The sequence below is a fragment of the Lentilactobacillus rapi DSM 19907 = JCM 15042 genome, assembly GCF_001436255.1.
Lineage (GTDB): Bacteria > Bacillota > Bacilli > Lactobacillales > Lactobacillaceae > Lentilactobacillus > Lentilactobacillus rapi.
In genome coordinates, this window is sequence record NZ_AZEI01000029.1 from 1 (window position 1) to 49920 (window position 49920).

A 49920-nucleotide genomic window follows, 5' to 3' on the forward strand; every position below is an offset into this window, starting at 1 on the left:
AAATAGTAAGTTTGACTTTCTATAGGAATAGGCGTTTTGATCCCAGAATTTAACGAGAAAAACCAGTTATTCCAACATCAGGAATAACTGGTTTTTTCTTGTTAAATGGCCGGGATCAGCCGTTTGTCGCAGCTTTTATCTGAGTATCGGTGGTGATCCAAATGATGGTTACTGATTGGGAATCAACATATTCCCCAGCCTCTTAATGCCTATTTAATGTATTTTGCTGCTTGCCGACCCGCTTGTAGCCCAAATACCACCGTTTCAGCGATTGAATTACCGCCGATTCGATTATTGCCATGGAGTCCGCCGACCACTTCACCGGCTGCAAATAACCCCCCGATGATATTGCCGTCATTGTTCACAACTTGTGTTTTCGGCGTGGCTTTAACCCCACCCATGGTGTAATGAACTGCCGGAGCAATGTGAATTGAAAAATATGGTCCGTGATCAATTTCCCGGTTCATTCCAGTTGTCCGGCCAAACTGTGGGTCGTGCTTGCTGGCAACTGCTTGATTCCAATCTGAAACTGTTTTTTCTAGATTATCAGCCTGCAGACCAGTCGTGGTTGCAAGCTCAACCAGCGTTTCGCCCGACTTTACCAATCCCACGTGGTCATAAAAATCAATTGCCTTTACCCGATCACGGATCCCCTGATCAAAAATGAGGTAGGCACCGCCTTCGTCGAGTTGATTGATGGCCGCGGTCACCTTATCACGAGTCGTCAGCTCATCTACGAACCTTTGGCCGGCTTGATTGACCAGGATTGCCCCTTCACCCCGAACAGTTTCACCGATCAAATAAACGTGATCCGTGTCCTGCTGAACCGTAGGGTGCACCTGGACTTGATCCATATCCACCAATTTGGCGCCAACTTGTTCAGCTAAATAGATGCCATCACCAGTATTGCCGGGTTGATTGGTTGTCTTATACTTCACCAAATCCGGCCGATACTTTTTAAGTAATTTGGGACTCGCTCCATAGCCGCCGGTAGCGAGAATAACCGCAGGAGCAGTAATGATGGCCTCACCATTTTTGGTCGTAATCTTCACGCCACTGATCCGACCATCAGCCTCATTCAACTTCGTTACGGTCACACCGGTAAAGACTGGAATCTGCTCGTCCGCAATCCGTTTCAATAGGCCACTTACCAAAAAGGCCCCAACTGGTGCGGTGGAACTTGGCCGATGTGCTCGGGGAACGCTCATTCCACCGGTTGTCGTTAAGTCATCTAGCTTGATGCCTTCATCAGCCAGCCACTTAATCGCATCAGCACCATTTGCCGTAAAGTATTTGAGCAGGTCCTGATCATTGGTTTTGCCTCCACCGACAAACGTTTCATCGTAAAAGTTCTGAACGCTGTCCTTGATGCCATGTTCTTTTTGAACAAAGGTTTCAGCCGCGTTCATTCCTGAGGAAGCGCGCTTAGTATCGCCACCCAGCGTTGGCATCTTTTCTAAAACAACGGGATTTTTGCCTAATTTGTGAGCTTCCAAAGCAGCGGTTAATCCGGCGCTTCCGGACCCGATGATGATGATATCGTATGTATCCTTCAACTGTTCAATGTTGGTCGGTTTAAAGATGAATTTGTTGGCCATATGAGTTCTCCAATCTAAGTTATTAAGCGTATTTCGAAAGTGGTTACATAATTATATTATTCTAAAGTGCTACCAATTGGAAGATGTATAATCAATGTATTAGAAATTAATGAGGTGACGACATGATACTTGAACGCAATAATTTTCCAAACGTCAGACAAATTACCAGAGAATTGAATCGATCTGGATTAAAGGATCAAATTGGCGACTTCAAAGGCCTAATCGCCATCTACCAGCTCCGCCATGCTGGTGCAAATGAAATCGGCACCAAGCTTGAGAATCTAGATGATGAGTATTCAGTGAATTACGACCACAATCCAATTCACCACATGGAAGAGCGAATGAAGAGCGTTAACAGTCTGCTACGGAAAGTTCAGAAGAAGGGCTATCCGTTAACGATTGAAAGCATCGACAAAAACATCCACGACATTGCTGGGATCCGGGTGGTCACCAACTACATCGAGGATATTTATAAAGTTGAAGATGCGCTTGTCCGGCAGTCAGACGTTACGTTGCTCAAACGTAAAGACTACATCCAAGATCCCAAGCCAAGTGGTTATCGAAGTTTGCACATTGTGGTTTCCGTTCCCGTTTTCCAGTCCAACGGTGTTTTTGATGTGCCGGTTGAAGTCCAAATTCGCACAATTGGCATGGATATGTGGGCGAGTCTGGAACACAAACTGCGTTATAAGACTAATGTCCCAGCCGATAAAGTCGCCAAGCACACCGCCAGCCTGCAGAAATATGCCGGTGAACTTTACGATATTGAAAGTCGGATGCAAGAAATTTTCAGGGATTTAAAATAATGATCATCGAAAATGGACGGGGCATATATTAATTTTCAATCGATGATCATTCACCGTGGCTACTTGGATGAAAGCTGCGACAAACGGCTGATCCCCGCCATTTAAGCCAAAAAAAGTAATGCATTTAAAAACTCCAGAATGCATTACTTTTTTGGCTTAAATTCTGGGATCAAATCGCCGATTGTCCCAGTCTAGACTATTTTTTAATCGCCCCAGCCACCAAAAAACTAATATCAAGTGGTGACACGTCATTAGTTAAGTTTCCGATTGAAATATAATCAGCACCACAGCCCTTGAAGCGGCTAATGGTTTCTTCAGTTATGCCACCGGAGGCTTCAATCTTGATTGAATCAGGAACCAGCTGCCGCCACTCTTTAATGGTTTCCGGTGACTGGTTATCAAACATAATCACATCGGCACCAGCTTCAACTGCCGCCATTAATTCGACTTTAGTTTCCACTTCGATTTCAATAGGGGTTAGCGGTCCAACGTTCTTATGAGCAATGGCCAAAGCTTCTTTCACTCCACCGGCCAAAGCAATATGATTGTCTTTTAACATAACCGCACCCGTTAAATCAAACCGATGATTGAAGCCACCACCGGCAGAAACAGCGTACTTGTCGAATAACCGCAAACCAGGAGCCGTTTTACGAGTATCGGTTACTTTAATTGTCGAATCGTCTAAGCGTTTAATGACATCGGTAGTTTTGGTGGCAATCCCACTCATTCGCTGCATCAGATTTAAAATCACTCGTTCCCCGGTTAAAAGGGTTGCTGCTTGACCTTCGACTTTACCAATCACCATTCCCTTGGCTACCGAATCACCATCTTTAATCAGCGGGGTGTAGCTTGCTTTGCCAAGCAAGTCATAGGTACTTTGCGGAATCATTTGACCGCAAACAATCCCAGCTTGTTTGGCGATAAAAGAACCGTTAATGACCTTTGAACCATCAAAGTATTCAAGGCTTAGATCGCCAAAATTAATATCTTCTTTGAGAAATTCCGTAATCTTCTCTTTCAACAAAATGTTATTCATCCCGATCGCCTTCCCTAGCCGTGGAAACTGGTAGGCTTAATACCGCAATTGCCCCAATTACCAGTGAAACCATAAAAATCAGGAAAACAATATTGACGCCAATTTGGTGATCCATCAAAATCCCAACGAGTAGTGGTCCGATAATTGCGCCGATTCGGCCAATCCCTTGAGCAATTCCGGTCATGGTTCCCCGGATTGTACTTTCATAAAGATCCGGCGTCAGCGCAATAATGGCCCCATATGCACCAAGGTTAAAGAATGACAAAATGCAGCCGGCAATCACAATCATTATCGCGGTGGTCGACTGACCAAACATAATTGCCCCGACGGCCGTTCCCAGCATGTAAATCGAAAAGACATACTTCACTTTCATTCGTTTAGCCAGCCAAGACGCACAGAAGTAACCCGGCAATTGCGCCACAACAATGATCGTTGCATAGCCAAAACTGTTAACGATCCCGTATCCCTTGTCCACTAAAATACTCGGCAGCCACATAAACATCCCATAGTAACTAAACATCACCATAAACCAAGCCAGCCACAATGTGAGCGTCCAAGGCTTAAACTCCGCTTTAACGGTTGCCCGCCATTCATGGGACTGTTTGGGAACCACATGAGTTTCGTGAATATGCCGTCTAAGCACCAATGCGAATAAGCCGGCTAAGGCAGTCAGAACCAAGATCCCGCGCCACCCTAATACTGGTGCAAACAGCAACGACAGAAACGAAGCCAATAACCAGCCAACTGCCCAAAAACTGTCGGCTAAAATCAACATCTGGGAGCGCTTAGTCCCATGATAAATATCCGCAATATAAGTGGCGGCAACGGGCAACTCACCACCAAGGCCCATCCCAACAACAAATCGAATAGCTAAAAATAGATAAAATCCGGGTGCGGCAGCGAGCACTAAATTCCCAATCGAAAAAGTCAACAACGTGATGATCAATGTATTCTTCCGGCCAATTCGATCTGCCAGGCTACCGAAATAGAAGCCACCGCAAATCATTCCCACCGTACTAATTGAACTAATCAGGCCAGTTTGAGAATTGGTCAACAACCATTCTTTATGAACGATTGACATGATAAACGACAACAAGCCAACGTCCATGGCATCAAACATCCAAGCCGTTCCGATAATCAGGAAGGTAAAGGACGTTGATCTTTGATTCACATGATCCATGATGATAAACTCCTTTCCTGTTTAAAAGTAAAAATTACTTTTATCTGGGCAAAATTAAAGTACAATTTACTTTAAAAAGAGAATACCCCTTTCATGTGAAAAGTTCAAGAAGAAATGTCCAATATCCTTACACCGGTCGTCTTGGAATGAGTCCCTTTCTCCCGTGCATTCCGATGCAGGCCGCAATTGCCCGCCAGCCATTGGTGTAAAGCTGAACTGGTTTGCCTGTCGCAATTCTTCTAGCTTGCTGCTCACAGTAACTGGTAATCATGAGCGACTTATACTTGGCATCCAGCCGCTTATTGCCTGTAGTAAAACCAACCGTAACTGGTTGATAACGGTCATGGAGAATCCGGTTGGGCAGATCAGTAGCAACCACTGCAGCCGTGCAAATGCCAATCATATCAGTATCTTTGCGCCCCAAAGCTTCTTCCATCGTTGAAATATTCTTAAAGCCACCACTAATGACGATTGGCACATCGACCAGTTGATGGATCATATGGGCATACCCGGAAAAACCCAGTTCAGAATTTTCGTAGTTATCACCGGCAATTTCAATTAGGTCGATTCCAAGATCGCTCATTTTCTGAATAACAGCGGTCATCTCATCTTTGGTGAACCCATTTAGGCTAAGATCGGTTAGACTCAATTTAAGACTAATCGGAAACCGCACACCGCAACTCTCACGGATCCCTTGGTAAATCTCGATTAAAAAGCGCATTCGGTTTGCGAAAGTTCCGCCGTATTCATCGGTCCGTTGGTTTGTGCTTTTAGAGAGAAACTGGGTAATTAAATACCCAAACGCCCCGTGGAGCTGAACCCCGGTGAAGCCAGCCAGCTGAGCGATTTCAGCCGCATGGATATACTTGGCAATGATTTTGCGAACTTCATCGGTGCGCAATTCTCGTGGCTCGTAAAAATACGATCGGTTTGGTCCAGTCACGCGAATTGGACTGGGGGAAACAGGTTGTTCCGAGAAGATCCGGGGTGATTGGCGGCCGGGATGGTTAAGCTGAAGCCATAATTGAGTCCCATTCGTTCTTCCTGCCTCAGCCCAACGACTCAGAGCCGTTCGATCAGTTTGATCATCCACAACCACATTTCCGGGCTCAGCCATTGCTTTACGATCAACCATAACGTTTCCGGTCACAACAATTCCAGCTCCACCCAGCGCCCACTGATGGTATAAACTGGCGATCGCTTTGGTAGGTTGGCCATCTTCTCCAGCCATTGTTTCGCTCATTGCCGACTTAAAAAATCGATTCTTAACGTTGATTCCACTTGGCAGCCGTAGTGGCTTCGCAATTTGTAGGTAACTCATTGGGAACTCCTTTCTATTCAGTGCTTGATTAGTTGAATCAATCTTACCCCGAAAAAATAATGGATTCAATCCAATTTACCAGTAACCATTTACGAAACTCGGATCAATCAACTACAATGTAGCCAGAGGTGATGAATGAATGGATAAACAATGGTTATCACAATTACCGATTTCAAATATTACGAAACTGGTTCGAGTTGGCGGCGGTGACGTTAACAACGCGTACCGGCTTGAAGCAGGCGATGAAACTTACTTCCTGTTAACCCAACCACACCAACCGGCAACTTTTTACGCTGGCGAAATTGCCGGCTTAAAAGACTTCGAAAAAAATGACATTCTCGCACCAAGAGTATTAGGCAATGGTCAAATTGATGGCGATGCCTACCTGCTCCTCAACTACTTGGAACAAGGTCAGGGCAGTCAGGCAGACTTGGGCGAACTAGTTGCAAAACTCCATCACGTTCACAGCAAGAATGGCCAATTCGGTTACAATCTCGGTTATGTCAGCAATGATGAGAGTTTCGACAATAGCTGGACAGATTCCTGGAGCGACCTGTTTGTTAATCGCCGTCTCGACAAATTACGCCAAATGATCCTCGACAAACATCTATGGACTCAGCGTGACGACGATAAATATCAACGGGTGCGTCAAGTCATTTTGGCTGCTTTAGCTGAGCACCAAAGTGAACCTTCGCTGCTGCACGGTGACCTTTGGGGCGGCAACTACATGTTCCTCGCAGATGGTCAACCCGCTTTGATCGATCCGGCCGCATTTTACGGCGATCGCGAATTTGATTTGGGAATTACCACGGTCTTTGGTGGTTTTGATGCCGACTTTTACGCCGCTTATAACGCCGCCTACCCACTAGATCCCGGGGCCAATCAGCGTCTTAATTTTTACCGACTCTATTATCTGATGGTCCATACTAATAAGTTTGGATCAATGTATAAAAGTGGTGCTGATGCGGCGATGAACCAAATCTTGGAAAATGCAAGGGCGTGATTCTTAGCTCCCGATCTTCAACTTAAGAAGATGCTTTCCAACTATCTTGACGGAGAAAAATGACCAGTCCCTTCTTATGATAGTTTCCAAAAATGATTCTGATAAATTCTCAGAATCATTTTATTTAACTTCGCTAGTCATTAATCATTTACTGTTTTATGATGTCACTAATAATACCAGAATGGTCATTATGAACTGACCACTAATTTCTAACGATCAGACAACTATCTCTGGAATTGCCGACTTTTTGACTAATGATCGTTCATTTTTCCTTGCCTTGACAGTCCATTTCAACTAATTTGATACTGCGCCCACGTCCCAACTAGGAGGTTGAGGCAAATTTAACGCATTGAGATCAATTTCACCCACCGTTGTCTTTATTTTAACTATCAAAAAATGAGGGGATCACTTGTGACAAATACAATTTTATTAGTCGAAGATGAGGAAGCTTTGAGCTCTTATTTGGTCACTGAACTACAATTTGAAGATTATCAAGTTTTTTTAGCCAAAGATGGCGAGCAGGCGCTGAATCTCTACGATAATAACCGAGGGACACTGGACCTTATTATCCTAGACTGGATGTTACCAAAGTTAGACGGACTGGAAGTTCTCCGAAGAATCCGGAAAAACGATGATATCCCCGTTATCATGATGACTGCCCGAGATTACATTGGCGATAAGGTGGCTGGCCTTGACAGTGGCGCCGATGACTATATCACCAAGCCATTTGAAATCGAGGAATTACTGGCCAGAATTCGGGTCATCCTTCGTCATGAAAATCGCCATCCTCAAGAAAGCTCTCTTTATACGGTGGAGGACTTAACGTTAAATACCAAATCTCGGCAAGTAACTCGTGGTAATAACTTAATTCAATTAACCCAGCGTGAATATGAGTTGCTTTTGACGCTTATTCGACATGGCGGCGAAACGCTGACCCGTGATGAACTGCTTGATTCTGTCTGGGGAGTTGATTTTGAAGGCCAACCCAACGTGGTGGACGTGTATATTCGCTATCTTCGTAACAAAGTCGATCGTAACTATCCCCACCAGCTGATTCATACCGTGCGCGGAATTGGTTATGTCCTGACCGGCAATTATCAAGAATAGGAGAACTTAGTTGTCAAAAAAACAAAATCGAACTACTTCTCAAGCCATTCGTCATAATTTTATTATTCTGTTTACTTTTTTTGCCCTATTTACTGGAGCAGCAGTTGTCACCGTTGTTGGGGTCAATTTAGTCCATCAAAGCCAGACTGAATCAGTCGAATTACTAAAAAGTCTCAATCGATCCTTCATTGATGATAAGCCTGACTGGAACCAATGGCGGCGAAATAGTAGCATCAACACCCAAAATACCTATGTACGGGTAACCGATAAGCTTCATTCAAGCGGTGAATCTAAGCTCTTTTACTCAAAGGGAACTCAACATTTCTTATCACTTAAACAAACCAAACTTTCCAAACTGTTACATTTACCGTTTATTCCGGCACTTGTTTACACCAAAGACTATGGTATTTTATATTATCGCAGTGGCATTAGACATGGTGCACAAAAAGATATTCGCTCAGAAATCTGGTTAAGTTTGACACCAATTGTCAATACCCTGGTTTCCGTCATGTTGGTCGTTTTAGTTGTCCTAATAATTAGCCTACTTTTAGGTTGGTGGCTGATTTCCTTAGTTGCAAAACGGTTAACGCGATCATTAGAAATGCTTCAGTCAACCGCCCGTGACCAAAGCAAATCGGTTGTCGCAGTTGAAAGCTTGTTACCAGTTCCGGATACCCCACTGGAGGTTCGCGAACTTTCAATGAGCTTCAACGAATTACTAACTGCCATTATTGATAACAATAAAAAAGAAAAAGCCTTTATTTCTAATGCATCCCATGAATTACGAACCCCCATCGCCGCAATTCGGGGTCACATCTCGCTCGTCAAGCGACGGGGCAAACAACATCCAGAAATCATCGATCGTTCCCTGCATTTTATTGACGATGAGTCTTTAAAGATGCAATCACTCGTGAATAGTTTATTGGTCTTATCAAGAGCCGATAATGAAGTTGTCCAAAAGAGCTACTTTGACTTGGCAGGAATTGTGAATGAAACGGTTGAAGAACAGCGGGTCGTTATCAAGCAAGCCATTGAAGCTTCGGGCAAACAGCCGGCAGTCGTTTACGCCAACCAGACCAACATTTCCCAAATTATCTCAATTCTGATTGACAATGCCGGTAAGTATTCCCCAGAGGACTCTAAAATTAGGGTTCTGATCGTAAAAAAGGCTGCTGTTACCATCCTCTCAGTTCAGGATCAGGGGCCTGGCATTCCAGATAACGACAAGCCCCATATTTTTGATCGCTTTTATCGTGGTGATCCTGCCCATAACAGTGAAATCAATGGCAACGGCCTGGGCTTAGCGATTGCCTCTCAACTCGCCAACTTGAATGATATTCAGATCACTGTAGCCGATGTCCAGCCACACGGGGCAAGCTTTAACCTTCTCTTTACTAATGCCAGTCCCAAGAAATGATCTGAGATTCTATCAGATAACGCTCATCAAATGACCCGTTAACTTTTCTTGAAAAGCATTTATGCTGACCTCATTAAATTAAATGAGGTGACTATTTTGATAACATCCATACTTGCAGCTGATTTTCACTTAAACGTCCTCATTCCATCACTCATGGCCAGCTTTGGACCCTGGATATATGGACTACTCTTCTTGTTGATATTCTCAGAAACCGGCTTGGTCATAACACCATTTCTTCCTGGAGACTCGGTTTTATTTTTATGTGGATCACTGGCAGCTCTCAGTCATTCACTCAATATTGTCCAACTAATTATCATCTTATCAATTGCTGCGACGGTGGGTGACTTCATCAATTTCAAGCTGGGTAAACACTTTAGCAGAAGAATTACGGCCTCCCGGTTATTATCAAGACTTCTCAATCCGCAAAGACTAAGAAAAGCGCAAACCTTTTTTACTCATCATGGGAACGCCGCCGTCTTTTTAGGCCGCTTCATCCCCATTATTCGGACCGTCATTCCGTTTACCGCCGGAATGAGTCAGATGCAGACAAAAACTTTTACAAAATATAACATTGCCGGTGGGATTACGTGGGTCATGTTCACAACCCTTAGTGGCTTTTTCTTGGGAACAATTCCTTTTGTAAAAGCCAACTTCGAATTGATTACGGTTGGTGTCGGCATTATCTCGTTGATTCCAATTGGACTTACTTTGATAAGAAAGCAACTGACGATTTAACTCAATTTAATGATCAATTAGGACAATTCGCCCAACATTTAACAAACAGACTGCGACAATTGGCGTTTTGATCCCAGAATTTAACGAAAAGGACCAATTATTCCTGATTTTGGAATAGTTGGTCCTTTTTAGTAAATGGCGGGGATCATCCGTTTGGCGCAGCTTTGATCTAGGTGGTGACGGCGATCTAAGTGAATGATCATCAATTAAAAAGTAGTATATGTCCCGGCCGCTTGTTAAATGATCAGAATAATGTCATCACTTTTCAAACCATACACAAGTCTCCCTAGTCGGCCAACCATTAAGGCTATCTGATAAATTCTCAGATTATTCTTTTTTTCGGTCTGTATTCCAAACTCTCCGCAAGTCTTACTCTGTATCTGTTAGTTAATCCATCAGATTATAGCTGACTAAACGAATCATGAGGAGGCTTTTTTATGACCCTGATTTCACTTGTTATCCCCTGCTACAACGAACAGGAATCCATTCCGATTTATTTCAAAACAGTCGCCACAATTTTAAATGACTTTCAAAAGGAATATCCAATGTATGAATGGGAATATTGGTTTATCAATGATGGCTCCAATGATAGCACTAAAAATGAATTAACCAAGCTCAATGTTGAGCATCCCCAAACCGTTCATTATATTGATTTCAGTCGTAACTTTGGTAAGGAAGCGGCATTATTAGCTGGACTGGCTCAGGCAAAGGGAGAATATGTCTGCGTCATGGACGTTGATCTCCAGGATCCACCGGAACTAATTCCCCAGATGATTAGGACGTTGGCAACTACCGATAATGATATTGTCACCGCCCAACGCATCGACAGAACCAGCGAACCAAAAATCCGCTCGTTTTTGGCCGATGAATTCTATGCAGTCATGAACCATATCTCAAAAGTTAAAATTGCTGCCGGCTCTCGAGACTTTCGAATGATGAAGCGCCCAGTCATCACAGCCATTCTTTCGATGCCAGAGTATAACCGTTTTTCAAAAGGCATCTTTAGTTGGATCGGCTTTAAAACGAAGATTCTTGAATACCGTCATCGAGATCGGGTTGCTGGTAAAACCCATTGGTCCATGAAGCAGCTCTTTGCCTACTCGATGGAGGGGATCATGGATTTTTCCAATGTTCCGCTGGCAATTGCAACCTGGCTGGGAATCCTTTTACTAACGAGCTCTTTGGCTGGCTTGACCACCATTTTCATTCAGGCCGCCTTTTTCCATACGGTAGTTGCAAATTGGCTGGGTTATACCTTGGTAATTGCGCTAATCGGTGGCGTTCAGCTTTCTTACTTAGGAGTTGTCGGCGATTACATCGGAAAAATCTACTTAGAAACTAAGCAACGACCCCACTATATTATTCGAGATAAGCACTAACAATTAAGGAGAAATATGATGCAACTAGAAAAAAGAATCGCCCATCCCTACATGACGATCGGCTGGGCACTATTCATTATCCTCTCCATCGCTATTTTCTTGGGAAACTCGCCATTGATTTTCTTCGATATGGATACCCTCAACTATTTTGGCCATTACATCACATCCCAACGAACAGCCCTTTTTCAAATGGTTGCGATGACCGGAAGCCCCATAATTACTGGCTTATTATCAATCGGGCTGGGAATCATTCTTTGGCATTCCCACCAAATTTATGAATCGCTGATCACCATCACCACTACCGTAACGGGAGACATCGTTGGCTTGTTAATTAAACTGATTATCCAACGGCCCCGTCCAACCACACTCATTATTAATTCATCAGGATATAGTTTCCCCAGCGAGCACGTAATTGGTTCGGTGATCTTTGTGTTTACGATCATGGCATTTGGGCTAAAACTGCTGTCTTCGGTTCGCCTGAGAATGTTCACCGGGATGGTCCTACTATTTTGGCTCGGGCTGGTTGCCATTTCAAGAATGTATCTTCAAGTTCATTACCCCACAGATGTCATCGGCGGAGCCCTGTTCGCTGTTCTATGGTGTGAAACCATCCTGACAGTCTTTCGGCAAAAACAGCTGGATTTAACTCAACTCATCAAGTCAAAGCGAGGAATTCAATCATGAGACTTGAAACGTCAAAGCCACGACTCCGATCAATTGTGATCGCTTCGGGCACTCTCTCACTCATCTGTATAAGCATTGTTCTAGCAATTTTTCAAATCACGCCGTTCGGCAGCCAGAACTTATTAATTGGCGACATGGGTGCTCAATACTCACCGTTTTTTAGCTACTTACGCCACGCGATCATGACAAACCAGTTTTCATTTTTCTCATTTTCAGCTGGAATTGGTGAGAACGTATTTCCACTAATTTCTTACTATCTATTTAGCCCATTTAACTTACTCCTGTTACTTTTTTCGACCAGTCAGGTACCCACGGCCGTTACCTATATCCTCATATTGAAAATCACTGCCATTGCTATGACCATGAGCTTTTTCTTATCCAGCCACTTTAAAAGGACTGACTGGATGATCGTGACTTTTGCGGTAGCGTTTAGCCTATGTGGCTATATCACTGCCAATTTCGTCAATATCATGTGGTTGGACGGATTGATTTATTTACCCCTCGTTTGCCACGGAATCGATCGGATAGTCAACCACAAAACGGGCACCCAACTCTTTATCTGGCTGACTATCTGTATTCTTTCAAATTATTACATTGGCTACATGGTTGGTATTTTTTCCATCATCTATGCGATTTCAAGTGTGATTATGGCAACTCATGGCGGCTTCTCACTCAAGCAATTCGTTAAACCTTTTGTATTGACAGAGGTTTGTGCAATTTTAACAAGTTCAGTTGTCCTGTTGCCTTCCGCACTGGGAATGTTACAAACCGCTAAAACGGCACCGAAGAGCATTTCCAGCTTAACCTACGCGAGCAGACCCCAATTTGGCCCAGAAATCTTTTCCGGAATCGGAATTGGCAGTCAGACCTACACGAATCGGCTGCTTCATTCGCCAGCTATCTTTTCTTCAATTGCAATCAGCCTGCTGGTTTGTGCCTATTTTGTTCAACCGTCAATTTCTCGCCGCCATAAATTAGGAACCGGCTTTTCATTGATCATCCTTATTTTGAGTATGCTCATTGGCCCGATTAACCTTGCTTGGCATATGTTTAGCGAACCATCTGGGTCCCCATTTCGATATTCATTTTTGTTAAGCTTCGTGATGGTGACGATGGCTTATGAGTCTTGGATTAACCATCCAAACTTGATCCCCAATCGGGCCAAGCTGCTCATTATGGCTTTGGTCATAAGTTTACTTGTAGCAGGATTTCTGTTTATCAGATGGGGGAGTTCTAGTCCCCTGAACAGTTATTTGGCCTTGCAACCAAACTCTTTTCCTATTTTGATAGTGAATATCGGGTTAGTTCTCGTCTTCTCAGGGTTCCTATTCCTTTCAAACCAACGACTTTATCAGCTAGCCGTCGGAATCCTGGTATTAGCGGAAATGGGAACCAATTTCATTTACACATTAAGAAGTGAACCCTTTGGGAATCAACAAACCTATCAGGATACTGTAACCCAAGAATCTAAGAAACTATCCCCTTACACGAATCCTCAGCCAACTCTTTATCGGATCAATGTAATGAGCAGTCAATTAGCTCCTGCATTTCAGGAAAATTACCTTGGTTACAATGATGCAATGCTCTTTAATTTCAACGGCATTCAAGAATATAGTTCCACTCTAAATGAATCGACCCGGGAAACGTTAAAAATGTTTGGCCTGTTCAGTAAAAACCAACGAAGAATCAGCAACGCCGGGATTACCGCCATTGCCAACATGCTTCTTGGCGTGAAATACACCATCAGCAAACCTTCATTGCCTAAACTGAATCAGACATATATTGGAATGGGGTTCCCCGTGTCTAATCAATTCATGACCGCTAAGCTCAGGCAAGGCTATATTTTTTCAAATTTAGAAACAATTCTCCAAAGTATCAACCGCTCTTCAACGCCTTACCTCATCAAAGCACCGATTGTTCAACAGAAGCGGTCTCAAACGAGTGGAGCAGACCATTTTCGATACAGTTTTAAAATTAACCCCAAGGTCAGCGGTCCTTTATATTTGGATACCTCTGACAAGACCTTTGATTATTCAACGATCACAATTAACGGAACCCATCTTTCAACGATCTCAAATACACTTCATAAACGGTATTTAGTCAAACTGGGTTCAGTAAAAAAAGGTGTCCCGCTAATCGTAAGTGGAAGCACTCAGGATCGTGGCCTGGCTAAAAGGGTTCACTTTCAAAGCTTGAACACGGCTCAATTAAAACAATTAGCAGCCAAATTAGCCACTGAATCTTTTCAGCCGACAATGAGGCAGAACCAGATTCACGGCACCATAACCCGGACAAACTCAAATCAGAACTGGCTATACACAGCTATTCCATATGATGCTGGTTGGTCCATTAAAGTCAATAATCGCCAAGTTAGTTATCGAAAGGTGCTCCGGAATTTCATTGCAATCCCCCTCAAGACAACCACCAGTAAAATTAGTATGGTATACCACGTTCCTGGCCTAATGAGTGGTGTCCTCATCTCACTGTTCGGCCTGATCAGTTACTTTAGTCATGTCATTCTTACCGTTATTTTACCGAAGCAAAAATGGCGCCATCTAGGCCAAGCAACAAACTAAGTAATGGCGTGCAGTTCCTTTAATTGTCCGCATATTTATTGTTCATAACGCCGTCGTTAGCTCCTACCCTAAATTCCTCAAAAAGATAAGGTGAAAAAGATGAAACAAACACTTGAAAACAAGGTTCCCGCAATCACAATGATATTCTGGCTGGCCAAACTCATCTCAACGATGTTAGGAGAATCAGCGTCCGACTTCTCAACCCAACTTTTTGGGCAAACAAATCAGACGCTTGGCGAACTCTTTACAGTCGGCTGGTCATTCTCACTTTTCTTAATATTCTTATCGCTTCAAATGCACACCAACAAGTACCAACCAATCTTCTATTGGAACTCAGTTGGCCTACTAGCTGTATTTGGGACATTTTCAGCGGATACCCTCAAATCACTCACGGGTCTTCATTACATGGAAACAACGTTAATCTTTGCTGCTCTGTTGATCATCTTCTTTGCGGCATGGTACATCACCACAAAAGACCTGTCTATCCACCGAATTATTTCCGGAACGCAAGAAACTTTTTACTGGCTGACAGTCGCTGCTACCTTCATGTTGGGAACAGCTGCTGGAGACTGGCTTGCAACGTCTAGATCGGGAAGCTACAATGTCGATTCAAGCGGACTTGGGCTCGGCTTCTTGAACACGGGATTACTACTAGGATCATTATTTGTCATGATTCTTGCTTATCGCCTCATATTCCGGCCGAAAGAAAATAGTTTTGCGGAGATTGCTTCCTTCTGGTTGGCTTACACCTTAACCCGTCCAGTTGGTGCGAGCTTTGCAGACTACTTTGGTTATAACTTTGATAAAGGAATCCTTGGCAACGCAGGGATGACAGTGATTGGATTAATCCTATTTAGCGTTGCAGTCATTATCCTCAATAAAGATGCTTATCAACGGTCGCTAGTTGCTCATAGCTAAGGACATTTGGATTGTGAATTACACTAATAGAGCCAGCTTAAAAATCTCAAAACAAGATTTTTAAGCTGGCTCTATTAAGTAGTTCCTGTAGCCTGCCGCTTAACTGGCTGGCTTACTTGCTGCTTACCGGTTAGTCCAATGTGTGCCGCCTACTTTATTGTTTCCACACAATAGCCATGATACCCACAATGAGTACAGGTCAGCTTGCGCGTTTTGGGCGTGTGTTTTGCAAAAAGGAAGTCCATGCGATTCGGTTGAAATGTCTCGTGACAATTTGGGCAGATGTAGCGGGCACTCCGATAATAAAGGCGAACCAGCCAGATTGCGATGATAATAATCACTGGTAGCCCCATGAGTGCTGGCAGCCAGTTGCCCGCAAATAGTCCGATTCCGATCGCCCAAATTTCAATGACGTCTATGATGAGACCCCAGAATAACAAAGTTCTGTGAAGCTGTTTCAGTTTAGGCTGACTTGCCATCATATTTTCGATGCCGGCCAAATCTTTTTGAGAGATCAGCGCCAAGTCGGAGAGACTATCTTGAACCTGCTTAATTGTCTTCAGTTGGTCAGCGGCGATCGTTTGGCCATGTTTGAGCTTTTGTTCTTGTTGTGCTAACAGCAGTGAGAGCACCTGATTGGCATTTTCCTCTGACAAAACCCCTTTGATTGTCGCTAACTGCAACCCCATTGACTTGAGCAGTAAGATTAATCGCAGCGTTTTGAGTTCCTTATCAGTATACAATCGGCGGCCACCATCAGAAATCGTGGTCGGATTTAAAATCCCTTTTTGATCATAATACTGAATCGTCCGAACTGAGACGCCACCTAACTTTGCAAATTCTCCCGTTGTGTATGTCGACATCGTTTTCACCTCCTGATTCTGTTATACGTTATCACGCGACGTCATGAGCAAGTCCAAAATTAAACTTTCAAAATTTTAAAACTAACCGCAAACCAAAGGCAAACCAATCGGAAACTTGGCTGGTATAATTCTCAATTGCTATGATCGATTGCTATGAATTACCAAATATTTATATTGCGATAATAGGTAATCTTCGTTGGGGCGATGAGTATGGTTAACTACCTGGTCATCAGTACTGGTATCAATGCTCACAACCCGAAGATTTTAGCGGCAATTCCCAACAGTTTGGTTCAATCACTTACTTCCAATACCGGTTGGTTAATTTCTGCAGCGATCATTGAGCGGTTGTTCGCGTTGTGGATTCACTTATCATTATCAGTCTTAGTTTGGATTGCGGTCAACCACGCCGCTAAGTTTTGGCTCTATCCCTTGGCGATCTGTTTTCATGCCGCTGTCGATATCCCAGCTGCAATGCACCAAACGAATTTACTTGCCAGTCCATCAGTAACCCTCATCCTAACCATTATTTTGACTATTTTGCTTGGTTGGTTTGTCTATTGGTACGCTCACAAACTGGGCCTTCATTTCACCACTCAAAAGGCATAAAGTCACCGGATTATGATTCAACTATTAATCAAGAAAGGCAACCACTCCGAGAAAACTCGAAGAATGGTTGCCTTTCTTTGTTAAACGGTTAAATTGATTTTTTAATGTAAATTTTAACTAAGCAACTTTCATTCGTCCAATTTTAACAGTGGCGTAACCAGATTACCACAGGCCAACCGTTGGTCCTACCATGTACACACCAAAAGCCATCACAACTAAACACAAACTCGTAACAGTGTACTTATACCAACCGTGCATCCGATACTTCTTTGGTAGTGCTTTGGCTTCCAGCATCAGCAAAAGGCCCAACACAACTGGCAACATTAATGCGTTTAAGACTTGGACGAAGACCGCCATTTGAACCATCTCAACGTTGGCCAGCACTAAAACTGCGCCAATTACATGGGCCAAAATATAAATAGTGTAAAAGCCGGCACTCTTGCGGTCAAATTTTTCGTTTAAACTATGTTTCCAGCCAAGCACTTCGGTGATTCCCCAAGTTCCCGCCAGGGCGACGACCAAGGCAGCAACCAGGGCACCACCCATGATGCTGACACCGATCAGGATTTTAGCGGTATCGCTGCCGATAAACGGTCCTAAAGCTGATGCTAAATCACCCACTGAACTTAGTGGAGCATGCGAGCCAGTCCGGCCAATCGTCGCAGCAAACACGACCACAAAGAGGATCATAATGCCTTGAGTCAAAAAGGTGCCAATTAACGTATCGTGCTTCGCTTTTTTAATGGCAGCCATATTCAACCGCTTATCAACCACGGCACTCTGCTGATAAAAAATCATCCAGGGCATGATAACCGCTCCAACGTTGGCAGCGACCAAATATATGTAAGATGAATGTTTCCAAGGAATCGTCATCAGGCCATTTGCCATTTCTGACAAATTAGGATGAATCAAGAAGATGGCCCCAATGAAAGCCAGCTCAGCCAAGCCAACCAGCACCCCAATTTTTTCAGTTCGCCGATAACTACCGGTAAATGCCACGGCGATCAGTAAAACTGTGGCGATTGGAATCGTGATCCATTTCGAGATGCCAAATAATTCGCCAACGCCGGCAATGCCGACAAATTCCGTCAGTAAGGCGCCCACTGCCGAAACGGCCAGTGTTCCGGCAGAAACCCACGCCCAAAATTTGCCAAAGTTCTCCCTAATCAAGGCGCCGTGGCCCTTGCCGGTGACAATGCCAAGGCGGACAGTCATTTCTTGGGCCATATAAAGAATCGGAATCAGCAGTAGCTGCGGTAATACCATCGCATACCCCCACTGAGCACCGGATTGGGCCGCGGTAATCAAACAACCGGCGTCTGTATCAGCCAGCATCACAATTAGCCCCGGCCCCCAAACTTTAAGCCAACGGCCTACCTTTTCTTTGAGGTCTGTATCGAGGGTTGAATTTGTTACAGTTGTTGCTTCTTTCATAGAGTCACTCCCATCCGTTAGTGAATCCCAAGTTCCAATTTGGCTTCCCGAGACATCTTGTCAATTGACCAAGCTGGCTCCCAAACTAAATTAATTTTGACGTCCTTGACCTCATCGAAGCCCATTAATTCTTCATCAATGGCTTCATTCAAATAATCGGTCAATGGGCAGCCAGCGATCGTTAAGGTCATTGTGACCGTACATAAGCCCTGATCATCTAGTTCAACGTTATAAATAAGGCCTAGATTAACGATATCAATCGTTAATTCGGGGTCAACCACGTTTTCTAAAACGGACATTGCCCGGTCTTTAAAGGATCTTTTTTCATCTACTTCACTCATTTTGTGACCTCCTATCCAATTGAGCCTTCCATTTCAAAACTAATCAGGCGGTTTAATTCCACCGCGTATTCCATTGGTAATTCCTTGGTGAAGGGTTCAACGAAACTCATGATGATCATCTCGGTGGCCTTAGCTTCTGAAATCCCACGGCTCATCAAGTAATACAGTTGCTCTTCAGAAATCTTGGAAACCTTGGCTTCGTGTTCCATTGACACATTGTTATTCAAAATTTCGTTATAGGGAATCGTATCACTCGAGGATTTATCATCCATGATAATCGTGTCACATTCAACGTGGGCAAATGAGCCGTCTGAGTGGCGGCCAAATTTGATTTTGCCCCGATAGTCCACTGCCCCGCCGTCCTTGGCAATTGATTTGGAAACAACTGAGGAAGAGGTATTCGGCGCATTGTGAATCATCTGAGCACCAGTATCAGAATCAATATTTTTACCAGCCACCGCAATTGACAGCATAGTACCCCGAGCACCCTCACCATTTAAATAAACGGAGGGGTATTTCATGGTCACTTTGGAGCCCAAGTTCCCGTCAACCCATTCCATAATGGCGCCTTCAAGTGCCTGAGCCCGTTTGGTTTCCAAACTGTAAACATTGTTTGACCAGTTCTGAATCGTTGTGTAGCGGCAATAAGCGTGAGGCAAAACGTTCACCTCAACCACTGCGGCATGAAGGCTGTCACTCTTATAGGTTGGTGCCGTACAGCCCTCAACGTATTCAACGTGAGCGCCTTCGTCAACGATAATCAGGGTTCGTTCAAATTGGCCTGAATTCTCGGCATTCAATCTGAAGTATGCCTGAATTGGGGTCGTCAAGGTGACACCCTTTGGGACATAAATAAACGTGCCGCCGGACCAAACGGCCGAATTTAAAGCCGCGTATTTATTATTCGTCGGCTTGATTAACTTGCCAAACCATTTCTTGAATAATTCGGGATATTTTTGCAAAGCCGTATCGGTATCCGTAAAGATGATCCCCAGCTTCTCAAACTCTTTGACCATGTTGTGGTAAACCACTTCGGACTCATACTGAGCCGATGAGCCGGCCAAATACTTTCGTTCAGCTTCTGGTACCCCGAGGCGGTCAAAGGTTGTTTTAATCTTATCGGGCACGTCATCCCAATCCCGATACTTCTTATCCGTCGCTTTTTGATAAAACTTCATATTAGCCAAATCCAATTTCGTCAAATCTGGGCCAAATGAAGGTTCTGGCATTTTAAGATAAGCGTGGTAAGCGGCCAATCGATAATCCAACATCCACTTTGGTTCGTGCTTTTCAGCGGAAATTTGGCGGACAATTTCTTCAGTCAGGCCTTTACCGGTAGAATATACCGGCTTAACGTCATCGTGAAAGCCATATTCGTAATCCGTATCCTTTACAATTTCTGACACATCAGTCATGGGCAGTCGCTCCTTTCTCATCTAGTAATTCATCCAGTGCGTGCCAAGCCAGGGCCGCACATTTTATTCTGGCAGGGAATTCAGCAACCGAACCAACCAAGGCCGCGTCGCCCAATTCATCATCATCTTTTTCGCTGACTTCTTCACCTGTAATCAAAGCTGAAAAGGCCATGATCAGCTCCCGCGCCCGTTCAACGGATTGATTCATCAGCACCGTTGTCATTAGGCTGGCAGAAGCTTGGGAAATGGTGCACCCACTGCCTGCGAATTTCAAATCAGCGATCTTATCATCGTCAATCTGAACGGAAACGCTGATCACGTCCCCACAAGTTGGGTTGCGCAACTCCATCACCCCGGTTGCATCGGCCAGCTCACCCCGATTTCTGGGATGCTGGGCATGATCCAAAATCACTTCACGATATAGTTGATTTAATTTAGCTAATCCCATCGGCAAAGAACTCCTTTACTGCCGTAACCGCTTGAATAAATTTATCCGCATCAGCTTGGGTATTGTAAAAATAAAAGCTGGCCCGCGCCGTGGCGGTCACGTTCAAATATTCCATTAATGGTTGGGCACAATGATGACCTGCTCGAACAGCAACTCCTTCCATGTCCAATCCGGTTGCCACGTCGTGGGGATGCAGGCCAGCCATGTTAAAAGCCAACACGCCAGTATGCTTGTTAGGATCGTGGGGACCGTAAACTGTGACCCCATCGACTGCTAAGAGCTTTGGGAGGGTATAGGCAACCAGTTCGTGCTCATAAGCGTGAATGTTGTCCATCCCCAATTTTGTTAAATAATCAATGGCACTTCCCAATGCAATTGCGCCGCTAATATTGGGAGTTCCAGCTTCAAACTTCCAAGGTAATTCAGTCCAAGAAGCATCTTGGTGATGCACAAAGTCAATCATTTCACCACCGAATTGAACGGGTGGCATCATTTCCAATAAGTCTTGTTTACCATAAAGCACGCCAATGCCTGTGGGCGCCAACATTTTATGACCTGAAAAAGCATAAAAGTCGACGTCCAAATCCTGAACATCAATTTTCATATGTGGAGCAGCCTGAGCGCCATCAGCGATCATATACGCGCCGTGTTGATGGGCAATTTGAGCCAATTCCTTAATCGGATTGACCACTCCCATGACGTTGGCAGCTTGGGCAATCGCCACAATCTTGGTTTTATCGGTGATCTGGCGACGGGCACTATCCATGTCCAATTCACCGTCAGTGGTCAAATCGATATATTTCAGGGTTGCGTGCTGCTTTTGAGCAACTTGTTGCCAAGGGACGATGTTACTGTGATGTTCCAATTGGGAGATGACAATTTCATCGCCTTCATTGACCACCAAATTGCCGAAACTTGAAGCAACCCAGTTCAAACTTTCGGTAGTCGAACGGGTATACACAATTGATTTTCGGTTCGCAGCGTTAATAAATTCGGCTACCTTATCACGGGCCGCTTCATAATGATCGGTTGCTCGCTCAGCCAACGTATGGACGCCCCGGTGAACGTTGGCATTGTCATTTTGATAATAACTGACAATCGTCTTTAAGACTTGATTAGGCTTCTGAGTGGTTGCCGCATTGTCTAAATAAACAAGGGGCTCACCATTAACCTGTTGGTCTAAGATTGGAAAATCTTTTCTTGAATTATTCAGTCCCTTGTCCATTGACTAACTTCCTTTCAATCATTGCCACCATCTGGTCCCTGACTTCAACCATTGGGATGTCTGACAAAACGACGCCTAAAAATCCACGGGCAACTAATCGTTGAGCAACTTCTTTGGTTAAGCCTCGACTCATCAGATAGTACAGCTGATCCTGGTTAATCCGGCCAACACTGGCAGCGTGACCGGCAATCACATCATTTTCGTCAATTAACAAAATTGGGTTGGCATCCCCACGGGCTTTCGGCGATAACATCAATACCCGGTTCTCTTGTTGCGCCTTTGAACCATGGGCACCCTTGATAATTTTACCGATACCATTAAAAACCAATGATGACGCACCAAGTAAAATGCCTCGTTGAAGAATGTTGCCTTCAGAGTGGGCAGCGTAGTTGGTCACCTGGGTATCGATTCCCTGCGTCTGACGATCGGTCGAAATCGCAACCGTCTGCATTTCTGTATGAGAACCAATGCCAACTAAATCGGAATCAAAATCGGCGATCGTATTACCATCGTTGAACAAACCAATTGTCCAATCAATTCTGGCATCTTTTTCCAGATAACCACGCCGATTGATGTAAGCATGGGTCTGGGTCGCCAACGAATCCAAAGCAGAAAATTTAACGTAACTACCATTTTCAGCAACAATTTCCACCATAATATGGGCAGGATTGGCAACTTCACCAACCGTTGCCGATCGTTGAAGGACTTTGAAACGGCTGTTTTCGCCGGCAACGATGACCGTATGGTTAATGAAATTAGTTGCTTGGCGACTATCTTGGAATTGAAGCAGGTTAATCGGATCACTAATTTCAACATCATGGGGAACATAGAGAAATGCACCACCGTTGATTAAGGCTGCATCCACCGCAACTAGCCGATTTTCATCGAAATGAATCGATTTGGTAAACAAGTATTGTTTGACGAGGTCCGGGTGTTCTTGAATGGCGGTCTGCATATCACAGAGGATCACGCCTTTTTTCTTGAGCTCGTCATTTAAGTCTAATTTGGCAACAATTTGGCCAATCGTTGCTAAATGGTAATTTTTGGCTTCTTCGGTGACTTCTTTAGGAACCGAAACATTGACACTGGGATCTGCAGCTAACTTCAATAATGGCCAACTATGGTAGTTAATTTTCGCAAACACTGGCATTTCAAGTGATTCAATTTTTCCCCAAGCCCGCTGGCGTAAGTCGGCCAGCCATTTGGGCTCGTTGGCGAACGTTGAACTTTTTAACAACGCCGGATTCATATCCAGAACAGCTGATTTTAGCATTCTATCGACCTCCGTTTCCTGCAGGCACATCCTCGTCAACCAGGTCGACATCCAGGCCAAATTCATCTCGTAAGCCAGCATACCCCGTCTTTTCAAGTTCTTGAGCTAATGAGTCGTCTCCAGTCTTCACGATCCGGCCACCCATCATCACGTGAACTTGATCGGGATGAATATAGTTCAATAGGCGTTGGTAGTGGGTAATCATCAAGACGCCAAAGTCAGGACTCTTCATTTCATTAACCCCTTTTGAAACAACTTGCAGGGCATCAATGTCTAGGCCGGAGTCAATTTCGTCAAGAATAGCGAACTTAGGTTTAATGGTCATGAGTTGAAGAATTTCATTTCGTTTTTTCTCACCGCCAGAGAAGCCTTCATTCAAATACCGTTCGGCCATATCATCTGACATGTTTAAAATACTTAAGTTTTTATCGAGTTCCTTTAAGAAGGCGCGAACTGAAATGGGATCGTCTTCTGGGCGGGTGGCATTAACCGCTGCCCGCATAAATTCTGAGTTGGTAATTCCTTTGATTTCGGCTGGATATTGCATTGCCAGAAATAGCCCGGCGCGCGCACGTTCGTCAACCGTCTTGTCGAGCAAGCTGACACCGTCTAAAGTGACATCGCCTTGGGTGACCAAATATTTTGGATTGCCCATAATTGTTTCGGATAACGTTGATTTACCGGTTCCGTTAGGTCCCATGATGGCGTGGGTTTCGCCCGTATTCATGGTTAAATTAACGCCCTTAAGAATTTCTTTTGTTGTCTTAGCCTCCTCATCGGCCACACTGACGTGAAGATCTGTTACTTGTAAAGTTGCCATGGTGGGTAATCCCCTTTCATTATGTAAATTGACAAATCAAATTCTCTAACCTGACATTTTGACGAATTGTTCAGTTTATGAGAATCATGTTAAAAATAAAATTATGTTTCATAATAGACTCCTAACCCCGATTAAGCAATAACTGATTTTTTATTCATCACATAGCTCTGTCCATTCATAGCTTTAATGGCGGTAATGATAACGTTTTGGTGATCACTCAGACTAATTTCATTTTGAAATAAATTCAAAAAAGTTGTTGTTTTATCATAAAATTAGAATATTATTAAAACTATATCTGCAGAAATTACATCCAATTTGTTAAGTAGGTGAAGAAATGAGTAAACTAACGAACTCGGAGAAACTGATGTATTCTCCCAAATTTGAACATGCCGCATGTGGGATGGGCTTCATCACTCAAGTCGATGGCCATCCAAGCCATGAGCTTGTTGAAAAAGCCCTCACCATGTTACAAAGAATGAACCACCGTGGCGGAACTGGCGCAGAGCCTGATACCGGTGACGGTGCCGGGATTCTGATGGCAATGCCGGATGCCTTTTTCCGCAGTGAAATGGCAAAGGTCGACCTGACATTACCGAAGGCCGGCGATTATGCCGTTGCCCAATTATTTTTGCCGCACGACGAGCAGGAACGTGACGCAATGCTGAAAGCTGTCACCCATAAAATGGAAGAGGCTGGCTTCACAGTTCTGTGGACCCGGTCCGTGCCATTCGTCTATGAAAGTTGCGGCCCAGCTGCCCAGAAATCAATGCCAGGATTTGCCCAAGTTGTTTTGAAACGGACTTTCGAAGTCAAACCTGGCCAAGATTTTGAAGACCGCTTATATGTTTTGAGACGACAACTCGAAAAAACATTTGATCGTGAATCGATGTATATCTGTTCACTTTCGAGCCGGACACTCGTCTATAAGGGGATGCTGCACGCTTATCAAGTTGGCCTATTCTTCTCAGATTTACATAATCCAGAAATGAAGAGTGCCATTTGTTTGATCCACTCCCGTTTTTCAACCAACACATTTCCAAGCTGGGATCGTGCCCAGCCATTCCGCTTCCTTGCCCATAACGGTGAAATCAACACCTTGAAGGGTGCCGAAAACTGGATGACCAGCCACGACATCGAAATTTATGATGAAGACGATTCTGACTCGGCTAAATTGGAAAACTGTATGGAGTATCTTTATCGTCATGGCCGGACAATTCCCCAATCATTAATGATGATGGTCCCTGAAGCTTGGGGCAAGGGAGCTGACATGCCGAAAAAGCAACGGGCGTTTGACGAATACAACGCCTCATTTACGGCACCTTGGGATGGTCCAGCTGCCCTTTGTTTCACTGACGGGATTCAGGTTGGCGCTTTCCTTGACCGAAATGGGTTACGGCCTTCCCGTTATACCCTGACCAAAGATAACGAGTTAGTCGTTGCCTCAGAATCCGGTGTCGTTGACGTTGCCCCTCAAGACATCGTTGATAAAGGCATCCTGTCGCCGGCCCAAATGCTGCTGGTGGACACTCAGAAGGGTAAGATTTACAAATCCGATGAATTGAAACACGAATTTTCAGAAGCTCATCCTTATGAACAATGGTTAAACGCCAATCGATTAACCCTAAACAACTTGCCAGAAGTTAAATCTGAGCCTAAAGTTTCCGGCGACGATTTACAAAAATTATGGCGACGCAACGGTTATACCCACGAAGTTATCGAAACTGCATTAATTCCGATGGCTAAAAACGGTGGTGAACCAGTTGTTGCAATGGGGTTTGATTCCCCATTGGCAGTTTTAAGCAATAAATCAGAATCATTGTTTACCTATTTCAAACAGTCCTTTGCGCAAGTGACCAACCCACCCATTGATCCATTGCGAGAAAAAATTGTGATCAGTACGACCCTATTCTTAGGGCGTGATGATGACGTGACCAAGGATGTCGCTGGTAACTGCCAAAAGCTGCGGATTGACAGCCCTATTTTAACCGATCAAGAATATGCCAAGATCAGAAACTTGGACTTACCTGCGTTAAAAGTAACCAAGCTCTCTCTGGCATACGATTTAACCGATACCCCTAACCGATTGGCGCACGTGTTGGAGCGCTTATTCAAACAGGCTGAAAATGCCATCGATAACGGGTCGACTATCTTAATTCTTTCCGATCGGCCAGTTCATGAACACCAAATGACGATTCCGGTTCTCCTAGCAGTTGCTGGCTTAAATAACTATTTGGTTCGCCAAGGTAAAGGAACCGAGGCTTCTATCGTGGTCGACACGGCCGAAGCGTGTGAAATTCACCATTTTGCCTGCTTGGTTGGCTACGGGGCCATGGCAATTCACCCATACGGTGCCTTCGCAACCTTGGCTGAACGCGGACTTGAAAAACAAATTCCGAGTTATTGTCAGGCTTCGACCAAAGGGATTATCAAGATTATGAGCCGAATGGGAATCTCCACTGTCGCCGGCTACAAAGGGGCCCAATTGTTCGAAGCAGTTGGTCTGGCTGACGAAGTGGTTGACCAGTATTTTACTGGAACCCCCACTCGAATTGCCGGCATTAACTTGAATCAAATTGAAAATGAGTATTACGAGAAATATCAATCAGCTTATGATGCTCATTCCATCGACGATTTACCATCTGGTGGCAGCTTCCAATACAAAGTCGATGGCGAATACCATTTGTATAATCCAGAATCAATTTATCAATTCCAAAAAGCCGTTCGTTCGGGCAGTTATGACGAATATCAAAAATACTCGGCGCAAATGAATGCTGAAGCCCGAGAAAATCCAACGACTTTGCGTTCAATGTGGGACATCAAGCAATCCAGCAATCACCCAGTGCCATTGAGTGAAGTTGAACCGGTTAGCTCAATCGTTAAAAGATTTAAAGCCGGTGCCATGAGCTTTGGGGCACTTTCCCAAGAAGCCCACGAGACCATTGCAATTGCGATGAATAAGATGGGTGCCCGCAGTAACACTGGTGAAGGTGGCGAGGACCGCAGTCGCTTCCACGTTGGTAAGGATGGCCTGGATCGCAACAGTAAGATCAAGCAGGTTTCAACTGCGCGGTTTGGTGTCAATACAGAATATCTGATGAGTGCCGAAGAAATTCAAATCAAGATGGCGCAAGGTGCTAAGCCGGGTGAAGGCGGTCAACTCCCTGCCGGTAAAGCTTATCCTTGGGTTGCTAACATCAGAGGTTCAATCGCCGGGGTGCAGTTGATTTCGCCACCACCTCACCATGATATTTACTCGATCGAAGATTTAAAACAGTTGATCTATGATTTGAAAGAAGTCAATCCCTACGCCACCATCAATGTGAAGTTGGTTTCTTCAACTGGTGTCGGCACGATTGCCGCTGGGGTTGTTAAAGCCGGCGCAAACACGGTGGTTATTTCCGGCTACGACGGTGGAACGGGCGCCGCGCCACGAAATTCGACCCGTGACTGTGGGTTGCCGTGGGAAATGGGCTTGGCTGATGCGCACCAAACCCTGGCTTTAAACCACTTACGTCAACGAACCACCTTGGAAGTTGATGGGAAATTGTTAACAGGTCGTGATATTGCTGTTGCGATCATGTTGGGAGCCGAAGAATTCAGTTTTGCGACCCTCACAATGGTTGCCATTGGCTGTATCATGATGCGGAAATGTAACCTGAATACTTGTCCAGTCGGAATTACCACCCAGAACCCTGATTTGAGAAAACTTTATGCTGGTAAACCGGAGCACATCATTAACATGATGCACTTCTTGGCAGAAGACCTCAGAGAACAAATGGCTGCCCTGGGCTATCGAACTGTTGATCAAATGGTTGGCCACGGGGAACATTTGCAGCCCCGTTACGTTCCAGCAGGCAAAGCCAAGACTTTGAACTATGACCGAATGATCAATAAGACGATTACGATCGATCGGAAAGTCAAAGATCCATTCAAGCCAAAATACAATTGGCCTGATCTGGATGTCTTTGCCAAAGCCAGTCTTGAAAGCGGTACTTCAACGACGGTTAACCTGCCAATCAATAACACGATGCGAGCGGTTGGAACCCGGATGGGTGGTTGGATTGGTGCCCGGTTTGGCAATAATGGCTTAAAGCCTGGGTTACTTAAATACCATTACAAGGGAACTGCTGGCCAAAGCTTTGGTGCCTTCATTACCCAAGGCATGGAAGTCAAGCTGGTGGGTGAAGCCAACGATTATGTTGGTAAAGGCCTTTCCGGTGGTCGCTTGATTGTTGCTGCTCCAAAGCAAGCCCGCAACCTGTATACTCACTCCCCAATCATCGGCAACGTGGCCTGCTTCGGTGCAACTGGCGGCGAAGCTTACTTTAACGGCCGAGCCGGCGAACGTTTCTGTGTCCGTAATTCTGGTGCCAACGTCGTCGTTGAGGGCATTGGCAACAATGGTTGTGAATACATGACGGGTGGCGTGGCAGTTATCCTTGGCAGAACCGGCCGAAACTTTGCGGCTGGGATGTCCGGTGGGATCGCCTACGTTTATGATTGGAAACACGACTTTGAAAAGAACTGCAACCAAGACTTAGTTGATCTCTACCACGTTGGTGAAAATGGTGATGACAGCATTTTGAAGAAATTAATCCGTCAGCACTACACTTACACGCAATCAGAAACTGCTAAACAGATTCTTGACAATTGGGAAAATGAGAAACAAACTTTCATCAAGGTTTATCCTCGTGATTACCACAAGATGCATGATCTAATCGACAAATTTACCAAGCCGGGCGTTCCAGAAGAGCAAGTCATCGAAAAAGCCTTCTACACGGCAACTGGTCAGGAATAGGAGGAAATAATCATGGCAGATCCCAAAGGTTTTTTGAAATACCCCCGAAAAGACAATCCAATGCGCCCGATTATGCAACGGGTAAAAGACTTTAATGTGATGGAATTAGACCTCGGTGACGGTGACCGGCGTGAACAAGCCGCCCGCTGTATGAACTGTGGCATTCCCTTCTGTCACCACGGTATCTTTTATGGTGGCGGCCGGGCAGTCAGTGGTTGTCCAAACGATAACTTGATTCCCGAATGGAACGATTTGGTTTATCGTAATCGTGATCAGGCCGCATTCGAACGGTTAACGAAGACAAACTTCTTACCAGATATGACTGGTCGGGTGTGCCCCGCACCATGTGAGGCATCTTGTGTCCAAGCCTTAAACGGTCCCGGTATCACGATTCGAAATAACGAAAAATTCATTATCGAACAAGGATTTAAAAATGGTTGGGTCGTTGATTCTGGTAAACCCCTGCACCGTACTGGCAAGAAAATTGCGGTAGTGGGCAGCGGTCCAGCTGGCATTTCCGCAGCTTGGCGCTTAAATCAACTCGGTCATTCCGTTACGATTTTTGAACGTGATGATCGTTTTGGCGGCCTGCTCATGTACGGAATTCCTAACATGAAATTGCCAAAAGAAGTTGTCGAACGCCGGATTCAAACGCTGCGCGATGTCGGCATTGAATTAGTCGCCAACACCGAAGTTGGCACCGATATTTCCGCCGAAGAACTCAAGCAGAATTTTGATCGGGTTGTCATTTGCACGGGTGCGCGTCAAGCCCGTGATATGGATGTTGATGGTCGTGATCTTAAAGGCATCTATCAAGCGGTGGATTACTTGAAGATCGCAACTCAATCTGTGATAGAAGATGGTCCAGCTGCAACCACCAAGCTGAAAGGCAAACACGTTGTTGTTATTGGTGGTGGCGATACTGGTAATGATTGTATCGGCACGGTTATCCGTCAGGGATGTGCCGGCATCACTCAGTTGGAAATCACGCCATCTTTGCCAACCGAACGGCAAGAAAGTAATCCGTGGCCAGAGTGGCCAATGGTGCAAAAGAATGGGTATGGTCAAAAGGAAGCCAGAGCATTATTTGGCGACATTACCACTTATTCATCAACTGCCACCGCTTTCTTTGGCAATGACGGTCACGTCCAAGAAGCCGAGATTAGTAAAGTCAATCATTTCAAACCAATCGCTGGCAGCGGCAAGAAGATCAAAGCTGACTTAGTCTTGTTGGCAATGGGCTTCACCGGTGCTGAACAGTGGTTGTTCGATCAGTTCAACATTACTGAAAAGAACAATAACTTCACCACCAATGACAGCCAAGTATTTGTCGCCGGTGATTGCCGTCGCGGACCCAGCCTTGTAATCTGGGGGATCTTTGAAGGCAGAAAATGTGCTGAAAAGGTAAATGAGTCCCTGCAGGTGTTGGCGAATACCAAAGTATAGTGTGCGGAACAAAGCGGTTAGAAGCTAGAGCATAAGGCCCGCCTGTCGTAAATCCTGGGTTTGGATTTATGACAGGTGGGCCTTATGTGCAGATTTCTGCTTTGCAAAGCAGCATTTCTGCTCTACTAAATACTTCTCTAATAATCATAAACCGATCGATTGTACTCCAGAAAATGCCATTTGAACTTTTTATTCCTCAGGACTAGATGCAATTTTTATAGGAAACTATTTGTTAGTGAAAGAAGAAGAGTAATATGTTGGCTTTTTTCTCTTATATTATCATTATGGCAATTACCCCCGGGCCCAACAATTTGATGGCTATGCAAGAAAGTCGACTGCGAAGTTTTCGTGGTTCGTATCCCTTTTTACTTGGTCTATTCGTTAGCTTTTTTATCTTGGACTTTTTCACATTTCTTTTTATGAACGAATTGATGTCAGCCCCTACTCTAGTGTTGAACTCGTTAAAGTGTATTGGTTCAATTTATTTAGTTTACCTAATTTTTTCTTTGTTCGGATATTCATTTCAAGCAAAACATGTAACCAGCTCGAATGGCCGTTTTTGGGCAGGCATGCTTCTAAATCTGACTAATGTTAAAGTTATACTTTATTTTTTAGTTGGCTACATTTCATTTTTAATGCCAATTTTCAAAAATAGGCAGCTACTTATTTTAAGCTTTGGAGTGATTATGTGTTTTATCACAACAGCTTGTAATGTTTTATGGGCTTTGTTGGGTTCCTTGTTTCAATCTTGGTTTACCGATCATGGTAAATTTATTAATGCCGTTTTATCAGTGTTATTAATTTATGCTATATATGAAATGTGGAAGTAAAAGAACAAATGCATTTTGCAGGCAAGTAATTAGTATAAATTGCTTTATAATGGTGAAGATTAAACGGATTGCTCATAAGATTACTTTGAACCTGTTTAGGGTCTTCCAAAGGCCAGGATGATTTGCCAGAATCTTGATAAAAAAGAAAAGAGAACCTGATTGATGACTAATCACCTTTAATCAAATTACGCGTCAACAACTTCGCCATTAATGGTAAAACGAATTTAAAAGCAATCGTTCAGGTTACCAAACGCAATGAACTACATAACTTTACCGCAATGCCGCAACGCTGAATCACTGAATGCTCCTTCAGCTGGCTGGATAAGAGCCGGCGGCTGTGGAAAAATTGTGAACGCCAACTGAGTGTTAGCCCTTCTTGGGTTACTTCTAAGAAGACTCTAAACAGGTTCTAAACAATTAAAAAAGCGACTATGACAAACGATAAAAAATTTGTCTAGTCGTTTTTCTTATAGATTCAGCTGTCTGCGGCGCTTAAAAATACCAGACCCACCGTATAGGATAATCGAAATACCAATCATCAAAAACGCAAATAACGAAATTGCGGCAAAGCCATTAAACTGATTAAACAAGATCCCACCGATGATTCCAGCAATTGTTTCGCCAAAATACATGGCGGCGTTTGATAATGAGGAAATTGTACTCCGAGCGTCCTTGGCTGTACTTTGAAGCGTGGTCATAAATAATGGGAAAATAAAACCATTAACCAAGAAGGCGATGGTCAACAAGACTTCTGCTAACCAGAAAATATGTACAAATGGTATCACCAAGTAAAGCGCAATTAATGCCAACAATTCATACAGAAACGATTTTTCCAGACCTAACCAATCAACAATTCGACTACCAAAAAGTGAACCAACCAAATTACCGCCACCAATCGCAATCATCGCTGTTCCCACTCCGGCAAGTGTTAAGCCAAAACCCTTTGTAAACCAAGTCGAAATAAAAGTCATCACTGTGAACGAACCAGTTTGGAACACGAAATATGCAAATAAATAGCTGATCGCCCGTTTATTATTGAACACTTTTGTGTAGGTTTTGATAAAGGAAAAATGCTCGCGTTGGCCAATTTCTAATTCTGGTAAAACGAAGATTAGTAAGCCCAGCAATATGATCGCCAACGTGGAAATCACAAAAAATGGCGTGTGCCAGGAAACGGCGGCCAAATAGCTGCCAATTGGAATTCCTACTAATTGGGAAACGGATAGCCCCGCGGTTGCATAACCCATTACTTTTACAATATCTTTTTTGTTCACAACCACCGGAATAGAAGCCCAGATCTGTGGCGTAACGAACGACGCACTAATTCCAGCTAAAAGTCTAAATAATAGTATCAGTTGAAAATTGACTGCAAAACCACACAAAAATGTCGAAATGGCGAAGGCTAACAGCCCCCAAATCATAACTTTCTTTCGATCCCGGCCATCAGAGATTGGTCCAGAAATCAAGGCAAAGGCTGCATAGCCAATGGCATAAGCTGAAACCATCCACCCAGAAACTGAGGTGGAAATACCATATAAATTACTTAGCGTTGGCAGTAGCGATGAAATCAAAAATGTATCTGTTCCAATTAGAAACATGGTCAAAAAGAAAATAAGGGAATATTTTTTCACGAGGTTACCTCTTCCTTTACGCCTTAAGTCATCTTCAATCAATATGATTTAAGAACGTTATTTGTTTTATAGTTTTATATATATCAAACTATTATTCCCAAAAAAAATATGCTCATAGAAGAGCACATTCATCATAAGTTTTCCAGCAATCCAGGTAACTCGGACTCGATTTTTTCGACATTCAAAGTTACATACTTCTCTCGTCCTTGAGTCCTTGTCGTTGTAATCCCTGCTTCCCTGAGCGTTCGCAAATGGTATGACATGGTAGATTTGTCGATTTCAACGTGTTGGTTTAATTTACCGCACCCCATTTCATGGCCCACGTCATAAAGCATTTGAACAATCTTATAGCGACCGGGATCAGATAACGCAAAGAAAATTTGCTGTTTAAACTGAGTTTCACTGACGTCTGGAGATAATTGTTTGATATTCATAAAACTATCATACAACTACCTTTTATAATTGCAACCCTAAATATAAGTTGTAGCATAAAGATGAATAACGCTTTTAATGATTGGAGGGCATCACCATGGGCTACCAAATGATATTTTTAATCGCATTTATCATGTTTATCATTGCCGGCATTTTGTTTAGCCAAATCAGTCGATCAAATTCGGCTAATAAACCAGCCACTCCCATCTGGTACCGTGGTCAAACGCCTGAATACGACGTTGAAGTGATGCCAGGCAGTTACCAATATGATCCAATCGATGGGACTGCCACAATCCCCACCAATTTGGATGACCATTACAAGCTTTATAAAATTGATAATGTTCCCGTCCGTTTAAATCATCAAGCCGAAATGGTGGTCCCCGCCATTGAACTCAATCCCACTGATCAGCGGCTCACAAATCAATTACGCAACCCAGCAAATAATTGGCTGGAATTCCCAGAAGAAATTAAACGGGATTATTATGTCTGGACAATTGCTGACAAAGGCAAAGTCTTACTACAGGTGGAGGCTAATTCTCAATTGGTCGAGCCGTGGTGAACAACAGCTGATCACTGTAATAACGATCATGTAAAACTACCGAAGCGATATTTTTGAACATGTTAATTGACGCGTCACGGGAAATATTGATACAATAATTTTGTAAATACAGTGTGAATACATTGTGAGGAGGCTATATTATGAAAGTCCGTGAACAGGGGAATTCATTAGTTGTAACAGTTCCTAAAAAGTTTGGGATTAAATCAGGCACCGAAGTAGTGGCAGTTAAAGGACGCGATGGCTCTTTTTATTACGTTCCAAAGATGAGCAATCCATTCACAGATCCTAACGTGACCTTTAATCATGATAAAGAGGAGTTTGACGATTCAACTGTTGGTCGTGAAGAAATATGAAAGAATACTCTTACAAGGGCTACACACCTGAACAAGGAGATATTATTTGGCTAACCTTTGATCCCCAAGAGGGTCGTGAAATCGCAAAAAGGCGTCCGGCGTTGGTCGTTAGTTCAACACCTTATAATAAAGCAACCGGGTTTATCAAAATTTGTCCAATAACCAGCAGAAAGCGAAAGCAACCTGGGTTTTTTGATTTGACTGGCCAGATAAAAGTTCATGGGCAAGTAAATGCAATCCAACTTCGATCAATTGATTTTCTGTCTACACACAGAAATGTCGTTAAAATTGAAGAAATTCTACCTGGTACCTTTGGTCTGGTTGCCCAATTTATTGGACTTATTTTTAACTTTGATAATATTCTAGACATCGGCGATTAATATCTTATTATGAGAATCCAAATTATTTTGTTTCTTTCCAGGTATCTAAAAAGCAAATCCCTTCTTCCTTCATGTGAAACCGGATACAATATAAGGAAAGGAGGAGATTTCATGACAGATCGTTTAAAAGATAAAGTTGCTATCATTACCGGCGGGGTTGCCGGAATTGGTTTAGGAATTGCGGAATGCTACGTTCGTGAAGGTGCTAAAGTTGTCTTGACCGCCAACCACAATGTGGACGGTGGCAAGGCTGCTGTTGCCAAATTTGGTGCGGACAATGCCCTCTTTGTTCAACAGGATGTCTCCAAGGAAGCTGACTGGGAGAAGGTTACCCAAGCAGCTGAAGATCAATTCGGCAAGGTGGATATCGTTGTTAATAACGCCGGAGTGCCACCAGTTGCGGTTCCAATCAACAAACTTAAATTGGCCGATTGGAATCGGATCATTGCGATCAACCTTACAGGAACTTTCTTGGGCATCAAGCACGGAATGAACGCCATGCTTAAGAGTGGTGGCGGTTCGATCATCAACATTTCTTCTATCGAAGGATTTGTCGGCGTCCCAACTGGTGGTCCCTATAATGCCAGCAAAGGCGGTGTCCGGGCAATGACGAAAGCCGCTGCCTTGGATGCAACCTCCAACGACTACAATATTCGGGTTAATTCGGTTCATCCCGGATTTATCGACACCCCGATTTTGCCACGAGAATCCGTTAAGCAACTTGCTTCAATTACCCCAATGAAACACATTGGCGAACCAAAAGATATCGGTGAACTTTGCGTTTACTTAGGATCTGAAGAGTCGAAATTTGCAACCGGCTCTGAATTTGTTGTCGATGGTGGATTTATTGCTCAATAATATACTGCCAAAAAGTGGTTCACCCTTGGATTGGATGGACCACTTTTTGGCGCTTTATTATTTAAAGATGCTCAAGAAACTTTCTAAGGCCAACAGCATCTTCAATATGTAAGCGTCCAAAGATTGAAATAATCTGCAATTTATTAGCATCAATCTTAAACGCTGTATCAACCCAGGATTTCTTCTTCAATCCCGCTTCTCGCCAATGTTTGATTTCATAGAATACTCGCTTAAGATAATCTGGCTTCTGATCATATTGAGATGTTATTTTGTACGCAACTCGTGGAAGCCCTGGTACTTGAAAAATTAATACTGGTCGAGATTTTCCACCTTGCTTTTCAGCAAATCTAACATAGGCATAAACAATGTCCGTGTTCTCAATCTTCATCCTCGTTGTCCTCTGCTAAAAACTTTTCAATTTTTTGGGGGTCGCTTAATGTCGGCACATCACTGTTATATACCGACCTCGCCAGATCAATTCTGGCTTTTTCATCATCGGTAAGCTTGAACTCAAAGGGGATCCTTCCTTCTGCAGCAACGCGACGATACAAAGCAGTTACGACAACCGTCGGGTTAAGACCAAGTTCCTCAAACACCGCATTCACGTCACTATCCAAATCCCGATCAACCTTAATCTGAATTCTTTTCTTAGTGTCTTCAGCCATATTTATCCCTCCTAATTGGCTTTTATTATATAACCAGCATGAGTTAATTGGTAGTATATAGGTCACACAAAAGAAAAGCGAGGATTTTGATAATAGACGATTTATTTAATCTTAGTGACCTGAACGTCCTAACTTTTATCGACGCTGTCACTGATTAATAATTTGACTGCGTTCCAATTATTTGCCAATGCCTGGTATGATGTTAATAGCCGGGATCTCAATGCTGATCGCGACAATCGCCATTAGTGTCATTAAGCAGGATGCCCCACAAATCGATAAAGTATAACAACACAATAATTAAAACAAAGGAAGGAATAATATGCCACAACTACCAAAATACACTCAAACCGGGCAAACCATCACTTTTGCCTTTCCAAACCATGACCTACAATTATCCGTCTTAACGTCTGCGATTATCCGAGTATTTGAAAACCGGGGTGATTCTGGTCAATCATATGCGATTGAGGGCAAGAAAGAACAACCCACTGATTTTACCCTCAAGGATGTCGGCGATCACTACGAATTAACAACGGCTGATTTATTAGTAAAAGTCGACTCTGATCAACACGTCGATATTTATGATGCTGCCGGCAATCCATTAGCCGTTGATTACCGTGGTAAACGTCAATTATTGGATAAAGGCGTCGATAAAGTCCACGAACGCCTCGTCGAAGCAGAAGGTCACAGCGTCTCCAGTTCAACAACCGGAGCGGATAGCAGCTATTTTCAAGTCGTTAAATCACTCGCTGCCGATGAACACCTTTACGGTTTAGGTGACAAGACGGGTTATCTGGATAAACGCGGCTTTGAATATGACAACTGGAACACCGACAATCCGGCACCCCAAATGGAGAACTTTACCAAGTTGTACAAATCGATTCCAGTCATGTATGGGCTCAAGAACGGCCATCCCTATGGTCTCTTCTTTGATAATCCTTACAAGAGCCACTTCGATATGGGGAAAGAAAGCCCCAACTATTACTTCTACTCAGCTGTTGACGGCAACCTTGACTACTACGTTCTCGGTGGCAAGACTTTAAAGGATGTTGTCAGCAATTATACCTACTTAACTGGCCGAGTCCCACTACCACAAAAGTGGACCCTCGGTTATCAGCAATCTCGTTGGGGTTACAGCGCCAGCCAACAAGAAGTTCAAGAAATCGCTGATGGTTTGAAGAAGTACGACATTCCCTGCGACGCCATCCACTTTGACGTTGATTACATGCGGGGTTATCGGGTCTTCACCTGGGATAAGGACAAATATCAAGGTGATCCGAAAAAATTTGTGACCAGCTTGAAAGAACAAGGCATTAAGGCGATCCCAATCATTGACCCCGGCGTTAAAAAGGATCCGGATTACGATGTCTACGCTGACGGCATTAAGAAAGGCTATTTTGTAAAATCACCAGATGGCAAAGTCTACATCAATAAAGTTTGGCCAGGTGATTCCGCCTTCCCCGACTTTGGCCGGCCAGAAGTTCGTCAATGGTGGGCTCACAACGACAAATTCCTAACTGATATTGGCGTTGGTGGTATTTGGAACGACATGAACGAACCAGCTTCCTTTGAAGGACCCATTCCGGATGACGTTGTCTTTAGCGATCAAGACAAGCCATCAACCCACAAGAAGATGCACAACGTTTACGGTCACAATATGGCCAAGGCAACTTACGATGGCTTGAAGAAATACCAAGATAAGCGGCCTTACGTTATCACCCGGGCAGCTTATGCAGGTACCCAAAAATATTCAACCGTTTGGACCGGCGACAATCGCAGTATTTGGCCCCACATTCAAATGATGATTCCCCAACTATGTAATTTGGGCATGAGCGGGTTTAGCTTTGCCGGTACTGACATTGGCGGCTTTGGATCCGACACCAACGCGGAACTATTAACCCGCTGGATTGAAGCAGCAGTCTTTAGCCCCTTAATGAGAAACCACGCTGCTATGGGGACTCGTCATCAAGAGCCTTGGAGCTTTGGCGAACCAACCCTTTCAATTTATCGCAAATTCGTCAAGCTGCGATATCGCTTCATCCCCTACTTATATGATTTGTTCGAGAAGGGCACTAAAAGCGGCCTCCCAGTCATGCGGCCATTAGTTCTAAACTATGACAATGATCCCCGGGTTCGTGATCTCAATGATGAATTTATGGTTGGCGACAGCGTTTTGGTTGCCCCAATTGTCGAAAAGTCAAAAACCAAGCGCTTGGTTTACTTACCTGCCGGTGATTGGGTTGATTTCTGGAATAACCGCCAGTATACCGGCAACCAAGACATTGTCGTCAATGCCCCACTGGATAAATTACCATTGTTCATCAAGAAGGACGCGATCCTGCCTTGGGGAAATCCAGTTGATCATATTTCAGACGAACCTGATAAAACCATGACCTTTAAAGTCTTTGGTGATCAAGGTAGCTACGATCATTACCAAGATGACGGCACTGACTTTAAGTATCAAGATGGTGAATTCAACCACTACACGTTATCCGTAAATGCCGGCCAAGTATCAATTCAATTACCACATCATGGATTCAACCCGGCATACGAAAAGATTACGGTCGAGTTGCCGGATAAACAGGTTGTCTTAAGCTATGATGCTGCAAGTAATAGTTACCGAGAATAATTAAAGAGTGGGACGAAAAGCGATTTGATCCCAGAGTTTAAGTTAAAAAAGCAATGCATTCTGGTTTTAGAATGCATTGCTTTTTTGCTTAAATGGCGAGGATCAGCCGTTTGTCGCAAGTTTTATCAATAATAAGAGAGGAAAACCAAATTGCATTATAAACACTTTGCCGACTCATGCCTCAGCCACGTTTAATTTTACCTTGACAAGCCAGTTACTTAAAAGCCGTAAAGCCACCCATCACAACCAACAAGACGCCCAAAATTGGCTTAACATACTTGGTAAACTTTGCTGGGTTCAATCGATTGAGGAGGATCGGTGCGAGAAATGAGCCCAACACCGCTCCAAGCATAATCCAAATGCCAACTTTCCAATCAACATTGCCTGCCTGTAAGTGAAAACAGATGCCAACAAACGTCATTGTGACCAAAACCAGTGAAGAGGTTGCCGCAGCGGTCACCATGTCGGCTCCCATGACTAACAATCCTGCCATAATGGGTCCACCACCACTTAAACCGCCAACCCCAACCATCAAGCCGCCGATAATGCCATAGATCACCGCAACGGCACTTCCGGTTTGTTTAGGCGCCTGCTTTGATTCAAACAAGAGCTGAATGCCGATGTAGGCTAAAATACCGCCGATGATGTATGAATAAATTTTTTCGGGAATATATGGCGAGACAAGTGATCCCACAATAACGGCGGGGACGGCTGCTAGAATCATTCGCCAAGCAATTTTAAAATGAATCTTGTGAAGGCGAAAGTAAGAGTATGACCCAATGAGCAAGGATGGAAATGCGGTTACCAAAGAAGTGGCGGCCGCACTTGCCGGGCCCAAGCCAAAGATCGTGGTTAAAATTCCCAGGTAGTACGCCGCTCCCCCACCGCCAAGGGTAATGACAATTGTCCCAATAACAAATCCAGCCAAAATCAATAAGATAATATCCATTGGAATTAGCCCCCAGCCTTAATTTTAACGCCAAGCAATTGGATACCAGCCGGCCAAATAAAAGCCGAAGATTGTGGTAACCACGAAGACCCCAATCAAGGTCCAATAAAGTGACTTAGACCCTGCTTGACGACTTTTACGAGCGAAACTAATCTCAATGAGGGCAATGACAGCAAGCCCTAACAACAGCTTCACAATACCGCTAACTGGCGCTCTAGGGATCCGATACCAAGCTAAGAAACCACCCGAAAGCAAAATCGGAATGTAAAGGACTCTGGTAATCATCATAAAAATGGTTGCCAACTTATCCTTAAAAGAAAAGGCAAGAATAACAGCAATAACTAATAAGACCCATGAAATTAAATGAATATTAATCCATAGCAAAACAATGGCCTCCTTAAAATATTTTCGCAATGTACGAAGTTCATTATAGTCTTTCCCGGTTGATTTATAACCGTCAGCGCTTATGATTAATTTAAAACTTTTGATAGGAGTTAATTCATGAATAATCAATTAGACATTCAGCCCTTTACACAAGCAAGCAGTCGACATTATGACTTATTACTAACGGCTGATCCGGCCAAACAGCTCGTCGATGCCTATTTAAAACGGTCAATCAATTTTGAAGCCAACATCAACGGTGTCTTGGTCGGCGTCTTAATTTTAATTGAAACCCGACCGGAAACAATTGAAATCGTCAATATTGCCGTTGCGTCCACCTACCAAAATCAAGGAATTGGCAGCAGGTTACTAAACTTCGCAACCAACTGGGCAAAAGATCGTCATTATCGGGTCATCGAAATTGGCACTGGCAGCACCAGCTTCGACCAATTGTACGTCTATCAAAAAAATGGTTTCCGATTGGTTGGAATTGATCAAGATTTTTTCACTCGCAATTATACTGAACCCATTATTGAAAACAAGTTAGTGTTAAAGGATATGGTTCGGTTGCGGAAATATCTTTAATTTGTTATTAACCGAGAAACCAGTTTGTTCAAATTCAGAATGGACACATTTGACTTTCTAATCAGTAATCATTAGCTCGGATGACTACTTCCATTAGAATCAAAATACCTATTATTCTAATCTAGTTTAGTCATATTCATTTCAACCACTCCTACCTTGTGCTAAATTAGACATGGATGGAATCGCACATATTAATATCGTGGGGTGATTAGCAATGAACGAAAAACAGAAAGCACAAAACGCTAAACGGGCCAATGTTTTGTGGATCATGTTAACAATTATGGTGTTGGTTGTGATTGCAGGAATCGTCGGTATCATCATGAAGAGCCACCAAACCAACCAGTACAAAGATATGATTAGGCAATCCGTAACCGCCTATAACAAAACAGCTCCTTCGTCAGAACAATTATCACCAACTAGTCGAACCAAAGTTTATCGAGTTCGCAAGTCCGGTGATCAAAAATACTTTGTTCAGCTGAGTGGCACAACACCAAAGTTTATTTATCAAAAGACCCAAGGAAAATGGACGTCAGTTAAATCAAACAAAACGGCAACTAACGTCTTAAAATATCGAATTGTTTATACTTCGAATCAGTCTGCGATCGACAACAGTAAGTAGCCGGTTATTTAATTATGAGAATTCCTGGGTGAAATTGTAGTTATTAATAACTAGTTAGTTATATTTATTCATTTAATCAATCATCATCAATCTTCCAACGGCAGCCTTCTCAGGAGGTTAGCCTTTTTTTATGGATTGAATCGACTGGCAATTCTTAATCAAGCGGAAATTTCCACAATTCAAAATAATTGATAAAGCGCTTCCATATATATAAACTAAAGGTGTTGATATAGATAACCGTTTAGTTTTAATCGAAAGGAAGATCATTATGGCTGATTTACTAAAGGGCAAAGTTGCAATTGTTACCGGCGCAGGTTCCGGTATGGGTCGTCAAATTTCAGAACTATTCGTTAAAGAAGGCGCCAAGGTGATGTTGGCAGATATCAATCCGGACGGCTTGAAACAAACCGCATCCGAAATTGATTCTGCAGGTGACTCAACTAGCACTGTTATTGCCAACGTTGCCAAAGAAGATGACATCGTTAATATGGTTAAGGAGACGGTTGATACTTATTCCAAAGTCGATATCTTAGTTAATAACGCGGGTATCGTTGATAATATTAAGACGGTTGAAAATACGACTGATGATATTTGGGACCGAGTATTGGCAATCAACTTAACTGGACCATTCAAGGCTGCTCGTGAAGCTATCAAATATATGTTGGATCAAAAAGATGGCGGAACAATTATTAACATGGCATCCGTCGGCGGCTTGTTCGGTTCTCGTGGTGGTGTTGCTTATACTGCAACCAAGCACGGCATCATCGGTTTGACGAAGAATATTGCGGCCACTTATGGCATTTACCATAACATCCGTGCAAACGCGATTGCTCCAGGTAATATTGCCACTAACATTCAAAAGACCATTAATGATCCTGATGAACTTGGTATGAAAGCTCTCACAGCAATTGGTGGCATGACGGCACCAGGTGGTAAGCCAGAGCAAATCGCCCAAGTTGCCTTATTCTTAGCTTCAGATCAATCCAAATTTGTTAACGGCGCAGTGATTACAGCGGATGGCGGCTGGACATCAATGTAATAGAGTGTGAGGCCAAGCGGTTAATAACCGGAACATAAGTCTCCATCAACGGAAATCCCGTTTTTGGGGATTTTTGTTGTTGGTGCTTATGTGCAGACTTCTGCTTTGCGGAGCACTATTCGGCTATGGAGCCGAGGAATTCCCGGGTTTGGAATTTTTCCAAAGCTGCTCACAGGCAGATCACAGTTTGGAGGAACAGTCCAGTCGAGGCTGCCCTCATGCCCCATTTCATCAATTCAACAAACCAATTTCAAAAGAGTCGGCGCAAAATCACCTCATTTGCCGGCTCTTTTTCTTTGCATCCCATCCCTTGTGTTAAAATGAACTTGTATTCAAACAAATTCAAAGGGGATAGAAATTTGAAATCAACCATCTTTGTTAAACCTGGAAAAGTCGAAATTCAAAACATTGAGAAGCCAACAATTCAGAAGGCCGACGATGTCATCATTCATATTTTGCGAGCCTGCGTCTGTGGTTCTGATTTGTGGGCCTATCGGGACCTTGAATCCAAAGAACCAAATTCGGAAAACAGTGGTCATGAAGCGATTGGAATTGTCGAAGAAGTCGGTAAAGCCATTACCACTGTGAAGCCTGGCGATTTCGTGATCGCCCCATTTACTCACGGTTGTGGTCACTGTGCCGCATGTCGGGCCGGCTATGAAGGCAGCTGCCAAAGCCATAGCGATAACTTTAGTTCTGGTTACCAAGCTGAATACGCGCGCTATCAACACGCCGAGTGGTCGTTGGTTAAAATTCCCGGCAAGCCTGAAGATTATAGTGATGGCATGCTCAATTCCCTATTGGCCTTAGCAGACGTCATGGCCACTGGCTACCATGCTGCCCGCGTTGCTAATGTCAAAACTGGTGATACCGTCGTCGTTGTTGGTGACGGGGCGGTGGGTCTTTGTGGCGTGATTGCTGCACAGATGCGTGGCGCTAAACGAATCATTGCCATGAGTCGCCACGAAGATCGCCAAAAGTTGGCAACTGCATTTGGCGCCACTGATATCATCGCAGAACGTGGTGACGAAGCGGTTGCTAAAGTCATGAGTTTAACAAATGGTGCAGGGGCTGATGCCGTCTTGGAATGTGTTGGTAGTGAATTATCAACGGACACAGCCATGAAAGTTGCCCGTCCTGGCGCAATTGTTGGTCGAGTTGGTTTGCCGCATACCCCAAAGACTGATCTCACCGGTCCATTTTACAGTAACTTAGCCGTTGCTGGAGGCCCAGCATCTGTTACAACCTACGATAAATCAGTTCTTCTGAAGGCTGTCTTAGATGGTGATATTCATCCCGGCAAGGTCTTTACCCAACGCTTTGATCTTGACGATATTGATGCCGCTTATCAAGCAATGGCAAAACGAGAAGCGATCAAATCATTAGTGGTTGTTGACTAACCGATTAGTATAACTAAAACCCCAAGCCTAAAAATCACGGTACTCGCTGATTTTTAGGCTTGGGTTTTTAATACTACTTTTTACGAACTATTCTTTAGTCAATAATTCATCAATTTTGTCATAGAATTTCTTAGCATGGACTTCGGTCACCAAATTAATGGGCCGTCCGGTTTCCGTTTCGAAGGTTCTGCCGGCACTTGAGCCATGAGCAATCACATCACCCTTGATATTCTTAGATTCGATCATCTCTGGATATTGACTAGCCACCGTGGTTAATACATCCCACAAATAATAAGTTGAGTTGGCTTCATATGATGACACCAATGCATAACCTTGGCCAATTAAGTCCATCATTGGATAACGCCGGAGACTGGCCCAATGCTGCTGGACATCAGCATTCAGTGGAACTTGGTTGGTACTTTCCAAGCCTACCATTTGAATATCAATATCGGCATCCCAAACGGTTTTAACTGCTTCAGGATCCCAGTAAGCATTCCATTCAGCCGTCCCATCATGCTTAGGTTCAAGCACATTACCTGTCGTCCGCATGGTACCGCCCATCCAATATAACCGTTCGATTTTATTCACAATGGTTGGGTCAACTGCTAACGCCCGAGCGAGATCAGTTAGCGGCCCCGTCATAACTAAATCGGTCTTGCCCTCGGTATTTTGAAGCTTATCAATCATATCCAAGTGGGCCGGCTTTTCAGCAACTTCTGCGTTTACCGGGCCATGCTCGTTTAGTAATGGAAAGGCATCAAATGAAAATGAACTCAACCGCCATTCTTTAGGAAATTGGTGAACCGCGCGTGAATTTGAAGCAGCCACGGAAATCTCTTTTCCATGACCGAATCTGGCAATGATCTTTTGAGAAGCAGGTACGGGCCCCTCAATATAGCCGTCAGCGTCAATCACGCCAACCCCGGTAAGGTTAACTTCTGGCATTTGCAACAACAATAGTAATGAGACCAAATCATCGACGTTGCCGTCATGGTCAAAGTAAACATTCTTCAAAATAATGTCCTCCTCGTTTATTAATCTCATCATACAGGAATCCGGGCAACCAGTCTATCAGTAGCCAATCTCAACGGCGCCGGTGCTTGACCACTGTAAAGAAGTGTAAAATACATGCCAGTAATACATAGAAAATCACCACAAAGGATATGTATCGCAGCCAAAAGCCCTGGCTTGGGACTAATTTAAAGCCAAACTGAATCCCCATGGTCAATAGTGCCATAAACGCAATCATAAAGAATAATTCAATATATCGTTTCAATGTACTGTCATCCCTTTTCTTCACAGAGTTTAGTCGCCGGCCCCATTTGAGACAGGTTTGCTTTTTAGTTTCCGGTAACTCTTTAAGCCCCCACGTATTAGTGAGAACCAGTTCGTGAACCTTAATGACCCCAGCGGCAGTCATCACTTTATCGATTGTTCGAAAACTTTGGTCGGTAACTCCGGTGACCCAGTTTTCAAACGCGCCGGTATAACAGTCAGTAATGCTTAAATAGTGCTTGTCTTTAAATCGATCGGGATGAGTGGCCCCGGTATGGTCAAATCGGACCAACCGCTGGCGCATGCAGTCAAAGAAATCTTTCATTTTGCCTGCCAGGCCACCCCAATAGGTTGGAGCGGCCAGCACCCAGACATCACTAGCGAGCATTTTTTGTTCCAACTCGTCTAACACGGGATCCTTCTTGTCACCATGATCCGGCTTAAATGGATAATCCTCTAAGTAAATAATTTCGCTTTCGTTCGGCTCTTTTATCCCAGCCATCACCGCTGCCAACATCTTAGCGGTCACCCCATTATTTCGATGCGATCCTAAAATTCCAAGTACTTTCAATATAAGACCCCCTAAAAAATTGCTAAAATAAATTGAATATTGAGGACGGTAATAATTGACGTTAACAAGTAACCAACCACCGTCACTGATAATCGGTTGGTATGGACGCCCATCAAATCATGATTGTTTGTGAGTGCCACCATAGGAAACAACGTGAACGGCAAGGCAATGGATAACGCAATTTGGGCAAACACGATCATCTGCTCAAATGTATCATCATTGAAGCCAACGATGAACCCAATGATCAAAATCGGAATCAAGGTCACAAACCGAGTTAAGAGTCGCCGTTCCCACAATGGCAGCCGGATGTGCAAGTAACCTTCCATCACAATTTGCCCCGCTAACGTGCTGGTGATCGATGAAATCATCCCTGTGATCAGCAACGCAAACGCGAACAAAGTGCTCATTAACGGGCTGGCAAGACTCCCTACAATGGCGGAATTTTGCAACCCATGGTAAACATCCTGAAATGCAGAAAAGTTTGCGTTTTTATTGAAAAATAGCGTTCCCCCGAGGATGAGCAATAGCGCATTAATCAGAAAGGCAGCGATTAAATGCACGTTTGAATCCCACTTTCCAAATTGCAAAGCTTCATTCACTTGTTTGGGATCATGATAATCGTATCGACGGCTCTGGGCCAGTGAAGAGTGCAGGTAGACGTTGTGCGGCATGATGGTGGCCCCCACGATTCCCAAGCTCATCACCAACTTTTCATGATTGGTCATAATACTTGGAGTGGGAAGTAACCCACCAAGAATCCCACCGACGTTGGGTTGAGCCCGGAAAACCTCAATTCCAAAAATCACGCCCACCACTAATATTGAAAAGAGCACAATAAATTCGATTCGCCGAATTCCAAATCTTAAAAATAGCAATACCAATAAAACATCAAAAATAGTAAAGAAAATGCCAAAAATTAACGATAACCCAAATAACAGTTTTAACGCAATTGACGTGCCGACAACGCCGGTCATGTCGGTTGCCATCATCGCAATTTCATTGATAAACCACAGTATGTAACGCCCCCACCGGGGAATCTTAGTCGCAATTGCCTGGGCCAAGTCCAGCCGAGAAACGACCCCCAACTTAATTGCTAAGGTCTGCATGAACATCGCAACAATAATCGAGATCAGCAGTACCGATAATAATTCATATCGGTATTTACTCCCGCCGGATAACGACGTCAGCCAATTACCGGGATCCATGTACCCCACGGCAACCAATGCTCCAGGTCCGCTATACGCCAAGAACTTTTGTAGAAAGGATGATTCGTACACACTGGGAACTTTGACACTCCGATTAATTTCATCCAGACTTTTATTTTGCTGTTCCTTCATTGACATCCCCCTTTCCACGCAGTTTTTGCTCGCTCAGATCCGCAACGAATTGACAAAAGGCGTCACTGGCATTCATCGGTGGTACGGCATCTAATACCTTGCCGCCACTGGACCTGAACGTTTGATAATTTTGAACATTATTTTCCTCGATTGTTTCCAAGCAATCTTCAACAAAGGATGGCGTGACAAGCAGCACATTTCGCTTGCCCATCGCAGCCAATTCCATCAATGTGTTTTTTAAATATGGCTTCAGCCAAGGCATCGGCCCAAATTTGGATTGAAAAACTGTCAGAACTTTATTGTCAGGCACTTGTTGGAGATATTTTTGGACGTTGGCCGTGGTCTGCTGGCACTCTTTCTCATACGGATCGCCTTTTTTGATCATCGACATTGGAATCCCATGATAGGTGAAAACCACTGTGTCATAATTTTTTTGAACGTAACACTCGTCCACTTGGCTTGCCAGGATCTTTTGATAAGTGGGCTGATCGTCAAAATGCTTAATAATTGTCGTTGGCACACCGGATGCTTTTACTTTTTCGATGATTGTATCATGGGTACTTTGGGTGTAATTCGGAAATAAGGGCAGCACCACAATATGGTCATCCCCATTATCCTGCATTTGGTGCAGGCAATCCCCAATCGTTGGCCCACCATAGTTCATTGCGTACTGAACGTCCCAATCTTTCAAAATTGCTTGGACCTTGCGCTGCATCATTTCGGTATACACGGTCAATGGTGAGCCTGCTTGGGTCCACATGTGCCGATAATAGGTAGCGGATCGCCAAGTTCGCAGCGGTAAAATAATTCCGCGAAGCAGTGGCTGCCAAAACCATTTTGGCAGGGTGACCACATTTTGATCACTTAGAAATGCTTTCAAATAAATTTTGACATCTTTGGTACTAGGCGATTTGGGTGATCCGAGATTAACCAGTAACAACCCGTTTTGTGACATTGCGATTCCCCCTTATGTCCTGATTATATCGCTTTCACCAATTCAAAAGAATGGCAGCTAAAAGAAAAATCCCCGTCAGAGAAAACATTTTGTTCCGAACAATGAAATCGGTTCATTTATTGAGTACAATGGTATTGAGGAAGGACGTGATTAACCCTTGAACAATGCCAAGGAATACCTGGATTTCTTTAACCAAGAATATAAGGAACCCGGCAAACACAGTAATTACAGCACAAATAGCAACTTCCGTTTTGACACGAGAGCTGATGCGCTTGAAACCAAGAATATGTTAATCCAAAAAAGTCCCTGCGCTAAATATTATCGTTTGAGTGTTGAATACATTAATCCCAACCGGTCGATGCAGGTGGGCTGGTACATTACCGTTAGGAAATTGGATCACCAACCCAAAGCACCTGATCACCAATCTACGACAAGCCCCAAACCTGAGAAACCACAGCAACCAACTCACAAAAAACCAGAAAAATAACTTTGATGGAGGTAATTATCCATGGCAAATCAAGTACCAGCAGTCATCATGAACGATGGCTTTAAAATTCCAGAGATTGAATTAGGAACCTATCAAATTCGCGGTGGTGACGGCCTGCAGCAAGTGCTAGCTGCCATTCACGATGGTTACCGCGGCTTGGACACGGCGACCAATTATGATAACGAGGGAATGGTTGGTGAAGCGATTCGCAGATCCGGCCTCCCACGTTCAGATTTCTTTGTCACGTCCAAATTGCCAGGTAAGTATCATCAGTATCATGACGCAACTAAAGCGATTCAAGAGAGTCTCTATCGCTTAGGTTTGGACTATTTTAATCTTTATTTGATCCATTGGCCGCTTCCAAAGCGGGATCACTACGTTGAAGCTTTTCAGGCAATGATCGATGCTAAAGAGCGGGGCTTGATCCAATCAATTGGTGTTTCTAATTTTGAACCAGCGCATCTAGACCGACTCATTGGCGAAACCGGGGTCACCCCCGCCGTCAACCAAATTGAAGCCCATCCTTATTGGAATAACGAACGAATGTTGCAGGCAGATCTTGAACGCGGAATTGTCACTGAAGCTTGGAGCCCATTAGGTCGTGGTAGCGCCGCTTTGCAGGAACCACTCATTCAAGATTTGGCTCACAAATATCACAAGAATGCCGGCCAAATTATTTTGAGATGGCACACTCACCGTAACATCGTTCCGATCCCTCGTTCAAGTAACCTCAATCACCAGCGGGCTAATTTGGACATTTTTGATTTCAAACTGACCCCAGATGAAATCCACGCGATTAATCAGCTAACCAAGCCAGATGGCCGAGTTGATAGCCAAGATCCCAATGAATACGAAGAATTTGAATAATAACCAATAAATATCAAAGGGGTGTGTTTATAATGGAAACACAAAAAATGATTCTTTCCAGAAAAGCAATTCGAGAATATAATGGTCAAATTACTGACTTTCAGCTGCACCAAATTCTGGAAGCCGCTAATGCCAGCCCTGTTGCAATGGGCCAATACGATAATTATCGGTTGACGGTTATCCAAGATCCGGCAACTTTAGCAAAAATGAGTGGCATTTATGAAGCTCCAACTGTCATCGTAGTTTCCGCCAATGATGCCGGCGCACCAGCGGAAGTTTCTGCAGGCGCGATTGTTCACAACATGGAATTGGCTGCTGAAGATCAAGGTTTAGGCGCCAACTATAATATGGGCGGCTTGAGCTCAATCCCAGCCGGTGTGATTCCAGCAGGCTTCACGCCAGTGTTCGGCTTGACAGTGGGCCAAACAACCGAAACGTTTACACCGCGAGAAGTCTCGTTGGACCGAATTAAGACCAATTTCGTGAAGTAATTTACTTTATTTTGGATGTTTACAACAAATCGCGTAGCTATTCCGTTTCTGGAATAGTTACGCGATTTGTTTAATATGGGAGTTTCCCACTTCGTATATTGGCGGTACCATTAACGATTTATGCCCGTGATAAGGCAATTGCACTGTTCTTAGAAACTGTTTGAGATCTAAATTGAGTTTTGGTATACTTTTGCAAAAAAG

General features: G+C 43.9%; 47 protein-coding genes and 1 pseudogene. 26 read left to right on the forward strand and 22 right to left on the reverse strand.

From position 1 onward, the window contains the following. Positions 1 to 209: 209 nt before the first annotated feature. Entirely contained in the window at positions 210 to 1598 is a 1389-nt protein-coding gene (locus tag FD12_RS04545) for a flavocytochrome c (RefSeq protein WP_054747792.1), read from the reverse strand. Between the two features lie 122 nt (positions 1599 to 1720). Here FD12_RS04545 and FD12_RS04550 point away from each other — a divergent pair, with 122 nt between their 5' ends. Then, a complete protein-coding gene (locus tag FD12_RS04550; protein ID WP_054747794.1) occupies positions 1721 to 2404 on the forward strand; it encodes a GTP pyrophosphokinase in 684 nt (227 codons plus the stop codon). A 196-nt stretch (positions 2405 to 2600) separates the two neighbouring features. Here the strand turns inward: FD12_RS04550 and nadC are convergent, their stop codons facing one another. The 3 genes from nadC to FD12_RS04565 all read right to left on the reverse strand — a co-directional run bounded on the left by nadC (position 2601) and on the right by FD12_RS04565 (position 5941). Next, the gene (gene nadC, locus FD12_RS04555) at positions 2601 to 3440 is read right to left on the reverse strand and encodes a carboxylating nicotinate-nucleotide diphosphorylase (protein WP_056981929.1); all 840 of its coding nucleotides are present in this window, start codon (positions 3438 to 3440) and stop codon (positions 2601 to 2603) included. Beyond that, on the reverse strand, positions 3433 to 4620 hold the full coding sequence (locus tag FD12_RS04560; RefSeq protein ID WP_054747798.1) for an MFS transporter: 1188 nt from the start codon (positions 4618 to 4620) through the stop codon (positions 3433 to 3435). The genes nadC and FD12_RS04560 overlap by 8 nt, the downstream gene beginning before the upstream one ends. 127 nt (positions 4621 to 4747) lie before the next feature. Further along, a complete protein-coding gene (locus FD12_RS04565) occupies positions 4748 to 5941 on the reverse strand; it encodes an oxidoreductase (protein ID WP_054747800.1) in 1194 nt (397 codons plus the stop codon). A gap of 139 nt (positions 5942 to 6080) precedes the next feature. Between FD12_RS04565 and FD12_RS04570 the strand changes: the two genes are divergently transcribed. From FD12_RS04570 to FD12_RS04605, 8 genes are all read left to right on the forward strand, one after another. After that, on the forward strand, positions 6081 to 6944 hold the full coding sequence (locus tag FD12_RS04570) for a fructosamine kinase family protein (RefSeq protein ID WP_056981931.1): 864 nt from the start codon (positions 6081 to 6083) through the stop codon (positions 6942 to 6944). Positions 6945 to 7355: 411 nt separating this feature from the next. Then, positions 7356 to 8051: a response regulator transcription factor gene (locus tag FD12_RS04575; RefSeq protein ID WP_056981932.1), complete on the forward strand. Its 696-nt coding sequence runs from the start codon at positions 7356 to 7358 to the stop codon at positions 8049 to 8051. A 10-nt stretch (positions 8052 to 8061) separates the two neighbouring features. Beyond that, positions 8062 to 9468, forward strand: coding sequence for a sensor histidine kinase (locus FD12_RS04580; protein WP_056981933.1), 1407 nt, complete (start codon positions 8062 to 8064; stop codon positions 9466 to 9468). Between the two features lie 87 nt (positions 9469 to 9555). Then, positions 9556 to 10203 carry a VTT domain-containing protein gene (locus FD12_RS04585; protein ID WP_307725448.1) on the forward strand — a complete coding sequence of 216 codons (648 nt, stop codon included), beginning with the start codon at positions 9556 to 9558 and terminating at the stop codon, positions 10201 to 10203. 437 nt (positions 10204 to 10640) lie between these two features. Further along, positions 10641 to 11582: a glycosyltransferase family 2 protein gene (locus tag FD12_RS04590; RefSeq protein ID WP_054747802.1), complete on the forward strand. Its 942-nt coding sequence runs from the start codon at positions 10641 to 10643 to the stop codon at positions 11580 to 11582. A gap of 18 nt (positions 11583 to 11600) precedes the next feature. Further along, positions 11601 to 12266, forward strand: coding sequence for a phosphatase PAP2 family protein (locus tag FD12_RS04595; RefSeq protein WP_056981934.1), 666 nt, complete (start codon positions 11601 to 11603; stop codon positions 12264 to 12266). Further along, entirely contained in the window at positions 12263 to 14842 is a 2580-nt protein-coding gene (locus tag FD12_RS04600; protein WP_056981937.1) for a YfhO family protein, read from the forward strand. The genes FD12_RS04595 and FD12_RS04600 overlap by 4 nt, the downstream gene beginning before the upstream one ends. A 99-nt stretch (positions 14843 to 14941) precedes the next feature. Further along, on the forward strand, positions 14942 to 15760 hold the full coding sequence (locus FD12_RS04605; protein WP_054747810.1) for a COG4705 family protein: 819 nt from the start codon (positions 14942 to 14944) through the stop codon (positions 15758 to 15760). Between the two features lie 149 nt (positions 15761 to 15909). Here the strand turns inward: FD12_RS04605 and FD12_RS04610 are convergent, their stop codons facing one another. After that, positions 15910 to 16623, reverse strand: coding sequence for a MerR family transcriptional regulator (locus tag FD12_RS04610; protein WP_054747812.1), 714 nt, complete (start codon positions 16621 to 16623; stop codon positions 15910 to 15912). Positions 16624 to 16812: 189 nt separating this feature from the next. Between FD12_RS04610 and FD12_RS04615 the strand changes: the two genes are divergently transcribed. Next, positions 16813 to 17229, forward strand: a complete 417-nt coding sequence (locus FD12_RS04615; RefSeq protein WP_263862405.1) for a YhfC family intramembrane metalloprotease — start codon at positions 16813 to 16815, stop codon at positions 17227 to 17229. A 162-nt stretch (positions 17230 to 17391) separates the two neighbouring features. Here the strand turns inward: FD12_RS04615 and FD12_RS04620 are convergent, their stop codons facing one another. The 7 genes from FD12_RS04620 to sufC are packed head-to-tail and all read right to left on the reverse strand — an operon-like array spanning position 17392 to position 24185. Then, complete coding sequence (locus FD12_RS04620) at positions 17392 to 18663, reverse strand: NRAMP family divalent metal transporter (RefSeq protein ID WP_056981939.1); 1272 nt, start codon at positions 18661 to 18663, stop codon at positions 17392 to 17394. Between the two features lie 17 nt (positions 18664 to 18680). Then, positions 18681 to 19004, reverse strand: a complete 324-nt coding sequence (locus FD12_RS04625; RefSeq protein ID WP_056981941.1) for a metal-sulfur cluster assembly factor — start codon at positions 19002 to 19004, stop codon at positions 18681 to 18683. A gap of 11 nt (positions 19005 to 19015) precedes the next feature. Further along, positions 19016 to 20419, reverse strand: coding sequence for a Fe-S cluster assembly protein SufB (sufB, locus tag FD12_RS04630; protein WP_054747818.1), 1404 nt, complete (start codon positions 20417 to 20419; stop codon positions 19016 to 19018). After that, on the reverse strand, positions 20412 to 20867 hold the full coding sequence (gene sufU / locus FD12_RS04635) for a Fe-S cluster assembly sulfur transfer protein SufU (protein WP_056981943.1): 456 nt from the start codon (positions 20865 to 20867) through the stop codon (positions 20412 to 20414). Before sufU ends, sufB begins: the two co-directional genes overlap by 8 nt. Next, positions 20854 to 22092 (reverse strand): cysteine desulfurase, encoded by a 1239-nt coding sequence (locus tag FD12_RS04640; RefSeq protein ID WP_056981945.1) that lies wholly within the window; start codon positions 22090 to 22092, stop codon positions 20854 to 20856. Before FD12_RS04640 ends, sufU begins: the two co-directional genes overlap by 14 nt. Continuing rightward, complete coding sequence (sufD, locus tag FD12_RS04645) at positions 22073 to 23365, reverse strand: Fe-S cluster assembly protein SufD (RefSeq protein WP_056981947.1); 1293 nt, start codon at positions 23363 to 23365, stop codon at positions 22073 to 22075. Before sufD ends, FD12_RS04640 begins: the two co-directional genes overlap by 20 nt. Before the next feature lies 1 nt (position 23366). Continuing rightward, positions 23367 to 24185 carry a Fe-S cluster assembly ATPase SufC gene (sufC, locus tag FD12_RS04650; RefSeq protein WP_056981949.1) on the reverse strand — a complete coding sequence of 273 codons (819 nt, stop codon included), beginning with the start codon at positions 24183 to 24185 and terminating at the stop codon, positions 23367 to 23369. Between the two features lie 334 nt (positions 24186 to 24519). On the opposite strand from sufC, the gene gltB reads away from it, so the two are divergent. The 4 genes and pseudogenes from gltB to FD12_RS14175 form a co-directional block, all read left to right on the forward strand. Continuing rightward, a complete protein-coding gene (gene gltB / locus FD12_RS04655; RefSeq protein ID WP_056981951.1) occupies positions 24520 to 28983 on the forward strand; it encodes a glutamate synthase large subunit in 4464 nt (1487 codons plus the stop codon). Between the two features lie 12 nt (positions 28984 to 28995). Next, positions 28996 to 30429: a glutamate synthase subunit beta gene (locus FD12_RS04660; RefSeq protein ID WP_056981952.1), complete on the forward strand. Its 1434-nt coding sequence runs from the start codon at positions 28996 to 28998 to the stop codon at positions 30427 to 30429. A 284-nt stretch (positions 30430 to 30713) separates the two neighbouring features. Continuing rightward, positions 30714 to 31259, forward strand: coding sequence for a LysE family translocator (locus FD12_RS14395; protein ID WP_225427266.1), 546 nt, complete (start codon positions 30714 to 30716; stop codon positions 31257 to 31259). Positions 31260 to 31489: 230 nt separating this feature from the next. Next, positions 31490 to 31672: pseudogene (locus FD12_RS14175) on the forward strand (hypothetical protein); the annotation flags it as partial. A 54-nt stretch (positions 31673 to 31726) separates the two neighbouring features. On the opposite strand, the gene FD12_RS04670 reads toward FD12_RS14175, so the two are convergent. Continuing rightward, on the reverse strand, positions 31727 to 32890 hold the full coding sequence (locus FD12_RS04670) for an MFS transporter (RefSeq protein ID WP_056981956.1): 1164 nt from the start codon (positions 32888 to 32890) through the stop codon (positions 31727 to 31729). A 131-nt stretch (positions 32891 to 33021) separates the two neighbouring features. Next, the gene (locus FD12_RS04675) at positions 33022 to 33324 is read right to left on the reverse strand and encodes an ArsR/SmtB family transcription factor (protein ID WP_056981958.1); all 303 of its coding nucleotides are present in this window, start codon (positions 33322 to 33324) and stop codon (positions 33022 to 33024) included. Between the two features lie 95 nt (positions 33325 to 33419). On the opposite strand from FD12_RS04675, the gene FD12_RS04680 reads away from it, so the two are divergent. The 4 genes from FD12_RS04680 (at position 33420) to FD12_RS04695 (ending at position 35472) form a co-directional block, all read left to right on the forward strand. Further along, positions 33420 to 33881: a hypothetical protein gene (locus FD12_RS04680; RefSeq protein ID WP_054747824.1), complete on the forward strand. Its 462-nt coding sequence runs from the start codon at positions 33420 to 33422 to the stop codon at positions 33879 to 33881. Positions 33882 to 34021: 140 nt separating this feature from the next. Next, positions 34022 to 34234 (forward strand): type II toxin-antitoxin system PemI/MazE family antitoxin, encoded by a 213-nt coding sequence (gene mazE, locus FD12_RS04685; protein ID WP_054747826.1) that lies wholly within the window; start codon positions 34022 to 34024, stop codon positions 34232 to 34234. Continuing rightward, positions 34231 to 34614, forward strand: coding sequence for a type II toxin-antitoxin system PemK/MazF family toxin (locus FD12_RS04690; protein WP_054747827.1), 384 nt, complete (start codon positions 34231 to 34233; stop codon positions 34612 to 34614). Before mazE ends, FD12_RS04690 begins: the two co-directional genes overlap by 4 nt. A 111-nt stretch (positions 34615 to 34725) precedes the next feature. Further along, positions 34726 to 35472 (forward strand): glucose 1-dehydrogenase, encoded by a 747-nt coding sequence (locus FD12_RS04695; protein WP_054747829.1) that lies wholly within the window; start codon positions 34726 to 34728, stop codon positions 35470 to 35472. 61 nt (positions 35473 to 35533) lie between these two features. Here the strand turns inward: FD12_RS04695 and FD12_RS04700 are convergent, their stop codons facing one another. After that, a complete protein-coding gene (locus FD12_RS04700; RefSeq protein WP_056981960.1) occupies positions 35534 to 35860 on the reverse strand; it encodes a hypothetical protein in 327 nt (108 codons plus the stop codon). Then, a complete protein-coding gene (locus tag FD12_RS04705; RefSeq protein WP_054747831.1) occupies positions 35850 to 36137 on the reverse strand; it encodes a type II toxin-antitoxin system RelB/DinJ family antitoxin in 288 nt (95 codons plus the stop codon). Before FD12_RS04705 ends, FD12_RS04700 begins: the two co-directional genes overlap by 11 nt. Positions 36138 to 36456: 319 nt before the next feature. Between FD12_RS04705 and FD12_RS04710 the strand changes: the two genes are divergently transcribed. Then, a complete protein-coding gene (locus tag FD12_RS04710; protein WP_056981962.1) occupies positions 36457 to 38763 on the forward strand; it encodes a glycoside hydrolase family 31 protein in 2307 nt (768 codons plus the stop codon). Positions 38764 to 38977: 214 nt separating this feature from the next. Here FD12_RS04710 and FD12_RS04715 read toward each other — a convergent pair whose 3' ends face one another. Next, positions 38978 to 39712 (reverse strand): sulfite exporter TauE/SafE family protein, encoded by a 735-nt coding sequence (locus FD12_RS04715; RefSeq protein WP_054747833.1) that lies wholly within the window; start codon positions 39710 to 39712, stop codon positions 38978 to 38980. 24 nt (positions 39713 to 39736) lie between these two features. Beyond that, positions 39737 to 40096 carry a YisL family protein gene (locus FD12_RS04720; protein ID WP_056981976.1) on the reverse strand — a complete coding sequence of 120 codons (360 nt, stop codon included), beginning with the start codon at positions 40094 to 40096 and terminating at the stop codon, positions 39737 to 39739. A gap of 117 nt (positions 40097 to 40213) precedes the next feature. Here FD12_RS04720 and FD12_RS04725 point away from each other — a divergent pair, with 117 nt between their 5' ends. The 4 genes from FD12_RS04725 to FD12_RS04740 all read left to right on the forward strand — a co-directional run bounded on the left by FD12_RS04725 (position 40214) and on the right by FD12_RS04740 (position 43736). Then, entirely contained in the window at positions 40214 to 40678 is a 465-nt protein-coding gene (locus tag FD12_RS04725; protein ID WP_056981964.1) for a GNAT family N-acetyltransferase, read from the forward strand. A 214-nt stretch (positions 40679 to 40892) separates the two neighbouring features. Next, entirely contained in the window at positions 40893 to 41297 is a 405-nt protein-coding gene (locus FD12_RS04730; RefSeq protein ID WP_054747835.1) for a hypothetical protein, read from the forward strand. A gap of 268 nt (positions 41298 to 41565) precedes the next feature. Beyond that, positions 41566 to 42336, forward strand: a complete 771-nt coding sequence (locus tag FD12_RS04735; protein WP_056981966.1) for an SDR family oxidoreductase — start codon at positions 41566 to 41568, stop codon at positions 42334 to 42336. Between the two features lie 359 nt (positions 42337 to 42695). Then, positions 42696 to 43736: an alcohol dehydrogenase catalytic domain-containing protein gene (locus tag FD12_RS04740; protein ID WP_056981978.1), complete on the forward strand. Its 1041-nt coding sequence runs from the start codon at positions 42696 to 42698 to the stop codon at positions 43734 to 43736. Between the two features lie 87 nt (positions 43737 to 43823). Here the strand turns inward: FD12_RS04740 and FD12_RS04745 are convergent, their stop codons facing one another. The 4 genes from FD12_RS04745 to hemH all read right to left on the reverse strand — a co-directional run bounded on the left by FD12_RS04745 (position 43824) and on the right by hemH (position 47874). Further along, on the reverse strand, positions 43824 to 44750 hold the full coding sequence (locus FD12_RS04745; RefSeq protein ID WP_054747837.1) for a nucleoside hydrolase: 927 nt from the start codon (positions 44748 to 44750) through the stop codon (positions 43824 to 43826). A 70-nt stretch (positions 44751 to 44820) separates the two neighbouring features. Then, positions 44821 to 45582 carry a flavodoxin family protein gene (locus tag FD12_RS04750; RefSeq protein ID WP_056981968.1) on the reverse strand — a complete coding sequence of 254 codons (762 nt, stop codon included), beginning with the start codon at positions 45580 to 45582 and terminating at the stop codon, positions 44821 to 44823. An 11-nt stretch (positions 45583 to 45593) separates the two neighbouring features. Then, positions 45594 to 46919 (reverse strand): Nramp family divalent metal transporter, encoded by a 1326-nt coding sequence (locus FD12_RS04755; protein WP_162258719.1) that lies wholly within the window; start codon positions 46917 to 46919, stop codon positions 45594 to 45596. Beyond that, positions 46900 to 47874: a ferrochelatase gene (gene hemH / locus FD12_RS04760; RefSeq protein WP_056981971.1), complete on the reverse strand. Its 975-nt coding sequence runs from the start codon at positions 47872 to 47874 to the stop codon at positions 46900 to 46902. Before hemH ends, FD12_RS04755 begins: the two co-directional genes overlap by 20 nt. 157 nt (positions 47875 to 48031) lie before the next feature. Here hemH and FD12_RS04765 point away from each other — a divergent pair, with 157 nt between their 5' ends. The 3 genes from FD12_RS04765 to FD12_RS04775 are packed head-to-tail and all read left to right on the forward strand — an operon-like array spanning position 48032 to position 49719. After that, positions 48032 to 48361, forward strand: a complete 330-nt coding sequence (locus FD12_RS04765; RefSeq protein WP_056981973.1) for a hypothetical protein — start codon at positions 48032 to 48034, stop codon at positions 48359 to 48361. 21 nt (positions 48362 to 48382) lie between these two features. Next, positions 48383 to 49228: an aldo/keto reductase gene (locus FD12_RS04770; protein ID WP_054747839.1), complete on the forward strand. Its 846-nt coding sequence runs from the start codon at positions 48383 to 48385 to the stop codon at positions 49226 to 49228. A 32-nt stretch (positions 49229 to 49260) separates the two neighbouring features. Continuing rightward, positions 49261 to 49719: a nitroreductase family protein gene (locus tag FD12_RS04775; protein ID WP_054747842.1), complete on the forward strand. Its 459-nt coding sequence runs from the start codon at positions 49261 to 49263 to the stop codon at positions 49717 to 49719. The last annotated feature ends 201 nt before the right edge of the window (positions 49720 to 49920 follow it).

Excerpts from the sequence above, each read along its gene's own strand:
- sufD (WP_056981947.1), bottom strand. The coding sequence starts at position 23,365 with ATGCTAAAATCAGCTGTTCTGGATATGAATCCGGCGTTGTTAAAAAGT.
- FD12_RS04675 (WP_056981958.1), bottom strand. The coding sequence starts at position 33,324 with ATGAATATCAAACAATTATCTCCAGACGTCAGTGAAACTCAGTTTAAA.
- FD12_RS04755 (WP_162258719.1), bottom strand. The coding sequence starts at position 46,919 with ATGAAGGAACAGCAAAATAAAAGTCTGGATGAAATTAATCGGAGTGTC.
- FD12_RS04660 (WP_056981952.1), top strand. The coding sequence starts at position 28,996 with ATGGCAGATCCCAAAGGTTTTTTGAAATACCCCCGAAAAGACAATCCA.
- nadC (WP_056981929.1), bottom strand. The coding sequence starts at position 3,440 with ATGAATAACATTTTGTTGAAAGAGAAGATTACGGAATTTCTCAAAGAA.
- FD12_RS04705 (WP_054747831.1), bottom strand. The coding sequence starts at position 36,137 with ATGGCTGAAGACACTAAGAAAAGAATTCAGATTAAGGTTGATCGGGAT.
- FD12_RS04710 (WP_056981962.1), top strand. The coding sequence starts at position 36,457 with ATGCCACAACTACCAAAATACACTCAAACCGGGCAAACCATCACTTTT.
- FD12_RS04545 (WP_054747792.1), bottom strand. The coding sequence starts at position 1,598 with ATGGCCAACAAATTCATCTTTAAACCGACCAACATTGAACAGTTGAAG.
- FD12_RS04605 (WP_054747810.1), top strand. The coding sequence starts at position 14,942 with ATGAAACAAACACTTGAAAACAAGGTTCCCGCAATCACAATGATATTC.
- FD12_RS04695 (WP_054747829.1), top strand. The coding sequence starts at position 34,726 with ATGACAGATCGTTTAAAAGATAAAGTTGCTATCATTACCGGCGGGGTT.
- FD12_RS04640 (WP_056981945.1), bottom strand. The coding sequence starts at position 22,092 with ATGGACAAGGGACTGAATAATTCAAGAAAAGATTTTCCAATCTTAGAC.
- FD12_RS04700 (WP_056981960.1), bottom strand. The coding sequence starts at position 35,860 with ATGAAGATTGAGAACACGGACATTGTTTATGCCTATGTTAGATTTGCT.
- FD12_RS04735 (WP_056981966.1), top strand. The coding sequence starts at position 41,566 with ATGGCTGATTTACTAAAGGGCAAAGTTGCAATTGTTACCGGCGCAGGT.
- FD12_RS04560 (WP_054747798.1), bottom strand. The coding sequence starts at position 4,620 with ATGGATCATGTGAATCAAAGATCAACGTCCTTTACCTTCCTGATTATC.
- sufU (WP_056981943.1), bottom strand. The coding sequence starts at position 20,867 with ATGGGATTAGCTAAATTAAATCAACTATATCGTGAAGTGATTTTGGAT.
- FD12_RS14395 (WP_225427266.1), top strand. The coding sequence starts at position 30,714 with ATGGCAATTACCCCCGGGCCCAACAATTTGATGGCTATGCAAGAAAGT.
- FD12_RS04770 (WP_054747839.1), top strand. The coding sequence starts at position 48,383 with ATGGCAAATCAAGTACCAGCAGTCATCATGAACGATGGCTTTAAAATT.
- FD12_RS04620 (WP_056981939.1), bottom strand. The coding sequence starts at position 18,663 with ATGAAAGAAGCAACAACTGTAACAAATTCAACCCTCGATACAGACCTC.
- FD12_RS04570 (WP_056981931.1), top strand. The coding sequence starts at position 6,081 with ATGGATAAACAATGGTTATCACAATTACCGATTTCAAATATTACGAAA.
- FD12_RS04680 (WP_054747824.1), top strand. The coding sequence starts at position 33,420 with ATGGGCTACCAAATGATATTTTTAATCGCATTTATCATGTTTATCATT.
- FD12_RS04565 (WP_054747800.1), bottom strand. The coding sequence starts at position 5,941 with ATGAGTTACCTACAAATTGCGAAGCCACTACGGCTGCCAAGTGGAATC.
- gltB (WP_056981951.1), top strand. The coding sequence starts at position 24,520 with ATGAGTAAACTAACGAACTCGGAGAAACTGATGTATTCTCCCAAATTT.
- sufB (WP_054747818.1), bottom strand. The coding sequence starts at position 20,419 with ATGACTGATGTGTCAGAAATTGTAAAGGATACGGATTACGAATATGGC.
- hemH (WP_056981971.1), bottom strand. The coding sequence starts at position 47,874 with ATGTCACAAAACGGGTTGTTACTGGTTAATCTCGGATCACCCAAATCG.
- FD12_RS04730 (WP_054747835.1), top strand. The coding sequence starts at position 40,893 with ATGAACGAAAAACAGAAAGCACAAAACGCTAAACGGGCCAATGTTTTG.
- sufC (WP_056981949.1), bottom strand. The coding sequence starts at position 24,185 with ATGGCAACTTTACAAGTAACAGATCTTCACGTCAGTGTGGCCGATGAG.
- FD12_RS04595 (WP_056981934.1), top strand. The coding sequence starts at position 11,601 with ATGCAACTAGAAAAAAGAATCGCCCATCCCTACATGACGATCGGCTGG.
- mazE (WP_054747826.1), top strand. The coding sequence starts at position 34,022 with ATGAAAGTCCGTGAACAGGGGAATTCATTAGTTGTAACAGTTCCTAAA.
- FD12_RS04725 (WP_056981964.1), top strand. The coding sequence starts at position 40,214 with ATGAATAATCAATTAGACATTCAGCCCTTTACACAAGCAAGCAGTCGA.
- FD12_RS04550 (WP_054747794.1), top strand. The coding sequence starts at position 1,721 with ATGATACTTGAACGCAATAATTTTCCAAACGTCAGACAAATTACCAGA.
- FD12_RS04690 (WP_054747827.1), top strand. The coding sequence starts at position 34,231 with ATGAAAGAATACTCTTACAAGGGCTACACACCTGAACAAGGAGATATT.
- FD12_RS04625 (WP_056981941.1), bottom strand. The coding sequence starts at position 19,004 with ATGAGTGAAGTAGATGAAAAAAGATCCTTTAAAGACCGGGCAATGTCC.
- FD12_RS04775 (WP_054747842.1), top strand. The coding sequence starts at position 49,261 with ATGGAAACACAAAAAATGATTCTTTCCAGAAAAGCAATTCGAGAATAT.
- FD12_RS04590 (WP_054747802.1), top strand. The coding sequence starts at position 10,641 with ATGACCCTGATTTCACTTGTTATCCCCTGCTACAACGAACAGGAATCC.
- FD12_RS04600 (WP_056981937.1), top strand. The coding sequence starts at position 12,263 with ATGAGACTTGAAACGTCAAAGCCACGACTCCGATCAATTGTGATCGCT.
- FD12_RS04715 (WP_054747833.1), bottom strand. The coding sequence starts at position 39,712 with ATGGATATTATCTTATTGATTTTGGCTGGATTTGTTATTGGGACAATT.
- FD12_RS04610 (WP_054747812.1), bottom strand. The coding sequence starts at position 16,623 with ATGTCGACATACACAACGGGAGAATTTGCAAAGTTAGGTGGCGTCTCA.